Source organism: Scytonema sp. UIC 10036, from assembly GCF_009725235.1.
In genome coordinates this window covers 1-41,963 of sequence record NZ_WJFC01000112.1, presented here as the reverse complement: position 1 = coordinate 41,963, position 41,963 = coordinate 1, and the positions used below count along the sequence as shown (strand labels likewise).

Here is a 41,963-nt window from a genome sequence, read left to right as displayed (position 1 = left end):
AACCAATATCCCGCCTAACCCTATTCTCTTTTGTCTGGTGGGCTCGGATTTTTTTTTACCGCAGGGGCGCAAGGCCTTGCGCCCCTACTCTTTGTTATTTTCAGCATGCTGGTTTTCCAATTAGCAATCAAATACCTTTAAAAGGTTATATATAATCTTAATATATTTTTGTTCGATCGCCAATTTTTTCCAATCTTCATTAAGAAGATAATGTATCAGAAAAAACGCTCTTGTCTTGCAACCCATGCTTGTATATATTACCAAAGAGTACATATCAGAATTGAAAACCTTTGAAACTCAAATACCAATAATCAACAGAACTGTTGATAACAGTTAGAATAGGTATGAGTTCTTGCTGCTCTGTTAAGTCCATGACCCTGCACACTTCCATTGAATTCCAAGACGCTTTTGACGTTGTTGTTGTCGGTGCCGGTCACTCCGGTTGTGAAGCAGCCCTTGCGACTGCACGGCTTGGCTGTCGTACCCTGCTGTTAACCCTCAACTTAGATAAAATTGCTTGGCAACCCTGCAACCCAGCAGTTGGTGGTCCGGCAAAATCTCAATTAACTCATGAGGTGGATGCCCTGGGTGGGGAACTTGGTAAAATGGCAGACAGAACCTATCTGCAAAAGCGCATTCTCAACTCTTCACGAGGACCAGCCGTTTGGGCATTACGCGCTCAGACAGACAAAAGAGAATACGCAGCAGTGATGAAGGCGATCGTTGAAAACCAAGAGAACTTGACGATTCGCGAAGGTATGGTCACAGATTTAGTGTTGGGTGCTAATGATGAAGTCATTGGCGTTCAGACTTACTTTGGTGTTGCCTTCCAGTGCAAAGCAGTAATTTTGACGACGGGTACGTTCTTGGGAGGACGGATTTGGGTTGGTAACAAATCAATGGCAGCCGGACGTGCGGGAGAATTTGCAGCTGAAGGTTTGACAGAAACCCTCAATCGTCTGGGATTTGAAACAGGGCGATTGAAAACAGGAACTCCTGCACGAGTTGATAAGCGATCCGTTGATTTTAGTAAGATGGCACCCCAGCCCGGAGATGAAGACGTTCGATGGTTCAGCTTTGATCCACAAGCATGGGTAGAACGGGAACAAATACCTTGTTATATTACCCGCACGACAGCCGAAACCCATCGCTTGATTCGGGAAAATTTGCACCTGTCACCTGTTTATGGGGGTTGGGTGGATGCTAAGGGACCTCGTTATTGCCCCAGTATTGAAGATAAAATTGTGCGCTTTGCTGACAAAGAAAGCCACCAAATCTTTATTGAACCAGAAGGGCGGGATATTCCCGAACTTTACATCCAAGGGTTTTCCACAGGGCTACCGGAAAATTTACAACTGCAAATGTTACGCAGTCTTCCCGGTTTGGAAAACTGTACCATGCTGCGCCCAGCTTATGCTGTTGAGTATGATTATTTACCTGCAACTCAGTGTTATCCTACGTTGATGACGAAGAAGCTAGAAGGACTTTTTTGTGCCGGACAGGTTAACGGGACAACAGGTTATGAAGAAGCCGCAGCTCAGGGATTAGTCGCAGGAATTAATGCGGCTCGTTTCGTTCGAGGTCAGGAAATGATTGTTTTCCCACGAGAAGAAAGTTACATCGGTACTCTCGCAGACGATCTGTGTACTAAGGATTTACGGGAACCTTACCGGATGCTGACAAGTCGTTCTGAGTATAGATTGGTACTGCGTTCTGATAATGCCGACCAGAGGTTGACACCCTTAGGGCGGGAAATTGGCTTGATTGATGACCGTCGTTGGGATATATTTACTCGCAAGCAAGCGAACATAGCAGCAGAAAAAGAACGGTTGTACGCAACACGGGTGAAAGAACACGATGAAATTGGGCGGGCGATCGCACAAGCAACCGGACAAGCAATCAAAGGTTCCATAACCCTAGCGGATTTGCTGCGCCGTCCGGGATTCCACTACGTAGATCTTAACAAGCACTCTTTAGCAAACTCCAATCTCGATCGCAGCGAACAAGAAGGGGTAGAGATTGACATTAAGTATTCTGGTTACCTGCACAGGCAGCAAACTCAGATCGACCAAATTGCCCGTCAGGCGCATCGCCAGTTACCTGCGGATTTGGATTACAATGCCATTGACACGCTTTCCAAAGAAGCACGGGAAAAACTCAGCAAAGTCAGACCCCTGACAATCGGTCAAGCCGCACGCATTGGCGGAGTCAATCCAGCTGATGTCAATGCCTTACTCATCTACTTAGAAGTACGTAAAAATAAAACCCCAAGTGAATTTCCAGTATTAGCAAATTAACTCAGTCATTGGTCATTGGTCATTGGTCATTGGTCATTGGTCATTGGTCATTGGTCATTGGTCATTGTTCAGGTGCTCACTGTCATCCTTCATCGTTCAGAAAATCTGAAAACTTTGGTGAAATTATGGAGGCTGATATGATAGACGGCATGATTTAATAGGCATCATCAATTCCCGATTAAAGTTGAGTAGATAGTAGTTGGTAGTTAGTAGATAGTAGTTAGTAGATCGTAGATAGTAGTTAGTAGATATTAGGAAAATGCTGACAACTCGAAGTATTCACCACTAACCACCTAACCATTAACCACTAACCATTAACCACTAACCACTAACCACTAACCACTAACCACTACAATTTAAAATAGCCATGACAGAAAAAGCTAGTACTTATCTCATACTTCCAGAACCATCAGAAGACCTAATAGTTAGCGAACAACCCTGGTCAATCGAAACCTACGCTGATGGCTTGATGGATGAACTCTTTGCTGAGATCGACAACATTTTGGATGGACAAGAAACTTTACCCAGCCAAACGGTTCAGCATGGAGGGCATATCCACCGCGTGCAAACAATTACAGTGCCACAAATTGTCTTCCAAGAGAGAGAAATCCCACAGACACAGCCTTTTTCTACAGCGAGACATAACCCAGTCAGTACTGTAGTTGTTGGTGCTACAGCCACAAACCAACCCACAAACCAACCCAGCAAACCAAAATCCCGTTCCTCTCTCAGTATTGTGCTGTGGTTGGTAGTTGGTGTAGGTACTGTAATGGCGTGTTTGGCTTGGCTGTTAACCTCAGGATTGGTCAATCAGTTGGTTTCCAAAAAATTCCAGACAAGCTTATTGCAACAGCCAGTTCAGTCCAAGTTACCGACAAAAGCACAAGTGGAAGAAGATTTGGTTCGCTATATGCTAGGGGCGCTGTCAGCAATTGATAGACAAGAAGCAAAGAACAATCTTAGGTCTGCTAAACCAGCAACAATAGCTGGTGTTCCATATAATCAAACAAATATTGCTTATCGACCCCCTGCTGGTCATTTGCCAATACCTGTTACGGCTAATAACACGTCTCCTGCCACCGGTCGCTCAACCACTATTGTTGAACGAATTTACATTCCGGTATACCAAGGGCCACAGCCCATGCGCTACGCACCTCCACCCATGCTTGCCCATCTGAGAGCTTTGCCGCAAGTGCCAGTTGCAACATCTCCTAAAAAGAATTTAGGTTATACTTCTAAACCTGCACCTGTGAAAAAAGCTCCAATCAAAACGCACCTAGCTACCAAGCCCATCGCTGTTACTGCTCTTGCTGCTGTACGCAATGATATTAAGCCAGTAGCAATGCAAACTAAGCCAGTTACCGTACACCAAGTTTCAAAGCCGACTTTACCCATACTATCTGTCACTTCCTCTCACGTTGCACCACCAAAATCACCCACAGCTACTGCCCCAATAGTGGAGCAAGAAATTGTAGCAACTGTCCCTGCCACAAATCCTCCTGTTGGTGCTCATACTTTGGAAGGTTTGATGGAATTAGGTAACAAATCTGCCGCATTATTTAAAATTAGTGGTGTGACTAAACGCATTGAAGTAGGTGAAGCAATCGGTTCTAGTGGTTGGACACTCGTGGAAGTTGCCAACGGAGAAGCTGTTATTCGCCGTAACGGTGAAGTGCGGTCAATTTATGCTGGGCAAACATTCTAGTCTTGTCATGAAACAGACAAAGGACGATCCCCCAAGCATTTGATGCGGATGTTGGGTTTGGGGGGTCTGATTTTTGCATAGATTTTAGCACTCAATGTGACCCTTGTAAGTTTTAGTTATGCTAGGCTAATAAGCGAGTGTCATTTCGGTTGCAATGTTTGTTATTAGAATTTACAGGCTTCGCCCTCTTGATTTTTACAGCCTTGTCTCCGAAATATTGCTCTCTACAACTTGATGATTTTGGAGACAATCATGTCAATTTATGTAGGCAACCTTTCCTACGAAGTTACACCAGATGACTTGAAAGAGGTATTTGCAGAATATGGAACAGTCAAAGACGTTCAGATTCCGACCGATCGCGAAACCGGTCGGCGACGTGGCTTTGGCTTTGTAGAAATGTCAAGCGAAGCTGAAGAAACAGCAGCAATCGAAGGTCTCGACGGTGCTGAATGGATGGGGCGCGACCTAAAAGTTAATAAAGCTCGACCACGTGAAGATAAGAAACCTTTCGGTGGTAACAGGAACAACTTCCGCAGCCGTTATTAACACCTGACCAGTAACCGCCTGACCAGTGACCAGTAACCAGATGAATAATGAATCGATTTCTTTTTTTCATTAATATAATAATGGTGGAAGTAGGGTATACGTGACTGGTCATAAAAAATTTTATTATAGATTGGGGCTGAGGGGGTCAACTCAAGGTCAACTTAGCTCTACTATCTGGCGAAGTCAGTAACTTGCCATTACTCAAACCGCGAATTTAGACAATGGTACAGGAGAACCAATGACTCAAGTCATATTGGGAGAAACGGAAGGGATCGATTCAGCCCTCCGTCGATTTAAGCGACAAGTTTCCAAAGCAGGAATTTTGCCGGATTTACGGAAAAAGAGACACTTTGAAACACCCATCGAAAAGCGAAGACGCAAAGCTGAAGCTTTACGCAATCAACGCCGTCGCCGTCACCGCTACCAATCTAGTAGTAAAGAAACTTAAATTCAGAATTATGAATTATAAATTATGAATGATAAAATTTCATAATTCATAATTCATAATTCATAATTCATAATTTTCTTAGCAACCGTAAACCACTTAAGGTAACAATTACAGTAGAACCTTCATGTCCGATCACGCCAATTGGTAAGTTGATGCTTCCCAAAAAGTTGCCAAATAAGAGCAAGGCAATGGAAGTGAGAGCAATCGTAATATTCTGTCTCACTATCGCCTGCGCTCGTTTACCCAAACGGATTGCGACTTCAATCTTTTCCAACCTATCCGCCATCAACACAATATCTGCGGTTTCCAAAGCTACATCTGTACCTACTTTTCCCATGGCAATACCTACAGATGCTTGAGCTAGGGCGGGTGCATCATTGATGCCATCCCCTACCATTGCCACTGTTTGATATTCTTGTTGAAGACGCCGAATAATGTGAAGTTTATCTTCAGGTAGTAATTCTGCATGAATTTGGTCAATTCCAACTGCTCGAGCAACGCTGTATGCAGTCGCTTCGTTGTCGCCAGTTAACATGACGATCTGTTCAACTCCTAGCTTTCTCAAACGGGAAATTGCTATTGCTGCTTCCGCTCTGACTTCATCTGCAATTGCGATCGCACCAATAATTTTGGGTTCTTTGGGACTGGGGGAAACACTCATCTGAGGAACCATTGCTACCCAAACCACTGTTTTCCCTTCTTTCTCAACAACGCAAGCTAATTGTTTCAATTCGTTAGGTAAGCCAGAGACATACTGGTGTACAAACTTTTCTTTCCCGACTATGACTTGAGATTCCAACTCCGCCCCGCCTAAAGGATTCAGTATCCCTACAATTCCCTGTCCGGGAATAGCTCTCACCTGAGTTGCACGTAACCAATTTAACTCTCTTGCTGCTTGAACGATGGCTTCCCCAATTGGATGTTCGGAATAAGCTTCTACAGATGCAGCTATTTTTAAGACATCAGCTTCCGAGTATTCGCTAGTAGGAATAACCCGAGCAACTTGTACTTGTCCTGTTGTTAGCGTACCAGTTTTGTCAAAAGCGATCGCTCTGACTTTACCAATCTTTTCTAATTGAGCACCATTTTTGAACAAAATCCCCTGTCTTGCACCATTAGCGATTCCAGAAAGCAGAGTAGGCATAATTGCTGCCATCAAAGCACAAGGAGAAGCGACAACCAGAAAAGTCAGCGCACGATAAATTGTCACTTCCCAATTCCAGCCCCAGATAAATGGAGGCAAAATAGCCAGCAACAATCCAGCTATGACAATAAACCTTGCATATCCCCGTTCAAATCCCTCAACAAATTGTTGGGAAGGAGGTGCTGAATCTTGAGCTTGTTCTACCAAACGAATCACACGCTGAATTAAGCTACTTTCAGGTTTTTGGTGGACTTGGAGTTTCAGCGCACCATAACCGTTGAGTGTACCCGCAAAAACTTCATCTCCCACAGTCTTCTCTATAGGTATAGACTCACCCGTAATAGCTGCTTGATTGAGAGTACTGCAACCAGAAACAATCAATGCGTCAGTAGGAACAATCTCTCCTGGTTTGACAATAATTTCATCGCCCACTTTTAACTGCGCGATCGGAACCACTTCTTCTTTGCCAAAACGCAAAACAGTTGCTGTATCTTGCGTAAGCTTCATCAAACTTTTAATGCTTCGTTCTGTTCGACGCATGGCATAGCTTTCCAAAGCACCACTAATGGCAAAAATCAGAATTAAGACAGCTCCATCAATGATTAAGTGGTACTCTCTTTGCCACAATCCCAGAGTCGCAGCACCTAATGCTGCCACAATCATCAGTAAATCGACATCAAGCTCCTTCTCTTTAATCAGAGTTGTCAGCCCTTCCTTCGCACTTTCGTAACCACCAATGACATATGCTGCAGGTAAAAGCAACAACGCCCATCCTAAAAAGCCAAAATGCAGGGCGAACCATCCGAAAAATAATAAGACTCCGCAAAGAATTGCAGGTAGAGTATCTGCATGTTCCCTGGTAAGTTCGGTTAAACGCTCTTGGTAAAGCATGAGAGTGAAATCCAGATATACTCTCTCACGCTAAACCTTAACATTAATGTCAATGTCAATCCCAATCCATAGAATTACACAGTGCTGAGATTCTTTTGACTTCGTAACAAACCGCTTTATGAGAAATACGAATTTCTATGGCAATCAAAACTAACCCCAAAATGAGAACCACAATACCAGAGAAAAACAACATGATAGCGCTTGATGCAAACCATTGAGAATTGAGAGATACAGATATAGCGATCGCAACCATTGTCAAGAGAAAAATCATAATCGAAGTGTGAATTACCATGGCCGTGTACTGTAATAATCGATACCGATGTCCTAAAGATGGCAATTGAATATCAATCTCCTGCAAGCGCTCTCGTCCCAGAAAATCTTTGAACGCACTTTTTTGCAACAATTCCAAGCGTTCGTGTACCAATGAACTTAAACGGCTACCAATGGTATTGTACTGTCCGATAATTCCATTGAGGATAATAGCACAAGCCGTAATCAGTACCGTAGGAGCAATGATGGTTTGGATTATACGAGCGGTAGTTTCAGCAGACATACAATTTATTTTGGATTTCAACTCTCAAAAGCGATAGTAACCTGGAAAGCGCTAAAATAAATTACAAAAGTACAGGGACAAAAAGTTCTGATTGCTCTGTATACTTTCTTTTATGGCACTCAGTCTGAAGAGGAGTAAGTGAACTGGAGTAATCCAGAGTAAATCGGAGCAATTCGACTTACTGACTCCACCATGACTCAACCTTGAACTAGTTTCAAGGTTACCCGTTCTGGGTTTAAGTCCGCTTAAAGGTCAAGACTTAATGAGATTAGCCAGTCTCAAGCGTCGGACAAGGAACATGGCTGCGTCACACAGTACACACCGGAATCCATTGACAAGCCTTTAAGCTGTGTCGAGGCAAACAATACCCCAAAAGGGAGCGCTCAAATGAGCGAATGGTGTAGTTTGGGGTGCGGTTAAGTCCGATTCACCCCAAATTACTCAAAATAATCCTTATTTTTGGCTACTTACATTCGTTAATCTTTTGACGGTGTCAATATTTTAACGTTAAATAATTTACGCTAAGATTTTGGTGTGGAATCTTCTAAGAATCTTAAATGCCAGTATCTAAAATTGCAGAACTACGAAAGCGAGCCAACTTAACTCAGAAAGAGCTTGCTGACTTGATTGGTGTAACCGAGTCTACTATTAGGAACCTAGAGAACAACAGGAATGGTGTTGAATTGCTAGCAAGAGTAGCTAAACTTTGTACCGCTTTGAAATGCACTGCTCAAGACTTGGTTGATTTTGAAGAAGAGAAGATTTGAGGCGGATTTGTCCTTCATACAGCGACAAAAGCGATCGCGCTTTCAGTTCAGAATGAATAGAGTATTTTTTATCGCTAATTCTACAAATGGCTAAAACTCTTACCATTAAAGAACTTACCAATGCGGTTGGTGGCGGAATCACCCCTCGGATGGTACGTCATTATCATCAATTGGGATTACTACCACAACCAAAGCGTTCTTCGAGCAACTATCGTCTTTACACTGACAAAGATGTTATTAGACTGCAACGCATTGTAGCACTCAAGCAGCAAGGATTTCAACTCAACCACATCCGTCAAATTTTGGAAGTGGAACCAGAAACGGACATGAGTGCTGGCTTTATAGCGCAACTCCAGCAGCAATATCAGTCAGTGATGCAGCAAATTTCTCAACTGCGACAAACTGCATCTGCATTGGAGGGGTTATTGGGGCGCGATCGCAATTGCCAAATTATGCAAGCTGAGGTTCTAGCGCAATTAAAATTACTGGAGGTGGAAACAAAGACAGGCTTGTCTGGACTGGAAAAACTTTGGAGTGGATTGGATGCTCGGGTTCATGCTCATCCGGAAGCTTTTCAAGAATCGTTACAACATTTGCTCCCCGATCTATCCAACCGCTCTGAAATAGAACAAGACTTAATTTCTAAACTGGTTTTAGCTTGCGGCGATGTTAGCTTGGTATCATTCGTAAGGTTGAATCAACAAGCAATTGCTTCTAGCCGTAAAACTTTGACCTCAGGCTGTCAAATTGTTGTAGATATCCCAACGGTAGCGGCTGCTTTGGATATGACACGGTTAGCTCATTTGAATTGTCACGTTGAAATACTTATTGATAATCCTCATGTCACCTCTGCAACAGAGGCAGAGAAAGAATTCTGGCAACATCAGGAATGGCAAGACAAACTACTGCAAGTTTCTGATGGTTGCATTATCGTGGTTGGTTATGCTCCTAGTGTACTACTATCTGTTTGTGAAGCTATTCAAAAGCAGAAAATTCACCCTGCCTTAGTCATCGGTATGCCTATAGGTTTTAGTCATGCTCCGGCGGCGAAAAGGCAACTGATGCAATTATCTGTGGGTGCGATCGCAATTGAAGGGACGTTAGGAGGTGGTTTGTTGGCTGCGACTGCCTTAAATGCTTTAGTTGAATCACTCATTGAGAAACCCGATTGTCATTGTTATTTAAGCTGTTGATAAGAAAAACTGAACAAAAACGCCAAGAAAAAAAATCCAAAGACAATCAGCACTCTAGCTGCACCAAATACAAATGGCTAATGGCTAATTGCTTACAATACATATTTCATAAAGTCAATACCTTTTTTCCGAACTTAACAGGTATGGTTTTGACACAATTTTTTTATCGTCAAGATATTGAAATAATTGTTTACATTAAGTTACTATTTTTAACAAAGAAACAAAAAAGGCAAAAAACCATGACATCACGGACTTATGTAATTGAAGAAGGCAACCGACTCAACAACTACGCCATTGAACCCAAGATGTATGTAGAGCAAACCCAAGGCTTCGGCTTCACCGAGTATGCAGAAATGCTCAATGGGCGTTTGGCGATGATTGGTTTTGTCTCCCTCATTCTGCTAGAAGTTTTTACCGGACACGGTTTGATTGGATGGCTTACCAGTTTATAAATCAACAAACAGCAAACAATTGCGGCTAGAACTGCCAACTGTATATATAAGATATGGAGGAATTACGATGAGAACTGACTTTGACTTTCCCAAAAAAGACTTGCTCGGACCTGTTGTGTTTCGACCTGAGTTTAACAATTTTCAGCAAATCAGTGCGAACCAAACTTGGTCATTATTTTTCACTGTAGGTCAGGAAGATAAAGCACTGGGACAAAACACAGAATTTGGTAAGTTTTTCACTTACCTGTTGATTGCGTTAGGAGTAGCCGGATCTATCGGGGCTAGTATTTTCACTAACCTTATATAATCGGCTTTATCTAGCATGATGACCTCGTGTACGCTATTCATTTTCACAGCTAAACTGAATATTCGGTTTAGCTGTGAGCGTTCACCTTCCATTACAAACATCGGATAGATGAGATCGTCCACAGTCAAGTTGGTTTCTCTTACCATGCGGCGCAAAGCTTCAGTACGGCACAGACGACGGGGAGCAGTTTTCAAGGTCTAAAACCGCAGCCATTTTCTCGTGAAACGGGCGAGGACGCCCATTTGTACGCGAGTGAACCACAACTTATTGCCCTGTAAAGACGCTCTACTTGAAGCGTCTCTACATTGAAAATTTGGCTAACAGACTTTAACCGATCGGTATTGAATAGCTCCAGGTTGTTTTATGCGGCTCAAAGTTTTCACTCTTGCAACTTTTACAAGAGCTTCAATAGAAGATAAGAATAATAACAGAGCTACAAATTTTACTAATGTAATTTGTGACTATATTTATCTTCGGTAAGGGTAGTCTTTTGACTGCCCTATTGTATCATACTACCGGAAAACACGCATTGGTAAACGTAAAGACTTGATGACTTAACGTGTTTGATAGGATAAAGCAAGCACTACTCAGGCATAGCAGAGGAATGGTGGTCAACGATTAGCCAGTCGTTGCCATCGTGGTGATAGACGAACGAGTAACGCGCTACAACCTTTTCGGGCTGATTATTCTTGATGATGTTGAAGCTGTAGATACCTGAGTTGATAGCGATCGACTTATCAATGACGCGAATGTTTTGTTGAAGGATTGTACCTATAGGCTGGTATTTGAGGAAATGCTGGAAGTAGTCTCTCATTTGTGAGCGATCGATCCGTACCTGATTGGACAGGGTTGGCAAGAGCACAGCATTTTTCGCATAGAGCTTGACTACTTCATCAGGGTTTCCTGTTTGCAAAGCAGCATTCCATTTGTCAAAGAGTGCTGCGATTTCTGCTTCCTGAGTGCCTGTAACTAAAAAGGTGTAGCGAGTCTTGCCAGTTACGGTAGCGTCCAAAGTTTTACTGGGAGCATCTTTAAGAAACATATAGCTAGTATTCTCTTTATCTCGAGCTTTAATAAAAAACTTAGTTACGGGTGAATTGAACACACCAATATCAGATTCATTATCGGGAATGGAAAATAGCCCATCGGGGTCGCTCAACTGCCAACTAGACGGAGGTTCTACTGTAAACGTGTTGTCTTCAAAGATGGGATATTCAAACCTTGACTTTTTGATGTATATGCTGTTTTTGTATGCCATGTTTTCTCCGATACAAATTGAAAGGATAAAGGAAGGCTTGAGTTGTGTCACTACTAAAGCTATTGAATCAACACCTAACAAGGGTTTTTCAAAGCTATTGCTATCTAACTCATTAAGCTTAAACAGAACTTGAAGCACAACCTACCATGTTGATGGTCAAACACTCTATATTTAAGTCTGTTCAATGCAGCATTCCTTCAAAAGGGGTAAAAGCTGATAATGTAGTACCAAAAATGGTGGAGGAAGTCTCCCTAGTTAAGTGGAGACAATATTCAAGATATCATTCCTATTAAATTTAGCAAGTAAGAAATTCAATATTTTTGTTAAATGTTTTATGAATATTATTCAAATAAAAGATAAACTTCTGCTATAAATGGCAAAAAATATATCATACTATTCAATCTGATAACTCACTTTTAGATTGACTTTAGAAAGAATCCCTAAAAGAACAATCAGAAAAGTAAGAAAAATCAGAAAAGTAAGAAAAGCATAGAGCACCATACCTTTTGTCCATTTTTTCGTACCTAGTCTCAAGTTGGAAATACAAATTACGGTTTCCACCCACAATCATTTGGTATTTAAAAATAGAAATAATTGCATGATTTTTTTCTATTTTGATTTTACTGTTTAAAAATGTTTTTTTGCTCGCAATTGTGTCGTTTTGTCTGTAAATATAGATAATATAAGCCTCAATACGAGCGTTAAACCGTTAAAAAAATCAGTGATTTTTTTCCTAAAATGTCAGATGTGTTCTTATTAATTTATTTTTGATTTATATATACGGTCAACAGGTGGCATTATTCGCACAGATCGGAACTAAGTACTTCCATTGGGAAAAATATGAAGTAACATGGCTTCTGAAGCTGTACAGCAATTACGCTAAATCTTTATGACAAACACAACTTACGATTTATTAATGCGTTGCGGTAAAGTAATTGGATTACCTGAAGAACTCGTCGATATTGGCATCGAAGACGGTCACATTAGTGCGATCGCATCTCATCTTAGCGGTTCGGCGGCAGTAGAATTTGATGCTCGAGGACAACTGGTTTCGCCGCCATTTGTGGAGTCCCACATTCATTTAGACTCAGTACTGACTGCAGGGGAACCGCGTTGGAATGAAAGCGGTACTTTATTTGAAGGTATCCAAATTTGGGGAGAACGCAAGCAAAATCTTTCATTAGAAGATGTCAAAACCCGTGCCGTTGCCATGCTCAAACAACAAGCAGCACGGGGAATTTTATATGTCCGGACTCATGCTGATGTCAGCGAACCACAACTTATTGCCCTACGAGCGCTTTTAGAAGTCAGAGAGGAGGTCAAAGACTGGATGACTCTGCAGGTAGTAGCATTTCCCCAAGATGGCATTTATTCTAAACCAGAAAACGAAGCCCTTTTGGAAGAAGCTTTAAAAATGGGTGCTGATGCTGTTGGTGGAATACCTCACTATGAACTCACGCGAGAAGATGGAGTGAGATCTGTTCATCGTATATTTGAGTTAGCACAGCAGTACGATCGCTTAATTGACATTCATTGTGACGAAATTGATGATGACCAATCAAGATTTTTAGAAGTCGTTGCTGCTTGTGCCATTCGCACTGACATAGGTGCGCGAGTTACCGCGAGCCATACAACAGCTTTTGGTTCTTACAACAATGCCTATGCTTTCAAGTTAATGGGTTTTCTGCAACAAGCTAAAATTAACTTTATTGCCAACCCCCTCATTAATATTACACTCCAAGGTCGAACGGATACCTATCCAAAACGGAGAGGTGTTACCAGAGTGAAAGAACTGTGGCAGCAAAAGCTTAACGTAAGTTTTGGTCATGATTGCGTTCAAGACCCCTGGTACAGCTTGGGTACAGGTAGTATGTTAGATGTAGCTCACATGGGTGTGCATGTATGTCAAATGACAGGAGTGCCTGAAATCAATGCTTGTTACGACATGGTTACCATAAATGGAGCGAAAACACTACACGTAGAAAGTGAGTATGGGGTAGAAGTTGGCAAAAAAGCTTCGCTGATAGTTTTAGATGCAGGCGATCGCTATGATGCTATTCGCTGTCGCACTTTTCCTCGCTATGTCATTTCCAAAGGAAAATTATTAACTCGTACAACACCTACGGTAACGGAGTGGATTGAATAAAAATAGCAACGAGCAGAACCCTTGGACTTCCACCTACTGCAATGGTGGCAAAGTTTGTGGTGGTGGAGAGCGAGCACTGTGAGGAGCGATCGCTTTAGGGGAAAGAGGGTAAGTCGAGTTTTTGCACTTTTAAGATGCTCCTTGCTAGAATTAGCAAAATGCTTTCAACTCAGGCATACGTCAATGAGGAGTACGTGAACTGGAATAATCCAAAGTATGTTTTACTAGAGGCAGATGGAAATGGTGTGTTAAAAAGCAGGGTATTTCGTGGTTTGTGGTTGGCAACAACAGCACTATTGGTAGGTAATATGAGTGTAGTCTTAGCAGTGCTACAACAAGGTTTGAACGCGAGGGAACACGCAGATTTTGTGCAACAGTTATTACCAAAGATTTAGTTGCTTCTTGTAGCACTACTGTCTTTAGGCGTCCCCTAAGGTGAACTTTTGTCACGCATCGATCGTACATTCTCTTTTTTGGTTAAAGATTAAAGTACACATATAAGCTAGTCGTTCAATCCAAGTGATGACTCCACACACTTCCGCTTGCGGGTAAGTGTGGGGCTTCTAACGGGCTAGCTAAATTTGTCGAAACGACAGACGCTCAATAATTACACGAAAATCTGAAATTTAAAACAGGGGATGGACTGTCATGTCACAGAACAATGCAACCCGATTTTTAGGTATCGTCAAACAAGATCGAGCATTAAAGGAAAGACTCAAAGCCACATCTGAGCCAGAAGTTTTTATTAAAATTGCTAAAGACCGTGGCTATGACTTCACTGTTGAAGAACTGCAAACCGAGCTCAGCAAGTTGTCTGAAGAAGAGTTGGCTGCGATCGTCAATCCAGGAATAGCACCCAGACAACATATTTATCCCAGGTAATTTTTACTACAGAGCGCTATGATGAGTACAACGATTTTCATAGTCGTCTGATTTTCCTCTCCCTTAGCGCTCTTTGCGCCTTTGCGGTTTTTCCTATCACCCCTCAAAGCGAGTGTGGGGAGCTACTCTACTAGTTTGTGATTGCACTTCAATGGTGGGAGCACTCCAATTTTGTAAAAATACCAAGCGATTAGAAATCGCGGCTATACAAACAAAGCAAAGCTCAGCAGGCTGAAGAATTAGTCCTCGCCTTGCGGACGAGCGTTTGTGTAGCTCCAGAATTCGATTCTGCGATCGGTTTATACATTTGGGATTATCAGTATCACGATTACGGTTGGCAAGCCTCGGCTTAGAACTTTTTTTGCAAGTCAACAGTCAATAGTTAAAAACTCTCAGACTATAGGCTGTTGCCGCCCATCTAGTCATCGCCAGAGCAGGTTAGTCTGAGGACTTAATGAAAATATCTTTCATCAATAGAGATTTTATAGTAAGCTGTTACTCATATTTGTTGAACTAAATTCTCAAGAAAGGTAAATCAGGTAAAATGGCGATCACCTCTACAAGTCCGCTGTCGGTGGAGCAAGACCTCACCGAAGCTCCTTGGTGGGCTGGGAATGCAAGACTCACAAATTTATCAGGAAAACTACTAGGCGCTCACGTCGCTCATTCTGGTCTCATCGTCTTATGGGCGGGAGCTATGACCTTTTTTGAGCTCGCCCACTTTAATCCAACCAAACCAATGTACGAGCAAGGCTTGATTTTACTACCTCACCTAGCCTCTCTGGGTTGGGGAGTGGCTGCGGGTGGTGAGGTTTTAGATACTTACCCGTATTTTGTCATTGGGGCTTTGCATCTCATTTCATCAGCTTTTCTGGGTTTTGGAGGTATCTTTCACTCCCTACGAGGTCCAGAAACTCTCGAAGATCGGGTTCCTCTTTTTGGCTACAACTGGGCTGATACTAACAAAATGACTACAATTCTTGGAATCCATCTGATTTTACTGGGATTGGGAGCATTTCTTCTGGTAGCTAAAGCAATGTACTACGGTGGCTTGTACGATCCAAACATCGAAAATGTACGAGTCATTACGAATCCAACACTCAATCCTGCAGTCATTTTTGGATATCTGGTTGGTGCTATTGGAAAAAACTGGATAGCTAGCGTTAATAACTTAGAAGATGTAGTGGGCGGTCATATTTGGGTCGGTGGAATGCTGTTGTTTGGAGGCATTTTCCACATATTAACGAAACCGTTTGGTTGGACGCATTCTTTATTTGTTTGGTCTGGAGAAGCCTACTTATCTTACAGTTTAGGTGCTTTGGCGTTAATGGGCTTTATTGCTACTTTCTTTGTCTCAGTCAACACTACCGTTTATCCTGAAGTCTTTTATGGACCAGCGTTAGTCATTAAACAGAACATTTTGCCTTACTTTTTGTCGAGCGATCCTGATTTTATTTCATCCAGGACTTGGTTAGCTAACGCACACTTTTGGTTAGGATTTTTCTTTTTGCAAGGTCACATCTGGCATGCGCTGCGATCGCGTGGATTTGATTTCCGCAAAGGTCGCTTAAGTAAAGATGCTGTCATTCCACAGCCAGTTTAATGAGACAATCTCTCATTTCTTCTCAGAGATTGCGACTCTTCGTATTAAAGTAATGCAAAAATTTCTCAATGTGGCATATATGGCTTTTTTAGCTGCTTATTTTATCAGCGTAAACAACACAGTCTATCCTGAGGTTTTTTACGGTCCACTTAAAATGTGGGAAGCTTCAGCTGGCAATGTCTCACCTCGCGGCTGGTTAGCGGTATTCCACTTTGTGTTTGGAGTGTTGTTCCTTTTCGGTCATATCTGGCATGCCATTCACGCTAGAGCAGTAGAAGCAGGTTTTGATTTTCAAAATGGTGATATGATTCAGCCTGCTGGTCATCCTGAAGACGGCAATCTCGCAACCCCAATCAATTCCTCTGACTTAACTCTGAATTTTCTGAAGAATTTGCCGATTTATCGTCCTGGGTTGTCTTCTTTATCAAGAGGGCTGGAAATTGGTATGGCTCATGGTTACTGGTTAATTGGTCCTTTTGCAAAATTAGGTCCACTGCGGGATTCCGAAGCGGCTAATTTAATAGGTTTGTTAGCTGCATCTGGTCTAATTGTGATTTTGACTATTGGCTTATCGATTTACGGTACTGCTTCTTATCAAAATCAAACGCAAACAGTTCCGCAATTCACTTCAGGAAATACAGTTCCTCCTGTTCCAGAGGCTCTCCAAACGACTCAAGGATGGAGCCAATTTACCGCAGGCTTTTTAATTGGTGGAATTGGTGGAGCTATCTTTGCATATCTTGCGTTGAATAGTCTGGATGTTTTAGCGGCGATTCGCTAATGCCTCAATTGAATAAAGAGACAACATATATCTTTGAAAATTTTCATTTCACGTTATCTAGGAGTAATTCATGTCGAAGATTGGGCTATTTGTTGGGTCTACAACAGGTAAAACTGAATATGTAGCAGACACAATCCAGAAAGAATTTGGTGGAAAAAGTGTCGTTACCATACATAATATTGCAGATACAGAAGATAGCGAGTTTGAAGAATATCAATACATAATCATCGGTTGTCCGACTTGGGATATAGGTGAACTACAAAGTGATTGGGAAGGTTACTTTCCCCAGTTAGATAACATTGATTTCAGTGGTAAGAAAGTAGCATATTTTGGAACAGGAGATCAAATCGGTTATTCCGATAACTTTCAGGATGCAATGGGCATTTTGGAAGAGAAAATTACCGAACGTGGTGGAACTACCGTTGGATATTGGTCTGTCGATGGCTATGACTTCAGTGAATCAAAAGCATTACGAAACGGTAAATTTGTCGGTTTGGCTCTGGATGAAGATAACCAGTCTAACATGACAGACCAGCGTATTAAAGCTTGGGTTAGTCAACTGAAGAAAGAGTTTGGTGTGTAGTGGTTAGTGGTTAGTGGTTAGTGGTTAGTGGTTAGTGGAATAACTAGCAACCAACAACCAACAATTAACAACCAACAACTAACAACTAACAACTAACAACTAACAATCCTTGTCATAATTTACTTACAGGCAAATTTAATGTTTCAATCGCCAGATGTCGTTTGGTTAAATACAAGCCCTAGTTTGCAATGCTTTTCTCAGCCACTGCTATCCTATTTGTCACATCAAATGATAATTGCTAGTTGGGATTACTCTCAAACTCAGGACGAAGCAAGTCCACTTTCATTTGCAGTGGTATTGTTGCATGATTATCTCCAATCCTGCACTCAACCCGTACATCTTATTGGTCATAGTACGGGAGGATTGCTAGGACTACTTTATGCCCGTCAATATCCTGAAAAAGTAAAATCTCTCACTCTATTGGCTGTGGGCGTTGATGCTGCTGTTGATTGGCAAGTACATTACTATGCTCATCGCCCATTCTCTAGTCGCCAGGAAATTCTCAGAGCAATGGCTTATAATTTGTTTGGATATCACACAGAATGTACCAATAAACGTCTAACAAAAATTTTAAGGCAAGATTTGAATTCCTCACTTTCTCCCCACTCGCTATTTCAAAGATTTAGTTTGCCTCCGAGTTCAGTTCCTGTTCCTTTAATGGTCTGTGGAAGTTTAGACGACATCATTATAGAAACTGACGATCTATACGGGTGGAGACCTTATTTGAAAGAGGGCGATCGCTTGTGGAAATGTCCTGAAGGGAAGCATTTCTTTCATTTCTTTCAACCTCAGCTTGTAGCAGAGCAAGTTTTTCACTTCTGGAAATCTTTACGTCTATCCAATTCAGTTTGTGGTAGTTTGAAGATTTAGAATCAAAATTCTAATGACACAGATTCCAGTACTATAAACGGTACGCCAGGAAATACTCTGTCTCTACCAGTCGAGCTTTCAAAATAGTACACATCGAACAAATTCCTAAAATTCAATCCCACCCGCACATTGTTACGGCGGTAGTACATTGCCGCATCCGTTTGTACATACAGCGCTTTGCATCTAAATGAAGTACACCCCCCTCTGTCCCCCCAAAGCATCGGGGGGATGAAAGGGGGGTAATTTTTGTACCTCACCAAGTTGAAATCTGCTGTAACTTGGCAACTTGAACGTATTTGCCAAGTCTCCTTTCCTTTCACCTATAAAAAACAAGCCAGCAACAAATCCCAAGCCTTTCAATCCACCCTTTTGAATTTCATAGGTTGTCTATAAACTGCTACCTTGAATTTTCACTCACCTGTTTGGTGTAAGATATTTTGAAGGCGCACAATCAAGAACAAGCCAGCTTCTTGGCGCACCGTTTACAGTTCTGGGAGCAATTTCATGGCAGTTTTGACCTGTTGGAGATATGCCAGGTAAGAAGCCTGGTTTATCTCTGCTGTTAGGTTTTGACTAAGCACTTGTTAGCAAGGGTTGTTAAGAAAAATTGATAATAATTTGCAATTGCTAACTAATTTCCTGTATATTGAGTTTTTAAGTCCATTTATGGATTGTTCAAAATAAACTGTAATAGGTTGCTGCCCTGTTAACAACAAGAGCAGCCGATAGTTAAGGTATAGAGGCGAATGGAAATCTTTCTTCCCTAACTTTTAACCCCCAATCTCTATTTTCAAAATAATGAATTATGAGTTTTTCCCAAACTACTATAGAGCAGCGCGAGAAAGAAGCAAAGGCTTTGAAGTTGTTTCTGGCTTGCAGTCTCATTGGGTCTTTAGCACTGCATATCACAGTACTGCTTTCTGGATTAGGTCGTCTTTTAGCAAGAGTACCCGAAATAGAAAATGAACCGATTGAATTGACGATTATTGACACGCCTAAATTGGAAGAAACACAACCACCAGAAGAGACGGAACCTCCAGAAAAACCCGCACCATCGTCTATTAACAAAGTGTTAACAGGTTCGGGCGGTGATTCAGGTACGACAACTGTTGCTGACAGTAGTAGCGGAAATAACTCCTTTACACCACCAGTGCCTGTTAAACCTCCATCCAGTTCTGTGCCAAAACAACCAACAGTAGTAGCAAAAGCACCAGTACAAAAGCCCGTTGAAACTGTACAAGAAAAGCCAGAGATTCAACCTCGAAAACCTGAAACCGTGTCAAGGGAAACTACTTCTGTTGCTAAGCCAGTTATCAAACCTCAACCAGAAGTAGCCCGCTCATTAAATAGGGCGATTGCAACATCTAACAACAACCCTTCTATTCCTGCTACACAGCCTCAGAACGTACAACAAGGAAGTGACAATTTAAGACAAACATTAAGGGAGGTACGAAGTTCAAGAACTAGTCAGGCGACTATTGGCAATGATGGGGAATCCTCCGACACACCTAGTGGAAATGGCAATTCCGCTTTGATTGCTCGTTTAAGAAGTGGCTCTGGTACAAGTAGCGGTTCTGGTTTAGGTAGCGGTTCTGGTGCAGGTAGCGGTTCTGGTACAGGTAGCGCTTCTGGTACAGGTAGCGGTTCTGGTTCGGGAATAGGTTCGGGAAGTGGTGGCAATGCTTCAGAAAGCCGTTCTCAGGTAGCTTACGCACCAACTCCACCAAGAATACGCGAAAGTAGCAACTCAAACAACCTTGATGGTCGTGCAGCATGTCGAGAATGTCGTACTAAGTACTCCGAAAAAGCTCGCCGTCAAGGAATCGAAGGCAGGGTTGAAGTCGCAGTTGATACAGATGATCGGGGTAATGTAACTGGTGTGCGTCTCACTCGCTCTAGTGGTAACCGTGAATTGGATGAAGAACACCTCAGCCAAGCTAGGGATTGGAAATTAAAACCTTCATCTACTGGAAGACAAGGTGTAACGATCGCAACTGAATATGCTATTGAAGGCACGCGGCGTTATCGTCAAGTTCAAGAACGTAAAAAACAAAGAGAGGAACGAGAAAGAGAACGTGCGATCGCAGCAGCCAATACAAATGTTGCACCGGAAACTTCTAGACGCCGACGCAGGTTGATTGCATCAAATAATACAATTTTCTCCTCGGACTCAGTGAGAGAATCTAGAAGAATCAGGCGAGAATGGGCAACTTCTTCCACTTCAGGAGAGTCTGCACTTGGTCGTCGATTGCGTCGCAGAAGTGTTATAAGTAATTCATCATCTTCAGTAGAAACAGGTACATTTAGACGACAGCGTTTACGAGAAGTCCTGAGTCAGAGAAGGCAACGCATAGCTACCGCTTCATCAGACACTACCCCCCGGCGGCGAAGAAGAGAACAAGCCGTATCTTCCGGCGATCGCTTACGCCAAGCCCTAAAACCTCGCCGCCGGAGAAGAGAACAGGCTGCATCTTCCAGTCAAAGCAGTTTACGCCAGACTCTACGCCTTCATCGAGAGCGATCTCATAACAGTGACCAGTAACCAGTGACCAGTTAATCCCCATACTTTAAAGTAGGGGATTTGAATGATTTTTAGTCTGTGGGCAAATTATTCGGATCGATACCTTGAGATTGCAAATAAGCTATCAAACGTTCTTTTTGCTGACGTTCTTGCTCGGCGCGTTGTTGTTCTTGCTCAGCGCGTTGGCGTTCTTGCTCAGCGCGTTGGCGTTCTTGTTCGGCACGTTGACGTTCTTGTTCGGCACGTTGACGTTCTTGTTCGATGGCGTCCACTGCCCACGGTAGCAGATTAAGTGTCCGATCCCACCATCGCAACCAATATCCCGTTCTCTCTTCTTTTGTTCCCTGCCACGTTCCCAAGTATAAACTCATTGATTCCATCCAGTGCCGCCCATTTTCATCTGGTTGCTTCAATTCGTAGCGTCTATTTTCTAGTTGATAATATTCCAATAACCCACCATCAGGGTCAAAAATCACATACACTGGCACTTGCAAAATTTGCTCGTAAAAAAACCATTTTCCTGGTGGATAGCTTCGCTTGACCGAATATTCTTCTCCCTGAGTTTCAGATAAAAATTCCATCACTACTGCAGGGACATCCCCTTCTAAATTCGGCGTGTAACTTCGGCGTTCTCCAATGACTTCCTTGACTGATGGAACGTAAACCCAATCTGGTGCTTTGACTATCAATTCCTCGTTTACCGTCGCACACAGACCAAAATTGGAAGCTATCAACATCTTCGGTTGGATGAAACCACTGATTTCTAAACTTTCACGCAACGCACCAGCCAACAATGGCTGACCTGTATTTTCCACTGGTTCATCCTCTAATTGAAAATCTTTGGGCAACGCTTCCCACGATATGACCAGTTCATGAGCTAATTTGGTTTTACCGAGTTGGGTTACCATACACACTGCCTAGGGTCTGTTTGTTTTTATTTTATCTTTGTTAGTTCTTAATGCCCACCCTAGATGTCGTCATTCTGACGTTTTTGGCTTTGTCTAATGTTCTGAAGCGCTCGCTCTGCACTCTTCACCCTTCAATACCCTAGTATATCTGCCTACTTTAATTATTTTGGTTGAATTAGTTGACATAGATTTTCATTAGTGCTTGAATAAATTCAAGGAAGAGGTGTAGAAGGATGTTTATAAAGCATCCTTGCAAATCCTGCTATTGAACTGTAGTTATCCTGTTTTGAAAGAACGCTAATAACGTTTCTTCAAGCAACAACTTAGGAATATACAGAGATCGCAAAACTGTTAGAACACTGTTGTCAAATTAAGTCAGGGGGTTTACTCCATCACGAACAGACTAACTATCTCTTGTTAGTTAACAATTTATCTCAAGTTTGGATAAACATTGACACTACGTTTGTCGTTGCGATGTCTTGGTGTGCATTGCAAATGCAAGCTAATGATTTCATAAGTCATGAGCCGAACTCGATCTGAGAACGGTACTACAACATTAATTCAGATCTTTTGTTCCATACATCCATGCATCTGCTCATTCCTAGAACTATGCTCTAGGAATGATTTCCTTCCATGCATATAGTCTTGACTAAGGAGGCAAAAGTTACACAATGCAGACATACGGCTATTCCAGTGTTAAATACGATTGGTGGGCAGGAAATGCTCGCTTTGCCAATCTCTCCGGTTTATTTCTTGGCGCTCATATCGCACAAGCAGCACTGACGACTTTGTGGGCTGGGGCTTTTACTTGGTTTGAAATTTCTCGTTACAAGCCTGAAATCTCAATGGGAGAACAAGGGCTGATTTTACTTCCTCACTTAGCCACCTTGGGTTTTGGGGTAGGAGCAGGGGGTCAGGTTGTCAATACTTATCCCTATTTTGTCATTGGAGCTTTACATTTAATCTCATCTGCTGTCCTCGGTGCAGGAGCATTGTTTCATACCTTTAAAGGTTCTAAAAATTTACAAGATGCAAGAGGACAAGCTCGTAAATTTCACTTTGAGTGGGACGATCCAAAAAAATTGAGTTTCATCTTAGGACATCACCTCCTTTTCTTGGGAGTTGCTGCTTTATTGCTTGTTGCAAAGGCTATGTTTTGGGGTGGGCTTTACGATTCAACAATTCACGATGTTCGAGTTGTCACTCATCCCACTCTCAACCCATTCATCATTTACGGCTATCAAACTCATTTTGCTACTGTGAACAACTTGGAAGATTTAGTTGGTGGTCACATTTATGTGGGCTTGATTCTGATTGCTGGAGGTGTCTGGCATATTCTGACAGAACCTTTTCCATGGGCTAAGAAGGTTTTGATTTTCTCTGGTGAAGCAATTCTCTCCTATTCTTTAGGTGCGATCGCATTAGCCGGATTTGTCGCAGCTTACTTCTGTGCGGTTAACACCTTAGCCTATCCAGTGGAATTTTATGGTCCTACTTTGGAACTTAAATTTGGCGTTTCTCCGTATTTTGCTGACACCATTAAGTTACCATTAGCAGAGCATACGTCTAGAGCATGGTTAGCAAATGCCCACTTCTTCTTAGCTTTTTTCTTCCTGCAAGGTCATTTGTGGCATGCACTGCGAGCCATTGGTGTTGACTTTAAGCAAGTAGAAAGGTCACTCAATGCTATTAGTAGCGAGTCGTAAATAGGAATTTGGGGGATATTTCCCCCGAATTCACTACCATATTTCCCTTTGATAAGGAACAAGTGTTTAACTGTGACAATTTCTACTGATAAAACCTTTGCTGCAAACACCGATCTGTCTTGGTTGGTTGGTAATGCTCGTCTCGTTGATTTGTCCGGACAACTTTTAGGTGCTCATATTGCTCACGCAGGTTTGATTATGTTTTGGGCGGGTGCAATAACCGTCTCTGAAGTGACACGATTTATCCCTAATGTACCAATGTACGAGCAGGGACTCATTTTGTTACCCCATTTAGCGACTCTGGGATGGGGTGTAGGTTTCAGGGGGGAAGTTGTTGATACATATCCCTATTTTGTCATTGGGATTTTGCACTTGGTTGCGTCCGCCGTTTTAGGTGCAGGAGGGCTTTTTCATGTTTTTCGGGGTCCGGCAGTTTTGTATAATCTTGGCGGAAGGGCAGCAAAATTTCATTATGAATGGAACGATCCCAAACAATTGAGTTTAATCTTAGGACATCACTTGATTATTCTTGGTTTTGGTGCTTTTTTGCTCGTTCTAAAAGCAATGTTTTTTGGGGGAATTTATGACACTCACTTGGGAGATGTCCGTCTGATTAGTCATCCTACTTTAGACCCCACAACCATCTTTGGTTACTTAATTGGCATGAAAGATGGTAGTTGGACTCTTTTAGGAATGGCAAGTGTTGATAATTTAGAAGATGCGATCGGCGGTCACATTTGGGTGGGGTTAATCCTAGTTGCAGGGGGCATATGGCACATTGTTATGCAACCTTTTAGTTGGGTACGACAAATTTTTCCCATAGACAATAGCGACGAAATTCTTTCATACAGTTTGCTTGGGTTGGCTTTGATGGGTTTTATTTCTGCTGCTTTTGTAGGGTTTAACACAACAGTTTTCCCTATCGAGTTTTACGGTCAAAACCGTTTGGTAAGGGCAGATATCCAGTTCTTCTTGGGTGTATTGGCTTTCTTAGGTTTCATCTGGCACTTTTGGCGAACGCATCAAAGGGTTAACCCTTAATTGAGTTCATTCAACATTAGCTAAGTATTATCTCATGCCTGTAGTTAAAAGCAGTTGGCTGCGGGCATTTTTTAGCAAATATGAGGATAAATAATCATGACTACAATCTTTTGTGCCTTTTGTACTTGGGCAATTTTACTTTTCACGATCTGTAGTGTGTGGCGAACTTTGAGCAAAGGGACAAATTATGTCAAGATGTTGCATCAAATTCCTTGTGCAGGTTGTGAGTATTTCACCAATGACTATCGATTAAAATGTACTGTGCATCCTAAAAAAGCTTGCTCTCCCGAAGCGATCGGCTGTATCGACTTTGAGACGAAAACAGCTTGCTGTAATGCTGCCCAAAAAGGCCGACGAAAACTGTATTAGAATCATGTCTTTGAGAAGTCTATTCATTTAAACTGGGAATTGTAGGCTTTCCTTGAATATGTAGCAAAACATGAGCAAATATACGGTAAATCTCGGTACAGTTCAGGAAACATTGCTCATTACTCTATGGGCAAGGGGAACGAAGTAACAGGTGTTTTACGTCAGGATCTAGAAGATACCGCCTTCAGTCCTCGTGTTGGCATTATTTACCAACCGATTTAGCCCGTCTCGTTATACGCTAGTTGGAGTTGATCGTTCCAGCTCTCTGGTGCAAGATCCAGAAACCGGGATGGAAGCCTCTTTGAACCAACGACAGGTGAAGCGTTTGAAACTGGGCTGGGGTAAAGACGGAATTTCTGGATGCTAAAGGTTTTGCAACAATTTCAAATCAACGAGTTATTACAGTAGCAGCTATTCGTTGTCACGATCGCTTATTGATGAAGATGTTGGTATCTTAAAACGTCTCTTAAAGGGATTTGCAAAGAATTCAAACCCTGAATGAGATTTTTCAATACATCCACAATTGAATCATCATTTTACCCTTTATTTCCCTTAACCGAGATTGCCGCAGGTGTGACCTCAATGCGAGTGGAAAATGTTATTATTTTTGGGCAAAAGTCCCATTCACCCAATCTTGGGGCTGGAGAAAGATTTCGGTGAGCCTTGCTTCAGGTGTACCTGATTCTGGTTTATAACAATATTCCCACCGAGCTAGAGGTGGTAAGGACATCAATATGGATTCTGTTCTGCCATTGGTTTGCAGACCGAAAACCGTTCCCCTGTCGTACACCAGATTAAACTCGACGTAACGACCCCGACGATAGAGTTGAAACTGGCGTTGGCGATCGCCATACTCTATTCCTTGTCGCTGTTCTGCAATGGGCAAATAAGCAGGTAAAAATGCTTGACCGCAAGATTGGACAAAGCCAAAAATATCTTCCCAGGTACGAGATACCGTCCCCACTTGCTGACTGTAGAGTGCTGCGGGTGTATCTGTTTGAGAACCGACATAAAGCCTTCCACTCGCATCTTGATAGTCAAAGAAGATGCCGCCAATGCCCCGTTGTTCTTGACGATGTTTCAAGTAGAAGTATTCATCACACCAGCGTTTGAAGGTTGGATAGTATTCCGGATGATAGGCATCGCAAGCAGATTTCAGCAAAGAGTGAAAGTGAACGGCATCTTCTACAAACGGGTAGTATGGTGTTAAATCGGCTCCTCCACCAAACCACCAAACGGGACCGGCTTCAAAGTAGCGGTAGTTGAGATGTACTGTTGGTACGTAGGGATTACGGGGATGCAACACCATTGAGGTTCCTGTAACAAAAAACTCATGTCCGACGGCTTCCGGACGTTGCGTTAAGATTGAGGGAGGTAGTGTATCTCCCCAAACTTCTGAAAAGTTAACACCGCCTTGTTCAAATACCCGCCCTTCCCGAATCACCCGAGTAAGTCCTTCACCGCCTTCTGCTCGCTGCCAACGATCTTCCCGAAACCGGGCTTCTACATCAAGTTGCTCCAACGCAGTACAAATTTCATCCTGTAAGTTCTGCATAAATTGTTTGACGCGAGCGCGTGAATCGGCAGGAAGTGTATTGCTAGGAGATGTGAGTAATTGTGTTTGATTCTTTAAATGATAAGCCATGCTGTATACTCTTTAACCTTTGAGCCAAATCGCTGACGTTAATCACTCTATAGTTATTAAGCCATAAAAGTTCCTAGAATTTTCAAAACTTAATAAACGGCTTCTTTGGCTTTTACCCTGCAATGCCTAAGTTGTAAGGAACAACTATGGGCTTTGTAAAGAAATAATTTTCATGAGGTTTGAATTAAAGGACTACAGGTATCATATCTCAGCCCAAAGCTTTCAAACTTATCCGCAAACTTCCTTTAGCGATCGCAATTGTGTGGAATCTCTTGCTGCTTTATCTAATTAAACCAATTGATGCTGAAGCATTGCGCTTAACAGTGCGTTAAAATGCTAACATCCACACAATATCCTCTGCTCTGCCTGCTGACACAGCATTAGTGGAATTTATTCGGACTGAATTTTGCATTTTTCCAACAGTATCCACAACACCTGAGAAATGGTGGAAGCCTGCTCGTTACTTAGCGTTTGTATTGCCTGCTAAAGATTCAAATAATATCCGTGTGGTTGATTTGGGTGAAGCCAAAGATATTGATGAGGTAATTGCTCAGTTCAGAACATCAATTACTAGTGAGGCTGAAAATCGAAATCCAGAGAACGTTCTACAAGAACTTATTCAGGCGGCAAACACAACTGATTTTCCTGACCTGCGTTCTGCAATTTATAAACCATTGCAGGAATATGGTTGGACTGAAACTAAACCCACAACATTTCGCAATGCCATCCCTAAACCTGAGAATATGCTGCAAAAGGTAAACACAAGTATTGGATATAGATTGCGAAAAATTCTATTTGACCCTTTATTGATAGCAATTGGCGATCGCAAACGTTTACTTTTAGCTCCCGATGGTGAATTAAACAAGCTACCCTTTGAGGTGTTACCTCTAGATGAAAATCGCCGATTGATTGACGAATACCATATTAGTTACCTCAGCACTGGTCGTGACGTGCTGTACTTCCAAGGGGTAACTAACATTCAACCTACAGAACCTTTAGTGTTTGCCGACCCAGATTTTAACCTCTGTGTTACAGAATCAACAACAGCTACAGAAAATTCTGCCTTTTCTGGGCGACACTCACAAGATTTAGAGCGGAATACTCTCTATTTTCAAGACCTGCCCGGTACACGGACTGAAGGGGAAAAAATTGCTGCTTTATTTGGTATAGAGCCTATCCTGGAAGGAAAAGTTTTAGAAACTCGTCTCAAGGCTTGCTGTTCACCATATATTCTGCATCTTGCCACTCATGGTTTCTTTTTAAAAGACCAGAAACGCGATCCACACTTAAAAACCCTAGAATATCTTGGTAATATGGACAGGTTATCAGGATATAGGCTAGAAAATCCCTTGCTGCGTTCGGGTTTGGCTTTAGCAGGTGTTAATACTTGGCTTCAAGGCAGATCGCTACCACTAGAAGCAGAGGATGGTATTCTCACTGCTGAAGATGTTTCCGGTTTAGACCTTTTAGACACTGAGTTAGTTGTACTTTCAGCTTGTGAAACAGGTTTGGGTGAAATACGCACGGGTGAAGGAGTCTTCGGATTGCGGCGAGCTTTTGTCTTAGCTGGCGCTAAGAGACTAGTAGTGAGTTTGTGGTCAGTGCCAGATCGGCAAACTCAGGAGTTAATGACAAACTTTTACGAGCGTATATTAAAGGGTCAACCTTGCGCCGATGCTCTCCGTGACGCTCAGTTAGAAATAAAGAGAGAATATCATAACCCCTTCTACTGGGGAGCTTTTATTTGTCAAGGAAATTCTAGCTCCATTCGTAAGATCGATAAGATTGAGAAAAGTCCCCGGCTTGTAGGCAAAGAACGTCAGCAAGCCTATCTAAATCTGGCTCATGCCCTTGTAGAATGTTCAGGCGATCGAGCACGCGAGCTTTTGAATGTTAATCAGGAGTTAGTTGACACTGGCTTGGTGGAAACTATAGAACAAGTCAGTGCTAAACTCAAACAAGAGGGTGATTGTGAGGCAGCTAATTTTCTAAGAACAATCGCCATTCAACTGGCAGCTGCCTTGGACAATCCTTTATCAGCAGGAACTCCTGTGGAAGCGCTAATTTTCTTGAATCAGCTATTTAGAGCAACAGTTGGCAGTCAAGGTAATTACCAAGTTGTTTATCCTTTGTTAAAAACTCATCTAAATCATCTTGACGAGCGGTTCGTGCAATTACTGCAACAGTGGTCAGAAGCAGTTTTTTCTACAGTTGACGCTAGTCAGAGCATATTAATTGTTCATGGATTATTTACCTTCGGTAAGCTGATTCAAGAATTTCCTTTAGGAGATCGCGCTAGTCATCTAAAAATTGCACAGGCTTGTTTCGAAATAGTACAAAAATGTAATAAGGAAGTTTTGGAAGAAGCCATACGTTTAGATCCCTATGACCCCCTAAACCATAGAACTCTGGCTGAGGTTCTCGAAGCCCAAGATCGACATGAGGAAGCAGTCAGAGCTTATCAAGAAACATCTATGGTGCTATTTCGAAAAGCAGAGGCTTGGCGCAATCTAGGACGCTACAAAGAAGCACTTCAGGCATTAGATGAAGCATTAGCTCTAGATTCCAACAACGCCTTGGCTCTGGTAAGCAAAACAGAAACATTAACCTTGTTAGATCGCTACGAGAATGGAGAAAGGGAAGCACAAAGCAATGAAACTGACAATTGGTAATTGGTAACTCATATAGCAATTCTATTTGATTTATAAACACGTAGGTGGGCATTGCCTATCCTACAGTACTTAATGACCTCAATCATTATGGATTTAAACCTATATTCGATCCAGTTACTTATTCATTAGAAATTCAACCTTTATGGACTAAGTACAGCATTTCATAAATTTGTGACGAATTGAATGGTTTGCTGGTAAGACTTTTCAGGGACTCAATAACGCTACGAACTTGTGCAAAGCTGTACTAAGCTAGTTGATATTCCAGAAGATGCACAGCGTTAGAATTCCGGGCTGATGATGTTAGTCGTGACACCCGATTCAAGGAAGAGACGCGGAGACTGTGGGACGCGGGGACGCGAAGACATTACATAGGGGGATTGAACCCCAACTGAAATGAAGCAACTTATAGAAATTGGGGTTTTAGACCCTTTGGGGCTGTCGCCCCGGACAAGGGAGCAAGCGACTCTCCGCGTCTGGTGTGTCTCTACGCCCCGTGTCTCTTTGATAAAGTTAAAACCACAATAAGCTCTTAGAGAAGTTATCGCATTGTGTCAGTTACATAAGTCATGGTAGCCTAAGATAACCTTTTAGCCTCTATCGTTTGTGGTAATCGTAAAGGTTCTGGTAAATTTGGGATCGCTAGCTTCCAACCATTTGCTAAGGTTAAAATTTTACCCTCACATCCTTCTGTTTCCTTTACTACTTCTTCCTCAAGATCTTTTTTAGCAAGATAAACTACTAGATGTCCCGCAGCATTCTGACGAAGCATGGCTTTCATTTGATTTCCTCAACAGTTTCTAGTTCTTTTTTGCGACAACCGACGATAAAGCCCCGCTCGATGAAATGCACTGCATATATATAGGAATTTTGCAAAAATGTCCCGATACTAACGACATAGCCGATTTCTCCCTTTTTTGCTAGTGTTGCCCCAATTTCTTGACCGGGGTATGTGCCATCGTTACGGATTAGCTTACGAGTTCTTACTTTTGAACCAATTTCAAAGACTGGTGGCAAGTCTAGTTCTAATTCATCTAATTGCATAGGATTACCTCTGGGATGGAACTAAACTCACTTGCAAGTAGTGTAGTGTCGTTAATAACGAGCACATTTATATACACAACGCCTCTTGTGTTTGCAATTGTAGCCATATGTTACTTATATCTATCAAGCGGATCTAACCAAACCATTGGTTACATTAGCTTGTACTCAACTACTAACAATCCTGATTCAATCAGTATTTACAAGCTGAAAAAAGTTTTTTTCAGGTCAGGGTACTAGTATTTATTAGGGTAGGGAGTGAATATTTATTTACTCAAGACTAAATTTTTAGCAAAGCAGAATTTGAAGGCATTTTTGTAGTGATTTCTTGGATATATCAACTTTTACTCCTCTGCACTTGCAGATGAAATTTATAGAAAATTTCTGTATAGCCATATACAATATACGGTTATATTGTTAAGTTTCGGAAAAACAGACCTCTTACTCTATTTTATTTTAAAGTTTCCATCTGTATATCTAGACACAATTCCTGGAGGCATTTAGTTTTTTAAGTAAAAAAGTGCTATTCTTAGATACAGAATTGAATTTCGCTAAGCGACTGGCGTAGTCTGTAGTTAACTACTCCAGTTCTTCATATCCGAACTACCTAAGTCAAAGTGCTTTAAAGAGTGTTCTAACGCGATCTGAGTACAAATCAGGAAAAACCAAAAAACTGCTCAAATGACACTCAAAGTATTGCTAGTACTGCGTTGAAGTTGAGTACAGAAATACTTGAACCCCTTCACCATAAATACTCGTACCCTGTCCAGAAAATACTAGTACCCATACCTAAAAATTTTTTTAAAAGTTTTTAAAACCTTGTTAATTATAAGCTTTAATTCTTGAGTACAAGCTTAATCAATTTAATAAACTATAAATAAAACTGGCAATTTCCTTGTTTGAGGCGGCTGCTATAAATAAAACAAGTATCGCTAAACACTGAACAAACAAAAACTAGACAATTATAACTATCAAAGGTTGTAGCGATTTCCATAATGCCAACCTCCAATGCTAACAGCAGCGAAATTCAATGACACCACCTACAGGACTCCTAACTTCTACCACAACGGAAACAAAAACGAAAACCAAATCTGGTAGTTGTGCTTGCACCAGCAAAACCAATGCCACAACTGGTTTAGATGAAAAAATCAGGGCGCGGATTGAGAAACATCCTTGCTATAGCGAAGAAGCTCACCACCACTACGCTAGAATGCATGTTGCAGTAGCACCAGCTTGCAACATCCAGTGCAACTACTGCAATCGCAAATACGACTGTGCTAATGAAAGCCGCCCTGGTGTTGTCAGCGAACTCCTGACTCCAGAAGAAGCAGCGCACAAAGTTTTAGTGATTGCAGGCAAAATTCCCCAAATGACCGTATTGGGAATTGCGGGACCTGGAGACCCTCTCGCAAACCCAGAAAAGACTTTCCGCACCTTTGAGTTGATTGCAGAGAAAGCACCAGATATCAAACTTTGCCTGTCAACCAACGGATTGATGCTTCCCGATTACGTGGATCGGATTAAACAACTCAATATCGATCACGTCACCATAACTATAAATATGGTAGACTTGGAGACTGGGGCAAAAATTTATCCTTGGGTTCATTATAGACGGAAGCGCTACAGAGGTATTGAAGGTGTTCGCATTCTGCACGATCGCCAAATGGAAGGATTGCAAGCCCTCAAAGAAGCAGATATCCTTTGCAAAGTCAATTCGGTCATGATTCCGGGAATTAACGACGAACACTTGATGGAAGTCGATGAAGTCATCCGTTCTAAAGGTGCATTCCTCCACAACATTATGCCCTTAATTTCCGCTCCCGAACACGGCACTCACTTTGGTTTGACAGGTCAACGCGGTCCTACAGCTAAAGAACTGAAGGCGTTACAGGATAAATGTTCGGGCAATATGAAAATGATGCGTCACTGCCGTCAGTGTCGTGCCGATGCGGTGGGATTGTTAGGTGAAGACCGAAGTCAAGAATTTACTAAAGAGAAATTTATGGCAATGACTCCCGAATACAACTTGGAGCAACGCCAACAAGTCCATGCAGGCATAGAGAAGTCTCAGAAAGAAATCAAAGCCGTTAAGGAAAAAGTCGTAGAGACATTGCATGACAAGTCTCGACAGAACAACCCAAAGATCTTAGTTGCAGTCGCTACGAAAGGCGGTGGTTTAGTTAACCAGCACTTCGGTCACGCTAAAGAGTTTATGGTTTACGAAGTGGATGGTAACAGTGTTAAGTTTGTCGGTCATCGCAAAATTGACCACTATTGTCAAAGTGGATATGGAGAAGAAGCTACTTTAGACAATATTATTAAAGCTATTTCCGATTGCAAAGCGGTTTTGGTTTCTAAAATTGGTCACTGTCCTCAAGAACAATTGCAGAAAGCTGGCTTACAGACTGTTGAAGCTTACGATGTGATTGAAAAAGTTGCTTTAGAATTTTACGAGCAATGGATTAGGGATTAGGGATTAGGGACTGGGGATGGGAAATAATACCATTTTGGATTTTAGATTTTAGATTTTGGATTGAGAAAGTCTTGTCAAGACTGGATTCGAGTTAAATATCTGTCGCATTCTTTGTTCAAATTGGTATAAGCATTAAATAAATTCTTCTCCAATACCCAATATCCAATCCCTAATTCTTCAAGAAATTTTCCAAGCACAAGTGAGAAGTGGTGAGTGTAGAAACATGAGTGTGATTTATTTAGATAACAATGCTACAACAAAGGTAGATGAGCAAGTTTTAGAGGCGATGCTGCCCTACTTCAAAGAGTTTTACGGTAACCCTTCTTCGATGCACACCTTTGGCGGACAAGTGGGGAAAGCACTCAAGCAAGCAAGAGCGCAAGTCGCAGCCTTGTTGGGATCTGAGGATTCTGAAATTATCTTCACCAGTTGCGGTACTGAAGCAAATAACGCAGCCATCAAGGCAGCTTTAGCAGCGCAATCTGAGAAGCGCCACATTATTACCACTCAGGTAGAGCACGCAGCAGTACTTAATGTCTGCAAGCAATTAGAAAAACAGGGCTATGTAGTAACCTACTTATCTGTGGACAGCAAGGGACAAATCGACTTGATGGAACTGGAAGCCGCCCTGACTGGTAATACTGCTTTAGTTTCTACCATGTACGCCAACAATGAAACCGGTGTGGTTTTCCCCATTGAGCAGATTGGGTTGCGAGCGAAGGAAGTGGGTGCTATCTTTCACGTAGATGCGGTACAGGCGGCGGGGAAAGTTCCTCTCAACCTCAAGACCAGCAGCATTGATATGCTTACCTTGTCCGGTCACAAACTCCATGCTCCCAAAGGTGTGGGTGCGCTGTACGTAAGACGTGGTGTGAGGTTCCGTCCCCTTTTAGTAGGCGGACACCAAGAACGGGGACGCAGAGCAGGTACAGAGAATGTTCCCGGTATTATAGGTTTGGGCAAAGCGGCAGAATTAGCCCAGGTACATTTAAAAAATGTGAAACAGGAACAGGCGTTGTGCGATCGCTTGGAAAAAGGTTTGCTTGCTGCTATCCCCGACACTGAAGTCAACGGTCATACAACTTCTAGATTGCCCAACACCACTAACATTGGTTTCAAGTACATTGAAGGCGAAGCAATTTTGCTATCTCTCAACCAATATGGAATTTGTGCCTCTTCTGGTTCCGCTTGCACTTCTGGTTCCTTAGAACCCTCCCACGTTTTGCGGGCAATGGGCTTACCCTACACCATTTTGCATGGTTCAATTCGCTTCAGTCTTTCGCGTTACACAACTGAAGCCGAGATCGATCGAGTCTTAGAGGTAATGCCCTCAATTGTCGAACGCTTGCGGGCTATTTCTCCTTTCAACAACGACCAAGCTGACTGGCTGCAAGAGCGGGAGCAAGCGCTGGTGGTGAGTTAGGAGACAAGGGAGACAAGGGGGACAAGGGGGACAAGGGAGGATAATTAATTTCTAATCTCCAAGCCAAAATCCAAAATCCAAAATCTAAAATCCAAAATCCAAAATCCAAAATCCAAAATCCAAAATCTAAAATCCAAAATCCAAAATCCAAAATCCAAAATCCAAAATCCAAAATCCAAAATCCAAAATCCAAAATCTAAAATCCAAAATCCAAAATCCAAAATCCAAAATCGGTTATGTGGGACTATACAGATAGAGTACTAGAACTTTTTTACAATCCGAAAAACCAAGGTGCAATAGAAGATAGCAACAAACCAGGAGTAGCAGTTGTTTTTGGTGAGGTGGGTAGTATCGCCTGCGGAGATGCTTTGAAACTGCATCTCAAAATAGAGGTAGACAGCGATAAAATCCTTGATGCTCGTTTCCAGACTTTTGGCTGCACCAGCGCGATCGCTTCTTCCTCGGCTTTGACTGAGTTAATCAAGGGTTTAACCTTAGATGAAGCGCTCAAAATTACCAACAAGCACATTGCAGAATACTTAGGCGGATTGCCAGAAGCAAAGATGCATTGTTCGGTAATGGGTCAAGAAGCACTAGAAGCAGCGATTTTCAAATACCGAGGTATTCCGCTACATGCTCATGAAGATGATGAAGGAACATTGGTTTGTAGTTGCTTTGGTATCAGCGAGTCTAAGATTCGCCGTGCCATTCGGGAAAACAACCTCACGACTGCTGAACAAGTAACAAGCTATGTTAAGGCGGGTGGCGGGTGCAGTTCTTGTCTGGCAGATATTGATGACTTGATCGCTACAGTAGCAAAGGAATTATCTGTATCTGCCGATTCTAGCCCCCATAATTTAGATGGAAAAATTGCTATAGGTAGTCCCTCTGTTAAGGAGCAACCCCAACGAGCGCTGACGAACGTGCAAAAAATTGCCCTGATTCAAAAAGTTCTGGATGAAGAAGTTAGACCCCTATTGATTGCCGATGGGGGAGATGTAGAACTGTACGATGTGGATGGTGATTTCGTCCAAGTAGTGCTACAAGGTGCTTGCGGTTCTTGCTCTAGCAGTACGGCGACGCTCAAGGTTGCCATTGAAGCAAAGTTGCAAGAGCGTGTTAGCCAAAACTTGTTAGTAAAAGCAGTTAATCCAATGATTTAGCTGGAGTAGGGGTAATTAGCAATTACCGTTGACCAAAATATATGCACAATTTCTCTTTTCTAGTTGCAAATGTTTTAGCAGTTGAGCGTGCGCCTCCATCGGGGCTTAGCGCTTCGACACCACTAACGTTCTCAGGAGCGATCGCCCTTGGCAACAAGCGCAATCGCATCTATGAACTTCAGCCAACACCTTATTTTAGGAACAACAACCATGACTGACAAAATTAGACAGATAGCATTTTACGGTAAAGGCGGTATCGGTAAGTCCACAACATCTCAAAACACGATTGCCGGTCTTGCGGAAATAGGTCAACGGATCATGATCGTAGGATGCGATCCAAAAGCTGATTCCACCCGCCTAATGCTGCACAGCAAAGCCCAAACCACCATTTTACACCTAGCTGCTGAGCGCGGCGGAGTTGAAGATTTAGAACTGGATGAAGTTTTGTTAACTGGTTATCTAGGCGTCAAGTGCGTGGAGTCAGGCGGTCCCGAACCAGGAGTCGGTTGTGCTGGACGCGGTATCATCACCGCAATTAACTTCTTAGAAGAAAACGGTGCTTACCACGACCTGGATTTTGTTTCTTACGATGTCTTGGGCGACGTGGTTTGCGGTGGCTTTGCTATGCCAATTCGCGAAGGAAAAGCACAAGAAATTTACATAGTTTGTTCCGGTGAAATGATGGCAATGTATGCCGCCAACAACATTGCACGAGGCATTCTCAAGTATGCTCATTCCGGTGGCGTGCGCTTGGGCGGTCTGATCTGCAACAGCCGCAAAGTCGATCGAGAAATTGAATTGATTGAGGCACTCGCTGAAAAACTTAATACTCAAATGATTCACTTTGTTCCTCGTGACAATGTGGTGCAACACGCAGAACTGCGCCGTATGACAGTTATTGAATACGCTCCTAATCATCCTCAAGCTGATGAGTACCGTGCTCTGGCTAAGAAAATACAAGAGAACACCAAGCTAACTATTCCAACCCCTATCTCAATGGATGAACTGGAAGAACTACTGGTGGAATTCGGTATCCTCGGCGGCGAAGAAGAGTATCAAAAAGCGCTTGCAGAAGACGCAGTTAAAACAGTTGCTGTTGTTTAAGCTGGGGAGGTGGAGAGATGGGGGAGTTTTTTTCTCCTCTACTCCTAGCACTGTCAAGGTGACTCATAAAATTTTGATTCAGGTGGCGATTTCTCTTGTTTTCTCTCTGTGTTCTCTGCGTACTCTGCGGTTAAAAAGTTATTTATTTAACCACAGAGGCGCAGAGTACGCAGAGGTAAGAGAGAGCTATTAATTTCCCGAAGTTTTTATCCACCTTGATAGGGCTACTCCTCTACTCCCTACCCCCGACCTTCTGCCCCCTATTCTCCAAACACTTCCATCGCAAATAGTCAAGAAGAAAAACTATGACACCTCCCGAATCCGCGATAATAGAACAAACTACTACTGAGGTAGCAACGTCAGAAGTTGATAAAAAAGGTTTGATCCAAGAAGTTCTAGAGGCATATCCCGAAAAATCGAAGAAAAAGCGGGAAAAACACTTAAACGTTTACGAAGAAGGCAAGTCCGATTGCGGCGTTAAGTCCAACATCAAATCCGTTCCCGGTACAATGACTACCCGTGGTTGCGCCTATGCCGGCTCAAAGGGTGTGGTTTGGGGTCCTATTAAGGATATGATCCATATCAGCCACGGTCCTGTTGGTTGCGGTTACTACTCCTGGTCAGGTCGTCGCAACTACTATATTGGTACCACTGGCATCGACACTTTTGGTACAATGCAGTTTACTTCCGACTTTCAAGAACGGGACGTTGTATTTGGTGGAGACAAAAAACTTGCTCGGTTAATCGATGAACTTGAAAATTTGTTCCCTTTAAATCGCGGAATTTCCATTCAATCCGAGTGTCCGATTGGTTTGATTGGGGACGATATCGAAGCCGTTGCGAAGAAAAAATCTAAAGAAATTAACAAGACTGTTGTTCCGGTGCGTTGCGAAGGTTTCCGGGGCGTGTCTCAGTCCCTCGGACACCACATTGCCAACGACACTATTCGTGACTGGGTGTTCCCTAAAGCTGACAAAGCCAAGAAAGAAGGTACTCTCGGTTTTGAACCCGGTCCTTACGATGTTGCTATCATCGGTGACTACAACATCGGTGGAGATGCCTGGTCTAGCCGCATTCTACTAGAAGAAATTGGCTTGCGGGTTGTGGCTCAGTGGTCTGGAGACGGCACCTTGAACGAGATGATGCTGACATCTAGTGTAAAACTGAACCTGGTTCACTGTTACCGATCTATGAACTACATCTCCCGCCACATGGAAGAAGCGTATGGTATTCCCTGGTTGGAGTATAACTTCTTTGGTCCTACGAAGATTGCTGAGTCATTGCGGGAAATTGCTTCCAAATTTGACGAAACCATTCAAGCGAAAGCTGAAGACGCGATCGCCAAGTATCAAGCTCAAACCGATGCAGTCATTGCTAAATATCGTCCGCGCTTGGAAGGTAAAACTGTTGCTCTGATGGTTGGTGGATTGCGTCCTCGTCACGTTGTTCCTGCTTTCCAAGACCTCGGCATGAAGCTCATTGGCACGGGATACGAATTCGGTCATAATGATGACTACAAACGCACGACTCACTATGTCGAGAACGGCACGTTGATTTATGACGATGTATCTGCTTATGAGTTTGAGCAGTTCGTTAAAGCACTCAAACCCGATTTAATCGCCTCTGGTATTAAAGAGAAGTACGTCTTCCAGAAGATGGCGCTTCCCTTCCGTCAAATGCACTCGTGGGACTATTCCGGACCGTACCATGGCTACGACGGATTCGCAATCTTTGCCCGTGACATGGATCTCGCACTCAACAGCCCGACCTGGAGTTTGATTGGTGCGCCTTGGAAAAAGTAATGCGATGGCAACACCTAGATGGGTAAAGGAGGGGAAGAGTAAAAAGATAGAGACCCGCACCTCTCACCCCTCACCGCTCGTAAATGTCTACCCAAATCTACCCACAAGTGAACAAATCTGGATAAACACGGAGAAATAGCGGTCAATTTTTCCTCCCCCCCAAAATTGGAGAACATCAATGGCACAGAATGACATAAACAAAATTAAGGATCACGCCGAACTCTTCCAGCAGCAAGAATACCAAGAGCTATTTCAAACGAAGAAAGCGTTTGAAGGTGGACACGATCCTGAAGAAGTAAAACGCATTGCTGAATGGACAAAAACTTGGGAATACCGGGAAAAGAATTTTGCTCGTGAAGCGTTGACCGTTAATCCCGCGAAAGCTTGCCAACCTCTAGGAGCAATTTTAGCAGCCGTTGGCTTTGAAGGAACACTACCTTTTGTACATGGTTCTCAAGGCTGCGTTGCTTACTTCCGCAGTCACTTCACCCGTCACTTCAAAGAACCATTTTCTGCCGTATCCTCTTCCATGACGGAAGATGCAGCTGTATTCGGCGGTTTGAAGAACTTGGTTGAAGGATTGGGAGTTTCCTACAACCTCTACAAGCCCAAGGCGATCGCTGTCTGCACTACCTGCATGGCAGAAGTGATTGGGGATGACCTGCAAGCCTTTATCAGAACTGCCAAAGAGGAAGGAGCGGTTCCTGAAGAATTTCCTGTACCCTATGCTCACACACCTAGTTTTGTCGGTTCCCACATTTTGGGATATGATAACATGATGAAGGGTATTCTGTCGAATTTAACTGAAGGTAAGAAGCAAGACAGCACCAACGGCAAGATTAACTTCATTCCTGGATTTGAAACCTACATTGGCAACCTGCGTGAGATTAAGCGGATTGCAAATTTGATGGGAATTGACTATACTCTGTTGGCAGATAATTCAGAATACCTAGATTCTCCCAATAATGGGGAATACAATATGTATCCTGGTGGTACTAAGCTAGAAGACGCAGCTGATTCGATCAATGCGGAAGCAACAATCGCACTCCAAGCATACTCCACTACCAAAACTCGCGACTACATCGAACATGAATGGGGTCAAAAGACCTACGTTACCCGTCCAGTTGGGATTCGTGGAACCGATGAGTTCTTAATGAAGTTGTCTGCTTTGACAGGAAAACCGATTCCCCAAGAACTGGAGGATGAGCGGGGACGTGCAGTAGATGCATTAACTGATTCTCAGGCATGGTTGCACGGCAAGCGGATTGCGATGTATGGTGACCCCGATCTGGTGTTTGGTTTGACTCAATTTTTATTAGAAATCGGTGCAGAACCAATTCACATCGTTGTCAGCAATAGCAACGAACACTTTGAAGCAGAACTGAGAGCACTGCTCGACTCTAGCCCCTTTAGTCAAGGTGCCACCATTCACGGTGGGCGCGACTTGTGGCATATGCGCTCTTTAATGTTTACGGAACCCGTTGATTTGCTCATCGGCAATTCCTACGGCAAGTATCTCTGGCGAGACACGAAAACCCCCATAGTGCGGATTGGCTACCCGATCTTCGATCGCCACCACCTTCACCGCTACGCTACCTACGGCTACCAAGGTACTATCAACTTGCTTAACTGGATTGTCAACACAATTTTAGATGAGTTGGATCGCAATACAATCATTCCGTCTAAGACTGATATTTCCTACGACTTAATTCGATAGTGACAGGGTAATCGGTAATCGGTAGAAAGGAGATTTTATCAATTGCCAATTACCTTTTCCCAAGTATATGCTCAATTTATCTTGCCTACCATGACTACCATCACCCAAACCGACGAGCGCTCTCTAATTCCTGAAAAAACTCCAGGCTTCGATCTTCTCTCTCCCCTACGCCGATGGGTCAATGAAATTCAAGTATGCGATCGTCGTGTTGCTCATCTATGTTGCCGACTCATTCCTTGTTGCTGCCCGTTTGAACGAGATCTTAAATTGTTAGGACATACTTTCCACATTCCCGCACTCTGCAAATTAAATCCACTTTATGACGAACTTGTAGGATTGCGCTTCCGCAGCCTGTCCTACCTCTCAAATGATTGTGGTGAGGATGTTACGAAATATATTTGTTAGTGATTAGTGGTTAGTGGTTAGTGGTTAGTAGTACTTTTTGACAACCAACGACCAACAACCAACAACCAACAACTAACAACCAACAACTAACAACTAACAACTAACAAATACGATGAAAATCACCCAAGGCAAAATTAACGAACTGCTCAGTGAGCCAGGATGCGAACACAATCACCACAAGCACGGGCAGAAGAAAAATAAGTCTTGTCAGCAACAAGCCCAACCAGGTGCTGCTCAAGGAGGTTGTGCTTTTGATGGAGCATCAATCGCCTTAGTTCCAATTACTGATGTTGCTCATTTAGTCCACGGACCTATTGCTTGCGCTGGAAATTCTTGGGGTAGTCGTGGCAGTCTTTCCTCTGATTCTCATCTCTACAAAATGGGTTTTACGACTGACTTGAATGAGAATGATATAATTTTTGGTGGAGAAAAAAAGCTGTACAAAGCCATTTTAGAAGTACAGCAACGCTATCAACCTGCAGCAGTGTTTGTTTACGCTACTTGCGTGACTGCGCTGATTGGAGATGATTTGGATGCAGTCTGCGAAGCCGCTGCTAAGAAAACAGGTACACCCGTTATCCCTGTCAATTCCCCTGGTTTTATTGGTAGTAAAAATCTTGGTAATCGAGTGGGTGGGGAAGCCTTACTAGAATACGTTATCGGCACTGCCGAACCAGAATTGACCACCCCTTATGATATTAACCTGATTGGTGAGTACAACATTGCCGGAGAATTGTGGGGAGTTCTGCCTTTACTGGAGAAATTGGGTATTCGAGTCTTAGCCAAAATTACGGGTGATGCTAAGTACAACGAAGTGTGCTACGCTCACCGAGCCAAGCTCAATGTCACGATCTGCTCCAAAGCCTTAATCAATGTGGCGAGAAAGATGGAGGAACGCTATGGTATCCCCTACATTGAAGAATCTTTCTACGGTGTAGAGGACATGAATCGCTGTTTGCGGAATATCGCTGCAAAACTGAGTGAGTTTCTTGGGGATAATTGCGCTGCACGCGATTTGCAAGAACGAGTAGAGAAATTAATTGCAGAAGAAACTGCTGCTCTAGATATTGCCCTAGCTCCCTATCGCGATCGTCTTCAAGGTAAACGCGTTGTCCTTTATACAGGAGGTGTGAAAAGTTGGTCGATTATTTCTGCTGCAAAGGACTTAGGTATGGAAGTTGTCGCTACTAGCACAAAGAAAAGTACGGAGGAGGATAAAGCTCGCATCAGAGAATTACTGGGCAAAGATGGCATCATGCTGGAAAAAGGCAATGCCCAAGAACTGCTACGGACGATCGCTCAAACAAAAGCTGATATGTTGATTGCTGGTGGTCGCAATCAATACACTGCCCTCAAAGCCCGCATCCCATTTTTAGATATCAATCAAGAACGGCACCATCCTTATGCGGGATATGCGGGTATGGTTGAAATGGCGCGAGAACTTGATGAAGCCCTTCATAGTCCCGTATGGGAACAAGTACGTAAACCTGCACCTTGGGAAGAGGGAGCAGGGGAGGTAAGGGGGACAAGGGGGACAAGGGAGACAGGGG

38 protein-coding genes and 1 pseudogene are annotated in these 41,963 nt (G+C 42.8%); 30 read left to right on the top strand and 9 right to left on the bottom strand.

Going from position 1 to position 41,963, the window contains the following annotated elements; genetic code table 11:
• The first annotated feature begins 371 nt into the window (after positions 1-371).
• The 4 genes from mnmG (at position 372) to rpsU (ending at position 4,996) form a co-directional block, all read left to right on the top strand.
• Positions 372-2,297: a tRNA uridine-5-carboxymethylaminomethyl(34) synthesis enzyme MnmG gene (gene mnmG / locus F7734_RS37600; protein ID WP_155749558.1), complete on the top strand. Its 1,926-nt coding sequence runs from the start codon at positions 372-374 to the stop codon at positions 2,295-2,297.
• 367 nt (positions 2,298-2,664) lie between these two features.
• Positions 2,665-4,002, top strand: a complete 1,338-nt coding sequence (locus F7734_RS37595) for a hypothetical protein (RefSeq protein ID WP_155749557.1) — start codon at positions 2,665-2,667, stop codon at positions 4,000-4,002.
• A 252-nt stretch (positions 4,003-4,254) separates the two neighbouring features.
• Complete coding sequence (locus F7734_RS37590; RefSeq protein ID WP_155749556.1) at positions 4,255-4,548, top strand: RNA-binding protein; 294 nt, start codon at positions 4,255-4,257, stop codon at positions 4,546-4,548.
• Between the two features lie 238 nt (positions 4,549-4,786).
• On the top strand, positions 4,787-4,996 hold the full coding sequence (gene rpsU / locus F7734_RS37585) for a 30S ribosomal protein S21 (RefSeq protein ID WP_038076618.1): 210 nt from the start codon (positions 4,787-4,789) through the stop codon (positions 4,994-4,996).
• Positions 4,997-5,063: 67 nt separating this feature from the next.
• On the opposite strand, the gene F7734_RS37580 is transcribed toward rpsU, so the two are convergent.
• The gene (locus tag F7734_RS37580) at positions 5,064-7,031 is read right to left on the bottom strand and encodes a heavy metal translocating P-type ATPase (RefSeq protein WP_155749555.1); all 1,968 of its coding nucleotides are present in this window, start codon (positions 7,029-7,031) and stop codon (positions 5,064-5,066) included.
• A 55-nt stretch (positions 7,032-7,086) separates the two neighbouring features.
• Positions 7,087-7,584, bottom strand: coding sequence for a DUF2721 domain-containing protein (locus tag F7734_RS37575; protein ID WP_155749554.1), 498 nt, complete (start codon positions 7,582-7,584; stop codon positions 7,087-7,089).
• 557 nt (positions 7,585-8,141) lie between these two features.
• Here F7734_RS37575 and F7734_RS37570 point away from each other — a divergent pair.
• The 4 genes from F7734_RS37570 to F7734_RS37555 all read left to right on the top strand — a co-directional run bounded on the left by F7734_RS37570 (position 8,142) and on the right by F7734_RS37555 (position 10,303).
• Positions 8,142-8,351, top strand: coding sequence for a helix-turn-helix transcriptional regulator (locus F7734_RS37570; RefSeq protein WP_155749553.1), 210 nt, complete (start codon positions 8,142-8,144; stop codon positions 8,349-8,351).
• An 86-nt stretch (positions 8,352-8,437) separates the two neighbouring features.
• On the top strand, positions 8,438-9,544 hold the full coding sequence (locus tag F7734_RS37565; protein WP_155749552.1) for a precorrin-8X methylmutase: 1,107 nt from the start codon (positions 8,438-8,440) through the stop codon (positions 9,542-9,544).
• 239 nt (positions 9,545-9,783) lie between these two features.
• A complete protein-coding gene (locus tag F7734_RS37560) occupies positions 9,784-9,996 on the top strand; it encodes a chlorophyll a/b-binding protein (protein WP_155749551.1) in 213 nt (70 codons plus the stop codon).
• A 67-nt stretch (positions 9,997-10,063) separates the two neighbouring features.
• On the top strand, positions 10,064-10,303 hold the full coding sequence (locus F7734_RS37555) for a hypothetical protein (protein ID WP_155749550.1): 240 nt from the start codon (positions 10,064-10,066) through the stop codon (positions 10,301-10,303).
• On the opposite strand, the gene F7734_RS65660 is transcribed toward F7734_RS37555, so the two are convergent.
• Entirely contained in the window at positions 10,237-10,497 is a 261-nt protein-coding gene (locus F7734_RS65660; RefSeq protein WP_279239808.1) for a hypothetical protein, read from the bottom strand. The genes F7734_RS37555 and F7734_RS65660 overlap by 67 nt on opposite strands.
• Positions 10,498-10,886: 389 nt before the next feature.
• On the bottom strand, positions 10,887-11,699 hold the full coding sequence (locus F7734_RS66375) for an SgcJ/EcaC family oxidoreductase (protein WP_347566350.1): 813 nt from the start codon (positions 11,697-11,699) through the stop codon (positions 10,887-10,889).
• Positions 11,700-12,450: 751 nt separating this feature from the next.
• Here F7734_RS66375 and codA point away from each other — a divergent pair.
• From codA to F7734_RS37505, 8 genes are all read left to right on the top strand, one after another.
• The gene (codA, locus tag F7734_RS37540; RefSeq protein ID WP_155749549.1) at positions 12,451-13,707 is read left to right on the top strand and encodes a cytosine deaminase; all 1,257 of its coding nucleotides are present in this window, start codon (positions 12,451-12,453) and stop codon (positions 13,705-13,707) included.
• Between the two features lie 158 nt (positions 13,708-13,865).
• Complete coding sequence (locus tag F7734_RS37535; RefSeq protein WP_155749548.1) at positions 13,866-14,102, top strand: hypothetical protein; 237 nt, start codon at positions 13,866-13,868, stop codon at positions 14,100-14,102.
• Positions 14,103-14,355: 253 nt separating this feature from the next.
• On the top strand, positions 14,356-14,589 hold the full coding sequence (locus F7734_RS37530; RefSeq protein WP_155749547.1) for a Nif11-like leader peptide family natural product precursor: 234 nt from the start codon (positions 14,356-14,358) through the stop codon (positions 14,587-14,589).
• Positions 14,590-15,133: 544 nt separating this feature from the next.
• Positions 15,134-16,192: a chlorophyll a/b binding light-harvesting protein gene (locus F7734_RS37525; protein WP_155749546.1), complete on the top strand. Its 1,059-nt coding sequence runs from the start codon at positions 15,134-15,136 to the stop codon at positions 16,190-16,192.
• Between the two features lie 52 nt (positions 16,193-16,244).
• Positions 16,245-16,973 carry a photosystem I reaction center subunit XI gene (locus F7734_RS37520; RefSeq protein ID WP_243147305.1) on the top strand — a complete coding sequence of 243 codons (729 nt, stop codon included), beginning with the start codon at positions 16,245-16,247 and terminating at the stop codon, positions 16,971-16,973.
• Positions 16,974-17,043: 70 nt separating this feature from the next.
• Complete coding sequence (fldA, locus tag F7734_RS37515; RefSeq protein WP_155749545.1) at positions 17,044-17,556, top strand: flavodoxin FldA; 513 nt, start codon at positions 17,044-17,046, stop codon at positions 17,554-17,556.
• Positions 17,557-17,694: 138 nt separating this feature from the next.
• Positions 17,695-18,426 (top strand): alpha/beta hydrolase, encoded by a 732-nt coding sequence (locus F7734_RS37510; RefSeq protein ID WP_155749544.1) that lies wholly within the window; start codon positions 17,695-17,697, stop codon positions 18,424-18,426.
• A gap of 805 nt (positions 18,427-19,231) precedes the next feature.
• Positions 19,232-20,968 (top strand): energy transducer TonB, encoded by a 1,737-nt coding sequence (locus F7734_RS37505; RefSeq protein WP_155749543.1) that lies wholly within the window; start codon positions 19,232-19,234, stop codon positions 20,966-20,968.
• A 50-nt stretch (positions 20,969-21,018) separates the two neighbouring features.
• Here F7734_RS37505 and F7734_RS37500 read toward each other — a convergent pair whose 3' ends face one another.
• The gene (locus tag F7734_RS37500) at positions 21,019-21,855 is read right to left on the bottom strand and encodes a Uma2 family endonuclease (RefSeq protein WP_155749542.1); all 837 of its coding nucleotides are present in this window, start codon (positions 21,853-21,855) and stop codon (positions 21,019-21,021) included.
• 671 nt (positions 21,856-22,526) lie between these two features.
• On the opposite strand from F7734_RS37500, the gene F7734_RS37495 reads away from it, so the two are divergent.
• The 3 genes from F7734_RS37495 (at position 22,527) to F7734_RS37485 (ending at position 24,971) form a co-directional block, all read left to right on the top strand.
• On the top strand, positions 22,527-23,561 hold the full coding sequence (locus tag F7734_RS37495) for a chlorophyll a/b binding light-harvesting protein (protein ID WP_155749541.1): 1,035 nt from the start codon (positions 22,527-22,529) through the stop codon (positions 23,559-23,561).
• Between the two features lie 72 nt (positions 23,562-23,633).
• Positions 23,634-24,602 (top strand): chlorophyll a/b binding light-harvesting protein, encoded by a 969-nt coding sequence (locus tag F7734_RS37490; RefSeq protein ID WP_166482397.1) that lies wholly within the window; start codon positions 23,634-23,636, stop codon positions 24,600-24,602.
• A 96-nt stretch (positions 24,603-24,698) separates the two neighbouring features.
• The gene (locus tag F7734_RS37485) at positions 24,699-24,971 is read left to right on the top strand and encodes a hypothetical protein (protein WP_155749539.1); all 273 of its coding nucleotides are present in this window, start codon (positions 24,699-24,701) and stop codon (positions 24,969-24,971) included.
• Between the two features lie 601 nt (positions 24,972-25,572).
• On the opposite strand, the gene hemF is transcribed toward F7734_RS37485, so the two are convergent.
• Positions 25,573-26,616, bottom strand: coding sequence for an oxygen-dependent coproporphyrinogen oxidase (hemF, locus tag F7734_RS37480; protein WP_155749538.1), 1,044 nt, complete (start codon positions 26,614-26,616; stop codon positions 25,573-25,575).
• Between the two features lie 206 nt (positions 26,617-26,822).
• Between hemF and F7734_RS37475 the strand changes: the two are divergent.
• Together F7734_RS37475 and F7734_RS37470 are read left to right on the top strand one after the other, a co-directional pair.
• A pseudogene (locus F7734_RS37475) lies at positions 26,823-26,948 on the top strand (magnesium-protoporphyrin IX monomethyl ester cyclase); the annotation flags it as partial.
• A 51-nt stretch (positions 26,949-26,999) separates the two neighbouring features.
• A complete protein-coding gene (locus tag F7734_RS37470; RefSeq protein ID WP_155749537.1) occupies positions 27,000-29,288 on the top strand; it encodes a CHAT domain-containing protein in 2,289 nt (762 codons plus the stop codon).
• Positions 29,289-29,862: 574 nt separating this feature from the next.
• On the opposite strand, the gene nifT is transcribed toward F7734_RS37470, so the two are convergent.
• Both nifT and F7734_RS37460 read right to left on the bottom strand, forming a co-directional pair.
• On the bottom strand, positions 29,863-30,066 hold the full coding sequence (nifT, locus tag F7734_RS37465; RefSeq protein ID WP_155749536.1) for a putative nitrogen fixation protein NifT: 204 nt from the start codon (positions 30,064-30,066) through the stop codon (positions 29,863-29,865).
• Positions 30,063-30,329 carry a nitrogen fixation protein NifZ gene (locus tag F7734_RS37460; protein ID WP_155749535.1) on the bottom strand — a complete coding sequence of 89 codons (267 nt, stop codon included), beginning with the start codon at positions 30,327-30,329 and terminating at the stop codon, positions 30,063-30,065. The genes nifT and F7734_RS37460 overlap by 4 nt, the downstream gene beginning before the upstream one ends.
• Before the next feature lie 1,027 nt (positions 30,330-31,356).
• On the opposite strand from F7734_RS37460, the gene nifB reads away from it, so the two are divergent.
• Both nifB and nifS read left to right on the top strand, forming a co-directional pair.
• Entirely contained in the window at positions 31,357-32,799 is a 1,443-nt protein-coding gene (nifB, locus tag F7734_RS37455) for a nitrogenase cofactor biosynthesis protein NifB (protein ID WP_155749534.1), read from the top strand.
• A gap of 223 nt (positions 32,800-33,022) precedes the next feature.
• Positions 33,023-34,222: a cysteine desulfurase NifS gene (nifS, locus tag F7734_RS37450; protein WP_155749533.1), complete on the top strand. Its 1,200-nt coding sequence runs from the start codon at positions 33,023-33,025 to the stop codon at positions 34,220-34,222.
• Here nifS and F7734_RS37445 read toward each other — a convergent pair.
• On the bottom strand, positions 34,164-34,415 hold the full coding sequence (locus F7734_RS37445; protein ID WP_155749532.1) for a hypothetical protein: 252 nt from the start codon (positions 34,413-34,415) through the stop codon (positions 34,164-34,166). The genes nifS and F7734_RS37445 overlap by 59 nt on opposite strands.
• A 43-nt stretch (positions 34,416-34,458) precedes the next feature.
• Between F7734_RS37445 and nifU the strand changes: the two genes are divergently transcribed.
• From nifU to nifE, 7 genes are all read left to right on the top strand, one after another.
• A complete protein-coding gene (gene nifU, locus F7734_RS37440) occupies positions 34,459-35,385 on the top strand; it encodes a Fe-S cluster assembly protein NifU (protein ID WP_155749531.1) in 927 nt (308 codons plus the stop codon).
• 41 nt (positions 35,386-35,426) lie between these two features.
• A complete protein-coding gene (locus F7734_RS37435) occupies positions 35,427-35,603 on the top strand; it encodes a hypothetical protein (RefSeq protein WP_155749530.1) in 177 nt (58 codons plus the stop codon).
• Positions 35,596-36,489, top strand: coding sequence for a nitrogenase iron protein (nifH, locus tag F7734_RS37430; RefSeq protein WP_155749529.1), 894 nt, complete (start codon positions 35,596-35,598; stop codon positions 36,487-36,489). Before F7734_RS37435 ends, nifH begins: the two co-directional genes overlap by 8 nt.
• A gap of 305 nt (positions 36,490-36,794) precedes the next feature.
• Positions 36,795-38,291 (top strand): nitrogenase molybdenum-iron protein alpha chain, encoded by a 1,497-nt coding sequence (gene nifD, locus F7734_RS37425; RefSeq protein WP_155749528.1) that lies wholly within the window; start codon positions 36,795-36,797, stop codon positions 38,289-38,291.
• A 178-nt stretch (positions 38,292-38,469) separates the two neighbouring features.
• Positions 38,470-40,008, top strand: coding sequence for a nitrogenase molybdenum-iron protein subunit beta (nifK, locus tag F7734_RS37420; RefSeq protein WP_155749527.1), 1,539 nt, complete (start codon positions 38,470-38,472; stop codon positions 40,006-40,008).
• Between the two features lie 90 nt (positions 40,009-40,098).
• A complete protein-coding gene (locus F7734_RS37415; RefSeq protein WP_155749526.1) occupies positions 40,099-40,413 on the top strand; it encodes a Mo-dependent nitrogenase C-terminal domain-containing protein in 315 nt (104 codons plus the stop codon).
• 112 nt (positions 40,414-40,525) lie between these two features.
• A partial coding sequence (gene nifE / locus F7734_RS37410) for a nitrogenase iron-molybdenum cofactor biosynthesis protein NifE (protein WP_155749525.1) occupies positions 40,526-41,963 on the top strand: 1,438 nt, incomplete at its 3' end.

What these genes read in the sequence shown, in the direction of transcription:
- F7734_RS37495 (WP_155749541.1), top strand. Translation starts at nt 22,527, where the DNA reads ATGCAGACATACGGCTATTCCAGTGTTAAATACGATTGGTGGGCAGGA.
- hemF (WP_155749538.1), bottom strand. Translation starts at nt 26,616, where the DNA reads ATGGCTTATCATTTAAAGAATCAAACACAATTACTCACATCTCCTAGC.
- F7734_RS37570 (WP_155749553.1), top strand. Translation starts at nt 8,142, where the DNA reads ATGCCAGTATCTAAAATTGCAGAACTACGAAAGCGAGCCAACTTAACT.
- nifT (WP_155749536.1), bottom strand. Translation starts at nt 30,066, where the DNA reads ATGAAAGCCATGCTTCGTCAGAATGCTGCGGGACATCTAGTAGTTTAT.
- F7734_RS37565 (WP_155749552.1), top strand. Translation starts at nt 8,438, where the DNA reads ATGGCTAAAACTCTTACCATTAAAGAACTTACCAATGCGGTTGGTGGC.
- F7734_RS37560 (WP_155749551.1), top strand. Translation starts at nt 9,784, where the DNA reads ATGACATCACGGACTTATGTAATTGAAGAAGGCAACCGACTCAACAAC.
- F7734_RS37435 (WP_155749530.1), top strand. Translation starts at nt 35,427, where the DNA reads ATGCACAATTTCTCTTTTCTAGTTGCAAATGTTTTAGCAGTTGAGCGT.
- F7734_RS37505 (WP_155749543.1), top strand. Translation starts at nt 19,232, where the DNA reads ATGAGTTTTTCCCAAACTACTATAGAGCAGCGCGAGAAAGAAGCAAAG.
- F7734_RS37590 (WP_155749556.1), top strand. Translation starts at nt 4,255, where the DNA reads ATGTCAATTTATGTAGGCAACCTTTCCTACGAAGTTACACCAGATGAC.
- nifU (WP_155749531.1), top strand. Translation starts at nt 34,459, where the DNA reads ATGTGGGACTATACAGATAGAGTACTAGAACTTTTTTACAATCCGAAA.
- F7734_RS37485 (WP_155749539.1), top strand. Translation starts at nt 24,699, where the DNA reads ATGACTACAATCTTTTGTGCCTTTTGTACTTGGGCAATTTTACTTTTC.
- nifH (WP_155749529.1), top strand. Translation starts at nt 35,596, where the DNA reads ATGACTGACAAAATTAGACAGATAGCATTTTACGGTAAAGGCGGTATC.
- F7734_RS37555 (WP_155749550.1), top strand. Translation starts at nt 10,064, where the DNA reads ATGAGAACTGACTTTGACTTTCCCAAAAAAGACTTGCTCGGACCTGTT.
- F7734_RS37520 (WP_243147305.1), top strand. Translation starts at nt 16,245, where the DNA reads ATGCAAAAATTTCTCAATGTGGCATATATGGCTTTTTTAGCTGCTTAT.
- F7734_RS37525 (WP_155749546.1), top strand. Translation starts at nt 15,134, where the DNA reads ATGGCGATCACCTCTACAAGTCCGCTGTCGGTGGAGCAAGACCTCACC.
- F7734_RS37510 (WP_155749544.1), top strand. Translation starts at nt 17,695, where the DNA reads ATGTTTCAATCGCCAGATGTCGTTTGGTTAAATACAAGCCCTAGTTTG.
- F7734_RS37535 (WP_155749548.1), top strand. Translation starts at nt 13,866, where the DNA reads ATGCTTTCAACTCAGGCATACGTCAATGAGGAGTACGTGAACTGGAAT.
- fldA (WP_155749545.1), top strand. Translation starts at nt 17,044, where the DNA reads ATGTCGAAGATTGGGCTATTTGTTGGGTCTACAACAGGTAAAACTGAA.
- nifD (WP_155749528.1), top strand. Translation starts at nt 36,795, where the DNA reads ATGACACCTCCCGAATCCGCGATAATAGAACAAACTACTACTGAGGTA.
- rpsU (WP_038076618.1), top strand. Translation starts at nt 4,787, where the DNA reads ATGACTCAAGTCATATTGGGAGAAACGGAAGGGATCGATTCAGCCCTC.
- F7734_RS37580 (WP_155749555.1), bottom strand. Translation starts at nt 7,031, where the DNA reads ATGCTTTACCAAGAGCGTTTAACCGAACTTACCAGGGAACATGCAGAT.
- nifB (WP_155749534.1), top strand. Translation starts at nt 31,357, where the DNA reads ATGACACCACCTACAGGACTCCTAACTTCTACCACAACGGAAACAAAA.
- F7734_RS37575 (WP_155749554.1), bottom strand. Translation starts at nt 7,584, where the DNA reads ATGTCTGCTGAAACTACCGCTCGTATAATCCAAACCATCATTGCTCCT.
- mnmG (WP_155749558.1), top strand. Translation starts at nt 372, where the DNA reads ATGACCCTGCACACTTCCATTGAATTCCAAGACGCTTTTGACGTTGTT.
- nifK (WP_155749527.1), top strand. Translation starts at nt 38,470, where the DNA reads ATGGCACAGAATGACATAAACAAAATTAAGGATCACGCCGAACTCTTC.
- F7734_RS37530 (WP_155749547.1), top strand. Translation starts at nt 14,356, where the DNA reads ATGTCACAGAACAATGCAACCCGATTTTTAGGTATCGTCAAACAAGAT.
- nifS (WP_155749533.1), top strand. Translation starts at nt 33,023, where the DNA reads ATGAGTGTGATTTATTTAGATAACAATGCTACAACAAAGGTAGATGAG.
- F7734_RS37595 (WP_155749557.1), top strand. Translation starts at nt 2,665, where the DNA reads ATGACAGAAAAAGCTAGTACTTATCTCATACTTCCAGAACCATCAGAA.
- codA (WP_155749549.1), top strand. Translation starts at nt 12,451, where the DNA reads ATGACAAACACAACTTACGATTTATTAATGCGTTGCGGTAAAGTAATT.
- F7734_RS37460 (WP_155749535.1), bottom strand. Translation starts at nt 30,329, where the DNA reads ATGCAATTAGATGAATTAGAACTAGACTTGCCACCAGTCTTTGAAATT.
- F7734_RS37415 (WP_155749526.1), top strand. Translation starts at nt 40,099, where the DNA reads ATGACTACCATCACCCAAACCGACGAGCGCTCTCTAATTCCTGAAAAA.
- F7734_RS37500 (WP_155749542.1), bottom strand. Translation starts at nt 21,855, where the DNA reads ATGGTAACCCAACTCGGTAAAACCAAATTAGCTCATGAACTGGTCATA.